Source organism: Exiguobacterium alkaliphilum 12/1 (assembly GCF_000714435.1).
Lineage (GTDB): Bacteria > Bacillota > Bacilli > Exiguobacteriales > Exiguobacteriaceae > Exiguobacterium > Exiguobacterium alkaliphilum.
The window spans coordinates 115,344-173,014 of the sequence record NZ_JJMW01000019.1 but is presented as its reverse complement, the minus strand read 5'-3'; the positions used below and the strand labels follow the sequence as shown (position 1 = coordinate 173,014).

At 53.3% G+C, this 57,671-nt stretch carries 58 protein-coding genes (1 of these 58 only partly in view); 1 reads left to right on the top strand and 57 read right to left on the bottom strand.

From position 1 onward, the window contains the following. Window positions 1–57: 57 nt before the first annotated feature. Window positions 58–306 carry a ferredoxin gene (locus RT52_RS03765; RefSeq protein WP_021067177.1) on the top strand — a complete coding sequence of 83 codons (249 nt, stop codon included), beginning with the start codon at window positions 58–60 and terminating at the stop codon, window positions 304–306. Between the two features lie 48 nt (window positions 307–354). On the opposite strand, the gene RT52_RS03760 is transcribed toward RT52_RS03765, so the two are convergent. From RT52_RS03760 to fliI, 57 genes are all read right to left on the bottom strand, one after another. After that, window positions 355–1,161: a thermonuclease family protein gene (locus tag RT52_RS03760; RefSeq protein ID WP_034815472.1), complete on the bottom strand. Its 807-nt coding sequence runs from the start codon at window positions 1,159–1,161 to the stop codon at window positions 355–357. A gap of 83 nt (window positions 1,162–1,244) precedes the next feature. After that, entirely contained in the window at window positions 1,245–2,204 is a 960-nt protein-coding gene (locus RT52_RS03755; protein ID WP_034815159.1) for an ABC transporter permease, read from the bottom strand. Next, entirely contained in the window at window positions 2,201–3,265 is a 1,065-nt protein-coding gene (locus RT52_RS03750; protein ID WP_034815157.1) for an ABC transporter permease, read from the bottom strand. Before RT52_RS03750 ends, RT52_RS03755 begins: the two co-directional genes overlap by 4 nt. After that, window positions 3,262–4,788 (bottom strand): ABC transporter ATP-binding protein, encoded by a 1,527-nt coding sequence (locus RT52_RS03745; protein ID WP_034815156.1) that lies wholly within the window; start codon window positions 4,786–4,788, stop codon window positions 3,262–3,264. Before RT52_RS03745 ends, RT52_RS03750 begins: the two co-directional genes overlap by 4 nt. A gap of 61 nt (window positions 4,789–4,849) precedes the next feature. Beyond that, window positions 4,850–5,941: a BMP family lipoprotein gene (locus RT52_RS03740; protein ID WP_376778071.1), complete on the bottom strand. Its 1,092-nt coding sequence runs from the start codon at window positions 5,939–5,941 to the stop codon at window positions 4,850–4,852. 128 nt (window positions 5,942–6,069) lie between these two features. After that, a complete protein-coding gene (locus RT52_RS03735; protein ID WP_034815154.1) occupies window positions 6,070–6,789 on the bottom strand; it encodes a GntR family transcriptional regulator in 720 nt (239 codons plus the stop codon). A 402-nt stretch (window positions 6,790–7,191) separates the two neighbouring features. Continuing rightward, entirely contained in the window at window positions 7,192–9,402 is a 2,211-nt protein-coding gene (locus RT52_RS03730) for a DNA translocase FtsK (protein WP_245175458.1), read from the bottom strand. 56 nt (window positions 9,403–9,458) lie between these two features. Next, a complete protein-coding gene (locus RT52_RS03725) occupies window positions 9,459–11,126 on the bottom strand; it encodes a ribonuclease J (protein WP_034808812.1) in 1,668 nt (555 codons plus the stop codon). A 95-nt stretch (window positions 11,127–11,221) separates the two neighbouring features. After that, complete coding sequence (locus RT52_RS03720; protein ID WP_034815152.1) at window positions 11,222–11,875, bottom strand: M15 family metallopeptidase; 654 nt, start codon at window positions 11,873–11,875, stop codon at window positions 11,222–11,224. Beyond that, on the bottom strand, window positions 11,872–13,125 hold the full coding sequence (locus RT52_RS03715) for a lipid II:glycine glycyltransferase FemX (RefSeq protein WP_034815150.1): 1,254 nt from the start codon (window positions 13,123–13,125) through the stop codon (window positions 11,872–11,874). The genes RT52_RS03720 and RT52_RS03715 overlap by 4 nt, the downstream gene beginning before the upstream one ends. Window positions 13,126–13,128: 3 nt before the next feature. Next, window positions 13,129–14,622 carry a UDP-N-acetylmuramoyl-L-alanyl-D-glutamate--2,6-diaminopimelate ligase gene (locus tag RT52_RS03710; RefSeq protein WP_245175457.1) on the bottom strand — a complete coding sequence of 498 codons (1,494 nt, stop codon included), beginning with the start codon at window positions 14,620–14,622 and terminating at the stop codon, window positions 13,129–13,131. Window positions 14,623–14,673: 51 nt separating this feature from the next. Further along, window positions 14,674–15,891, bottom strand: a complete 1,218-nt coding sequence (locus RT52_RS03705) for a M16 family metallopeptidase (RefSeq protein ID WP_034808818.1) — start codon at window positions 15,889–15,891, stop codon at window positions 14,674–14,676. 51 nt (window positions 15,892–15,942) lie between these two features. Next, window positions 15,943–18,159 carry a polyribonucleotide nucleotidyltransferase gene (pnp, locus tag RT52_RS03700; RefSeq protein ID WP_034815148.1) on the bottom strand — a complete coding sequence of 739 codons (2,217 nt, stop codon included), beginning with the start codon at window positions 18,157–18,159 and terminating at the stop codon, window positions 15,943–15,945. Window positions 18,160–18,291: 132 nt separating this feature from the next. Then, complete coding sequence (rpsO, locus tag RT52_RS03695; protein WP_015881433.1) at window positions 18,292–18,561, bottom strand: 30S ribosomal protein S15; 270 nt, start codon at window positions 18,559–18,561, stop codon at window positions 18,292–18,294. 124 nt (window positions 18,562–18,685) lie between these two features. Then, window positions 18,686–19,612 carry a bifunctional riboflavin kinase/FAD synthetase gene (locus RT52_RS03690; RefSeq protein ID WP_034815146.1) on the bottom strand — a complete coding sequence of 309 codons (927 nt, stop codon included), beginning with the start codon at window positions 19,610–19,612 and terminating at the stop codon, window positions 18,686–18,688. Between the two features lie 15 nt (window positions 19,613–19,627). Further along, on the bottom strand, window positions 19,628–20,536 hold the full coding sequence (gene truB, locus RT52_RS03685) for a tRNA pseudouridine(55) synthase TruB (protein WP_034815140.1): 909 nt from the start codon (window positions 20,534–20,536) through the stop codon (window positions 19,628–19,630). Between the two features lie 46 nt (window positions 20,537–20,582). Continuing rightward, on the bottom strand, window positions 20,583–20,930 hold the full coding sequence (gene rbfA / locus RT52_RS03680) for a 30S ribosome-binding factor RbfA (RefSeq protein ID WP_034815138.1): 348 nt from the start codon (window positions 20,928–20,930) through the stop codon (window positions 20,583–20,585). An 18-nt stretch (window positions 20,931–20,948) separates the two neighbouring features. Further along, a complete protein-coding gene (gene infB, locus RT52_RS03675) occupies window positions 20,949–23,153 on the bottom strand; it encodes a translation initiation factor IF-2 (RefSeq protein WP_034815136.1) in 2,205 nt (734 codons plus the stop codon). A 21-nt stretch (window positions 23,154–23,174) separates the two neighbouring features. Next, the gene (locus tag RT52_RS03670; protein WP_034808829.1) at window positions 23,175–23,471 is read right to left on the bottom strand and encodes a YlxQ family RNA-binding protein; all 297 of its coding nucleotides are present in this window, start codon (window positions 23,469–23,471) and stop codon (window positions 23,175–23,177) included. Beyond that, the gene (gene rnpM, locus RT52_RS03665) at window positions 23,468–23,740 is read right to left on the bottom strand and encodes an RNase P modulator RnpM (protein WP_034808831.1); all 273 of its coding nucleotides are present in this window, start codon (window positions 23,738–23,740) and stop codon (window positions 23,468–23,470) included. Before rnpM ends, RT52_RS03670 begins: the two co-directional genes overlap by 4 nt. A gap of 2 nt (window positions 23,741–23,742) precedes the next feature. Next, entirely contained in the window at window positions 23,743–24,903 is a 1,161-nt protein-coding gene (gene nusA, locus RT52_RS03660) for a transcription termination factor NusA (protein WP_034808832.1), read from the bottom strand. 12 nt (window positions 24,904–24,915) lie between these two features. Further along, a complete protein-coding gene (gene rimP, locus RT52_RS03655; protein WP_034808833.1) occupies window positions 24,916–25,386 on the bottom strand; it encodes a ribosome maturation factor RimP in 471 nt (156 codons plus the stop codon). 120 nt (window positions 25,387–25,506) lie between these two features. Next, window positions 25,507–29,781, bottom strand: coding sequence for a PolC-type DNA polymerase III (locus tag RT52_RS03650; protein ID WP_312847594.1), 4,275 nt, complete (start codon window positions 29,779–29,781; stop codon window positions 25,507–25,509). A gap of 91 nt (window positions 29,782–29,872) precedes the next feature. Further along, on the bottom strand, window positions 29,873–31,573 hold the full coding sequence (locus RT52_RS03645; protein WP_034815132.1) for a proline--tRNA ligase: 1,701 nt from the start codon (window positions 31,571–31,573) through the stop codon (window positions 29,873–29,875). Between the two features lie 31 nt (window positions 31,574–31,604). Then, complete coding sequence (gene rseP / locus RT52_RS03640; RefSeq protein WP_034808839.1) at window positions 31,605–32,855, bottom strand: RIP metalloprotease RseP; 1,251 nt, start codon at window positions 32,853–32,855, stop codon at window positions 31,605–31,607. Window positions 32,856–32,871: 16 nt separating this feature from the next. Continuing rightward, window positions 32,872–34,017 (bottom strand): 1-deoxy-D-xylulose-5-phosphate reductoisomerase, encoded by a 1,146-nt coding sequence (dxr, locus tag RT52_RS03635; protein ID WP_034815130.1) that lies wholly within the window; start codon window positions 34,015–34,017, stop codon window positions 32,872–32,874. 12 nt (window positions 34,018–34,029) lie between these two features. Continuing rightward, complete coding sequence (locus RT52_RS03630; protein WP_034815128.1) at window positions 34,030–34,827, bottom strand: phosphatidate cytidylyltransferase; 798 nt, start codon at window positions 34,825–34,827, stop codon at window positions 34,030–34,032. A gap of 1 nt (window position 34,828) precedes the next feature. Continuing rightward, window positions 34,829–35,566 carry an isoprenyl transferase gene (locus RT52_RS03625; protein WP_034808845.1) on the bottom strand — a complete coding sequence of 246 codons (738 nt, stop codon included), beginning with the start codon at window positions 35,564–35,566 and terminating at the stop codon, window positions 34,829–34,831. Between the two features lie 83 nt (window positions 35,567–35,649). After that, on the bottom strand, window positions 35,650–36,210 hold the full coding sequence (gene frr / locus RT52_RS03620) for a ribosome recycling factor (RefSeq protein ID WP_034815126.1): 561 nt from the start codon (window positions 36,208–36,210) through the stop codon (window positions 35,650–35,652). Further along, window positions 36,207–36,932, bottom strand: coding sequence for a UMP kinase (gene pyrH, locus RT52_RS03615; protein ID WP_034815124.1), 726 nt, complete (start codon window positions 36,930–36,932; stop codon window positions 36,207–36,209). Before pyrH ends, frr begins: the two co-directional genes overlap by 4 nt. Window positions 36,933–37,038: 106 nt before the next feature. After that, complete coding sequence (tsf, locus tag RT52_RS03610) at window positions 37,039–37,920, bottom strand: translation elongation factor Ts (protein ID WP_034808852.1); 882 nt, start codon at window positions 37,918–37,920, stop codon at window positions 37,039–37,041. 116 nt (window positions 37,921–38,036) lie between these two features. After that, window positions 38,037–38,777, bottom strand: a complete 741-nt coding sequence (rpsB, locus tag RT52_RS03605) for a 30S ribosomal protein S2 (protein ID WP_021067146.1) — start codon at window positions 38,775–38,777, stop codon at window positions 38,037–38,039. A 152-nt stretch (window positions 38,778–38,929) separates the two neighbouring features. Then, the gene (locus RT52_RS03600; protein WP_034815123.1) at window positions 38,930–39,295 is read right to left on the bottom strand and encodes a hypothetical protein; all 366 of its coding nucleotides are present in this window, start codon (window positions 39,293–39,295) and stop codon (window positions 38,930–38,932) included. 11 nt (window positions 39,296–39,306) lie between these two features. After that, window positions 39,307–40,077 (bottom strand): FliA/WhiG family RNA polymerase sigma factor, encoded by a 771-nt coding sequence (locus tag RT52_RS03595; protein ID WP_034808856.1) that lies wholly within the window; start codon window positions 40,075–40,077, stop codon window positions 39,307–39,309. A gap of 12 nt (window positions 40,078–40,089) precedes the next feature. Next, the gene (locus RT52_RS03590; RefSeq protein ID WP_034815121.1) at window positions 40,090–40,575 is read right to left on the bottom strand and encodes a chemotaxis protein CheD; all 486 of its coding nucleotides are present in this window, start codon (window positions 40,573–40,575) and stop codon (window positions 40,090–40,092) included. Further along, entirely contained in the window at window positions 40,568–41,167 is a 600-nt protein-coding gene (locus RT52_RS03585) for a chemotaxis protein CheC (protein ID WP_034815119.1), read from the bottom strand. Before RT52_RS03585 ends, RT52_RS03590 begins: the two co-directional genes overlap by 8 nt. Continuing rightward, on the bottom strand, window positions 41,157–41,588 hold the full coding sequence (locus RT52_RS03580; RefSeq protein WP_034808862.1) for a chemotaxis protein CheW: 432 nt from the start codon (window positions 41,586–41,588) through the stop codon (window positions 41,157–41,159). Before RT52_RS03580 ends, RT52_RS03585 begins: the two co-directional genes overlap by 11 nt. 12 nt (window positions 41,589–41,600) lie before the next feature. Next, a complete protein-coding gene (locus RT52_RS03575) occupies window positions 41,601–43,580 on the bottom strand; it encodes a chemotaxis protein CheA (RefSeq protein WP_034815117.1) in 1,980 nt (659 codons plus the stop codon). 19 nt (window positions 43,581–43,599) lie between these two features. After that, on the bottom strand, window positions 43,600–44,439 hold the full coding sequence (locus RT52_RS03570) for a MinD/ParA family protein (RefSeq protein WP_034815114.1): 840 nt from the start codon (window positions 44,437–44,439) through the stop codon (window positions 43,600–43,602). Continuing rightward, window positions 44,418–45,476 (bottom strand): flagellar biosynthesis protein FlhF, encoded by a 1,059-nt coding sequence (locus RT52_RS03565; RefSeq protein WP_034815112.1) that lies wholly within the window; start codon window positions 45,474–45,476, stop codon window positions 44,418–44,420. Before RT52_RS03565 ends, RT52_RS03570 begins: the two co-directional genes overlap by 22 nt. Window position 45,477: 1 nt before the next feature. Further along, window positions 45,478–47,496 carry a flagellar biosynthesis protein FlhA gene (flhA, locus tag RT52_RS03560; protein WP_034815109.1) on the bottom strand — a complete coding sequence of 673 codons (2,019 nt, stop codon included), beginning with the start codon at window positions 47,494–47,496 and terminating at the stop codon, window positions 45,478–45,480. Window positions 47,497–47,509: 13 nt separating this feature from the next. After that, on the bottom strand, window positions 47,510–48,601 hold the full coding sequence (gene flhB, locus RT52_RS03555; protein ID WP_034815106.1) for a flagellar biosynthesis protein FlhB: 1,092 nt from the start codon (window positions 48,599–48,601) through the stop codon (window positions 47,510–47,512). Beyond that, window positions 48,598–49,368, bottom strand: coding sequence for a flagellar biosynthetic protein FliR (fliR, locus tag RT52_RS03550; protein ID WP_034815104.1), 771 nt, complete (start codon window positions 49,366–49,368; stop codon window positions 48,598–48,600). The genes flhB and fliR overlap by 4 nt, the downstream gene beginning before the upstream one ends. Next, window positions 49,365–49,637: a flagellar biosynthesis protein FliQ gene (fliQ, locus tag RT52_RS03545; protein ID WP_034808874.1), complete on the bottom strand. Its 273-nt coding sequence runs from the start codon at window positions 49,635–49,637 to the stop codon at window positions 49,365–49,367. Before fliQ ends, fliR begins: the two co-directional genes overlap by 4 nt. A gap of 11 nt (window positions 49,638–49,648) precedes the next feature. Further along, on the bottom strand, window positions 49,649–50,314 hold the full coding sequence (gene fliP / locus RT52_RS03540; protein ID WP_034808876.1) for a flagellar type III secretion system pore protein FliP: 666 nt from the start codon (window positions 50,312–50,314) through the stop codon (window positions 49,649–49,651). Then, the gene (locus RT52_RS03535; RefSeq protein WP_034815102.1) at window positions 50,311–50,808 is read right to left on the bottom strand and encodes a flagellar biosynthetic protein FliO; all 498 of its coding nucleotides are present in this window, start codon (window positions 50,806–50,808) and stop codon (window positions 50,311–50,313) included. The genes fliP and RT52_RS03535 overlap by 4 nt, the downstream gene beginning before the upstream one ends. After that, window positions 50,805–51,170, bottom strand: a complete 366-nt coding sequence (locus RT52_RS03530) for a response regulator (RefSeq protein WP_024370114.1) — start codon at window positions 51,168–51,170, stop codon at window positions 50,805–50,807. The genes RT52_RS03535 and RT52_RS03530 overlap by 4 nt, the downstream gene beginning before the upstream one ends. Before the next feature lie 12 nt (window positions 51,171–51,182). Next, entirely contained in the window at window positions 51,183–52,286 is a 1,104-nt protein-coding gene (gene fliY / locus RT52_RS03525) for a flagellar motor switch phosphatase FliY (protein WP_034815100.1), read from the bottom strand. Continuing rightward, window positions 52,283–53,272 carry a flagellar motor switch protein FliM gene (gene fliM, locus RT52_RS03520; RefSeq protein WP_034808883.1) on the bottom strand — a complete coding sequence of 330 codons (990 nt, stop codon included), beginning with the start codon at window positions 53,270–53,272 and terminating at the stop codon, window positions 52,283–52,285. The genes fliY and fliM overlap by 4 nt, the downstream gene beginning before the upstream one ends. Window positions 53,273–53,281: 9 nt before the next feature. Continuing rightward, window positions 53,282–53,731 (bottom strand): flagellar basal body-associated FliL family protein, encoded by a 450-nt coding sequence (locus RT52_RS03515; RefSeq protein WP_034808886.1) that lies wholly within the window; start codon window positions 53,729–53,731, stop codon window positions 53,282–53,284. Beyond that, a complete protein-coding gene (locus tag RT52_RS03510; protein ID WP_034808888.1) occupies window positions 53,724–53,942 on the bottom strand; it encodes a flagellar FlbD family protein in 219 nt (72 codons plus the stop codon). The genes RT52_RS03515 and RT52_RS03510 overlap by 8 nt, the downstream gene beginning before the upstream one ends. Further along, window positions 53,942–54,832 carry a flagellar basal body rod protein FlgG gene (gene flgG, locus RT52_RS03505; RefSeq protein ID WP_081852646.1) on the bottom strand — a complete coding sequence of 297 codons (891 nt, stop codon included), beginning with the start codon at window positions 54,830–54,832 and terminating at the stop codon, window positions 53,942–53,944. The genes RT52_RS03510 and flgG overlap by 1 nt, the downstream gene beginning before the upstream one ends. Window positions 54,833–54,843: 11 nt before the next feature. After that, entirely contained in the window at window positions 54,844–55,278 is a 435-nt protein-coding gene (locus RT52_RS03500) for a flagellar hook capping FlgD N-terminal domain-containing protein (RefSeq protein ID WP_034815098.1), read from the bottom strand. Then, entirely contained in the window at window positions 55,250–56,320 is a 1,071-nt protein-coding gene (locus RT52_RS03495; RefSeq protein ID WP_034815096.1) for a flagellar hook-length control protein FliK, read from the bottom strand. The genes RT52_RS03500 and RT52_RS03495 overlap by 29 nt, the downstream gene beginning before the upstream one ends. A gap of 16 nt (window positions 56,321–56,336) precedes the next feature. Further along, window positions 56,337–56,885 (bottom strand): MotE family protein, encoded by a 549-nt coding sequence (locus tag RT52_RS03490; protein ID WP_034808892.1) that lies wholly within the window; start codon window positions 56,883–56,885, stop codon window positions 56,337–56,339. Window positions 56,886–56,889: 4 nt separating this feature from the next. Further along, the gene (locus RT52_RS03485) at window positions 56,890–57,324 is read right to left on the bottom strand and encodes a flagellar FliJ family protein (RefSeq protein ID WP_034808893.1); all 435 of its coding nucleotides are present in this window, start codon (window positions 57,322–57,324) and stop codon (window positions 56,890–56,892) included. Next, window positions 57,321–57,671, bottom strand: the final stretch of a protein-coding gene (fliI, locus tag RT52_RS03480; RefSeq protein ID WP_034808895.1) for a flagellar protein export ATPase FliI. Its footprint extends 969 nt past the window's final position; 351 of the gene's 1,320 nt are visible here — the last part of the coding sequence; its start codon lies beyond the right edge, outside the window — the gene reads right to left on this strand; its stop codon occupies window positions 57,321–57,323. The genes RT52_RS03485 and fliI overlap by 4 nt, the downstream gene beginning before the upstream one ends.

The following is a 57,671-nucleotide window of genomic DNA, read 5'->3' as shown; positions in this document are numbered from 1 at the left end:
ATAGTCAGTAGTAAGTCGATTTCCATGGAGAGAGACGAAACGTATGGAGGGTTAAGAATGGCAAAATTTACAATTGTTGATAAAGATACATGCATCGCGTGTGGAGCTTGCGGAGCCGCCGCCCCGGACATCTTTGACTATGATGACGAAGGCCTCGCCTTCAACTTGATGGATGACAACACGGGTACGATCGAAGTCCCAGACGAGTTGTACGAAGACTTGATGGACGCGTTCGAAGGTTGTCCGACCGATTCAATCAAAGTCGCCGATGAATCATTCGACGGAGATGCACTCAAATACGAATAAGCGGAGAGAGACATGTGTGTCCAAGACATACATGTCTCTCTTTTCTTTTTATCGGGCCGCTTTACGGAACCCTGCCGCCTCCGCTTCTCGTTCGCTGCAAAACATCGCTTCCGGCACCGTCCGCTCATAGCTGGCGCCGCCCGGGACGTGGTAAATCTTCTCGCCGTCCCGGTTGATGTTGCCTTTGATGTCACAGTCGTCTGTCTCTTGAGTCGGCTTGGCCGGTTCGATCGCCTCGTGGTCAAAGCCGTTGCCGGTGACGTAATCCTCGAGACTCCAAATGCCGAGCAATTGTCGGCGCGCGGCCCGCTCGACGTCCCGGAACGCATCGACGTGTTGCGTGTTCGGCGCATAGACGTAAGCGACGCGGGCAAGGCCCCGACGCAACAGTTCCTCGTTTACCATCACCCCGTCATACCAGACGTAGGCGAGCGTACGCTGATACCGGTCGTAGCGCCCGACGTCATATTCGAGCGTGACGGTGTCGCCTTCAGGGAGCCAGCGCGTCACGAACGCTTTCGCCTCTTCCCCGAACGGTTGGACCGGGAGCGTCGGATGGCTCGTCTCCGGTGTGTCGACGAGCAAGAGGCGAATCGATTCCGTCGCCCCGTTCTCGAATTCAACTTTAAGCGTATCGCCGTCGACGACGCGGTCGAGCGTGACCGACTCGGTCTTCCCAATCGGGCGCTTCACTTGTTGCGTCACGTCAGCGCTCGGATAGTCGCCTTCGAGCTCGGTCAGCGACTCCGGCGGGTCGATTTGCGGACCGAACCAATCATCGGCCGTACACCCGGAAAGGATGAAAGTCAGCACGAGGACGAGCGTCCAGTACCACCATGTTTTCAATTGTCTCACCTCTTTATGAGTATAACAAAAAAGGTTGTTTGACGCTTCCGTCAAACAACCTTTCCTAAAGAGGACAGATGTCCTTTTTTTCGTCATCGTTTCCCTTTAATATACGGGATACCGACAGACTTTGGTGCATCGGCACGACCGACGACACCGGCAAGGGCAAGGATCGTGAGCGCGTAAGGCGCGATCAAGAGCAACACTTGCGGGACGTTGTTGATGACCGGCAAGTTGCTGCCGATAATCGAGAGCGCTTGGGCGAATCCGAAGAAGAGACCGGCGCCGAGCGCACCGAGCGGATTCCACTTCCCGAAGATCATCGCGGCGATGGCGAGGAACCCTTGTCCGACGATCGTCGTCGCACTGAAGTTCGTCGTGACCGTGACGGCGTAGACCGCACCAGCTAAGCCACCGAACGCACCTGAGAGCATGACGCCCATGAAGCGCATCTTCGTGACGTTGATTCCCATCGTATCCGCCGCCATCGGGTGTTCCCCGACCGAGCGAAGACGCAGGCCAAACGGCGTCTTGAAGATGACGAACCAGACGACGAACGCGAGCGCGATGGCGATGAACGACGTGTATTGGACGTTGATGAAGAACATGCGAAGAACCGGAATATCCGACAAGATCGGCACATTCTCTTTCGCGATCCGGTACTGGATGAAATCGGTCTGTCCTTTATTGTAAAGGACACGGACGACGAAGATCGCAAGTCCGACCGCGAGCATGTTGATCGCGACACCGAGGACGGTCTGGTCGGCCCGCCAAAGGATGGCCGGGACTGCCAAGAAGAGCGAGAACAGCGCCCCGATGACCATGGCGACCAAGAGCGAGATCCACGGGCTCATGCCGCCAAGACCCATATTCGTCAGCGTCAGCGTCGTGATGATTCCCGTCGCTGCCCCGATGACCATAATTCCTTCGAGCGCGATGTTGACGACACCCGACCGTTCACTGAAGATGCCACCGAGAGCGGCGATGATGAGTGGAGTCGCATAGGCGAGTGCAACCGGTACGACGATATAGAGGACTTCTAAGAAGCTCATTTTTTCTCCACTCCTTTCTTACGATTTCCTTTAAGTTTCTCAATGACATAGTTCAGTGCGTAACCAGACGCCACGAAGATGACGATGGCGGCGATGATGACTTTGACGAGCTCAGACGGGATGTTCGCCCCGAGCTGCATCGCGAGTCCACCGATGTTGAGGCCGGCGAACAACAAGGCCGCCAAGACGACACCGACTGCCGTGTTCGCACCTAGAAGCGCGACCGCGATCCCGTCGAATCCGACGCCAGTGAACGACGCACTGAGCGTCATGCCGTTGAACGTCCCGAGACCTTCCATCGCACCGGCGAGGCCGGCGAACATACCCGAGATGACGAACGACAAGACGATGTTGCGATTGACGCTCATCCCCGCATATTGCGAGGCGTGCTTGTTGAACCCGACGGCACGAAGCTCGTACCCGAGCGTCGTCCGTTGCAAGATGTAGTAATAGACGACCGCGGCAAGGACGGCGATGAGAATTCCCCAGTGCAAGCGCGAGAACGTCGTCAATTCCTGAAGGAGCGGTGACGAGAGGGATGCCGATTCTCGAATCGATTCCGTCCGTTCATTCGTCACGCCGATGACGCTCCGTAAAATCGCGTTCGTCGTATAGAGCGCGATGTAGTTCATCATGATCGACGTGATGACCTCGTGGACGTGGAACTTCGCCTTGAGGAAACCTGGCACGAACGCCCAGGCGGCCGCAGCGAACATCGCGGCGAGCAAGGCGAGTGGCAAGTGGAGGAACATCGGCAAATCGAAGTTGATTCCGACGTACACCGCCGCCACCCAGCCGATCAACACTTGGCCCTCGACCCCGATGTTGAAGAGGCCGGTTCGGAACGCGAACGCGACCGCGAGACCTGAGAAGATGAGCGGTGCCGCCGCACGCAGCGTCTCACCGATGGCGTACGGGCTACCGAGCATGCCGTTAAACAGCGACGAGAAGCCACGAACCGGGTCGTAGCCGCCGATGAGCATGACGATTGCGCCGACGAATAGCCCCATCAAGATGGACAGTAGCGGGATGAGCAGTCGATTGAGTCCTAGCTTGTTCATACTGTTTCTTCCCCTCTCTTACCGCCGGCCATCAAGAAGCCGAGCTCTTGCTCTGTCGTTTCTTTCGGGTCGCGAATCCCGACGATCTTTCCTTCGTACAAGACGGCGATTCGGTCCGATACGTGTAGAATTTCTTCAAGTTCGAACGAAATGAGGAGCACGGCGCGCCCTTTCTCCCGTTCTTTGACGAGCTGTTCGTGAATGAACTCGATGGCTCCGACGTCGAGACCGCGCGTCGGTTGCGCCGCGATCAGCAGGTCCGGAGACCGGTCGACTTCACGGGCGATAATCGCTTTTTGTTGGTTACCGCCAGAAAGCGCACGAGCCGGCACGTCGACTGATGGAGTTCGGACGTCAAACTTCTCAATTAACGCTTTCGCCTTCTCGGCGACGGCTTTATAGTTCATCAAGCCGCGTTTTGAGAAGGGTTCTTTGTAATACGTTTGCAAGACCATATTGTCACGAATCGAATAGTCGAGCACGAGACCGTGCTTATGCCGGTCTTGCGGGATATGACCGACGCCCGATTCCGTCACTTTTCGAGGTGTGAAGCCGGTCACGTCATTTCCGTTTAAGAAAATCTTACCGCCCTCGGGTTTCTTCAACCCTGAAATCGCTTCAATCAATTCCGTCTGACCGTTGCCATCGATTCCGGCGATCCCGAGGATCTCTCCTGAGCGGATTTGTAAATCCAAGCCTTCGACGACTTCGATGCCGCGACTGTCTTTGACGACGAGCTTTTGGATGTCGAGGACGACTTGCTGTGGATCTGCCTTGGAATATTCCGCATCAAAGTTGACTTCCCGTCCGACCATCATCTCGGCGAGACGGTCTTCGTTGACCGTTTCATCGATGTCGACCGTGCCGATGTAACGACCGCGTCGGATGACCGTGCAGCGGTCTGCCACTTGCATGATCTCTTTTAGCTTGTGGGTGATCAAAATGATCGACTTTCCTTCTTCGATGAGACGCTTCATGATTTGAATGAGTTCTTGAATCTCTTGAGGCGTCAACACGGCCGTCGGTTCATCAAAAATTAAAATCTCGGCTCCACGATAGAGCGTCTTCAAAATTTCCACACGCTGCTGCATCCCGACTGAGATGTCTTCGATTTTTGCATCCGGGTCGATTCGGAGTCCATACTGCTCCGAGATGTCCATTACTTTTTTACGCGCCGTGGCCCGGTCGACCGTCAACCCGCTCTTCGGTTCAGAGCCGAGGATGATGTTTTCTGTGACCGTAAACTTCTCGACGAGCATGAAGTGTTGGTGCACCATGCCGATGCCGAGATCGTTGGCGATGTTCGGATTTTCAATGTTCACCTTTTCTCCGCGTACACGAATCTCTCCGCCCTCAGGCTGATAGAGACCGAACAAGACGTTCATGAGCGTCGATTTTCCGGCACCGTTCTCGCCGAGCAACGCATGAATCTCGCCTTTGCGAAGTTGAAGGGTGATATTGTCGTTAGCTACGAACGTACCGAACTCTTTGCGAATATTGAGCATTTCAATTACATATTCCAAGAAAGTCCACCCCTAACTTTAAGTAAAGGGAGACCGCATGGGTCCCCCCTAACTCAATGATTTATTCTACTGATTGCATGAACTCTTCGAACTCAGCGTCTGTCGCAGGAGCTGTAAGTTCACCGTCGATCAACTGTTGGCGATACTCATCCACTCGTGAGAGTACGTCAGCTGGTACGTGTGTGTCAGACGTCTCAGCAATCCCGACACCGTCATCTTTCAAACCGAACTCGATGATTTCGCCACCTGGGAAGTTTCCTTCCATCGTCTGTTTCGATACTTCATACGTCGCCGTGTCTACACGTTTGACCATTGAAGTAAGCGTTACGTCTTCTGGGAGTCCTTCTTCGTATTGGTCACGGTCAACCCCGATGACCCATACTTCTTCGCCGTTCTTCTTACGGTTCTTCGCTTCTGTGAATACCCCTACACCCGTTCCGCCGGCAGCGTGATAGATGATGTCAGAACCAGCGCCATACATACCTGATGCGATCGCCGTTCCTTTTTCAGCCGAGTTGAAGTCTTCCGCATATTTCACATCAATCGTTGCATCTGGGTTAACGGCCATGACGCCCGCTTTAAATCCGTTTTCGAACTTCTTGATCAAGTCAGACTCGACGCCACCGATGAAGCCGACTTTGTCCGTTTCAGTCATGAGACCGGCGATGACACCGACGAGGAACGATCCTTCTTGCTCTTTGAACGTGATTGACGCGACGTTCTTTGCGTCAACGACCATGTCGACGATCGCAAAGTTGTTGTCCGAGAATTGTCCAGCAACCGTCTGGATGTCTTCAGCCATCAAGAAGCCGATACCGTAAATCAAGTTGAAGTTGTCACGAGCCAATTGCTGCAAGTTTGGCTGGTAGTCCGCTTGTTTTGAAGATTGGAGGTATTTGAAGCCTTCGTTCTCCGTCAAGTTGTTGTCTTCACCGAACTTCGTGAGACCTTCCCAAGCTGATTGGTTGAACGACTTATCATCTACGCCGCCCGTATCCGTTACCATCGCTACTTTGAAGTCGCCAGCTTCGCTGCCGCCGCCTTCTCCGTTTGAAGCACCTTCATTGTCGTCGCCGCCACATGCTGCGAGTACTGTCGAGAGCGTAAGACCTGCTGCTAAAGCTGAGAGAATCGTTTTCTTCTTGTTCATCATCGTCGTGTTTCCCCTTTCGGATCATAACAATTTAGGTTGTCATGTTGTCAGTAGTCTTTACACCGGTATAAGAAAGCGCTTTCACGCTGTTCCCCAAAAATAACCTTTCCGAACTTCGTGAACGCGTGTTACACGCGTTTGCGGACGACATGGAAGTCAAAGCGGTCCGCTCGGAAAAAGTTTGCCGAATCGAGCAACGGTAAGTCGCTTTCATCGTAATGCAATTGCTTTAACGCAAGTAACGGTTGGTCCGTTTGAAGTTGTGTCGAGATTTCCGCGCTCACACTCGGTTCGATGTGCGTGATCGCATAGGCGACCCGACGTCCTACCTCTTGTTCCAGCGCGTCAAATAACGATTTTCCTTCTGTCAATGCTTCAGGATTAGAAACGAGATGTGCGGGAATCTTGTCCACACAGTATACGACCGGTGTCTCGTCCGCATAGCGAATCCGGACGATCCGATAAATCGGAGAATTCGGTTCGATTTTTAGACGCTCGGCTTCTCTCTCTGTCGCTAACACCTTTTCGGCCACCAATACTTTTGTTCCCGGTGTCATTTTGGCGCGCGTGATCATGTCCGTTACGCTAAACAGCTCTTCAATCCCCGACGTGAACGGAGGTTTGGAACTGATGAACGTCCCGACGCCATGTTTACGCACAACAAATTTCTCGTCTTCAAGAATTCGAAGCGCTTCGCGGAGTGTCGCACGACTGACCCCAAGTTGCTTCGATAACTCGAATTCTGAAGGAAGCTTTTCTCCTTCACGATAGACACCCTCATCGATATCCTGCTTGATTTTCTCAATCACGCGGAGATAGAGCAAGCGATGATCGAGCTTAATCGACATGGGCCTCACCACCTTTACCTTTTGTTACCAGTGCTCAGACATCTGACGTATGAATGCCCTTGCCAATATTAAGTATAGGGATTCCAGAATTAGAACGCAATACTTTTTGTTCGGAATCAAGGAAATATTTTAATCTTAAAGGATATCGCATGCCTCGTAGTCTATATTACCTGTTCGCTCCCGCTTTGAAAAGATTTTGTAAAATGAAAACGGTATTAAAAAATGAAAGCGGTTCAACCGTTTCAGTAGTATGTCGGATTAGGTATTATAGACCAGATGTGCTATATCATTCCCGCTCATTGCGCGTTTCTTATGAATTCGGTACCCATTTCAATTATACCGATAAATAAATAAAAAACGAACGATTAGATTATATTAAATCCAATCGTTCGTTTTTTAATTTTACCCTTCCGACTCATTGACGAGTACTTTCCGTGGTTTCGATCCTTCTGACGGACCGACATACCCCGCTTGTTCTAGCGAATCGATCAATCGTGCAGCTCGATTATAGCCGATTCGGAACCTCCGTTGAATCATCGACGTCGAGGCCGTCTCTTGCGTCATAATGAACTGGACGACTTCCCCGAACAACGAATCGTCCGAATCGATCGTCGTCACTTCTTCTTCTTTCGGCATCATCGCCTCGACGTACTGGGCGCGTTGCTGGGCGATGACGTGGTTGACGACTGTCTCGACCTCTTGGTCCGATACAAAGGCACCTTGGACACGAATCGGTTTGTTCATCCCGTTGGCGAGCATGAGCATGTCTCCACGCCCAAGCAACTTCTCGGCCCCGCCTCCGTCGAGAATCGTTCGTGAATCCGTCTGTGATGAGACGGCAAACGCGATCCTTGACGGAATGTTCGCCTTGATGACGCCTGTGATGACGTCTACGGACGGCCGTTGTGTCGCGAGCACCATATGAATGCCTGCGGCCCGGGCCATCTGTGCAAGGCGCATAATGGCGTCCTCGACATCATTCGACGCGACCATCATCAGGTCGGCGAGCTCATCGACAATGACGACGATGAACGGCAGTCGCTTCGCATCTTCATCCTCGGACTTGTCGACGAGTTCATTGTAGCCCTCGATATTCCGCACGCCGTACCGGCTGAACAGCTCATAGCGCCGTTCCATCTCGGCAACGACTTGCTTGAGCGCCTGTGCCGCCTTTTTCGGGTCGGTGACGACCGGCGTCAACAAGTGTGGGACACCGTTATAGACGTTCAACTCGACCATCTTCGGGTCAATCATCATCAATCGGACCTCATCCGGCCGGGTCCGCATCAAAATCGACACGATCATGCCGTTGATACAAACCGACTTCCCCGAGCCCGTCGACCCGGCTACGAGCAAGTGCGGCATTTTGTTCAAGGCGACGGTCACCGTCTCGCCACTGATGCTGCGCCCAAGCGCGACGAGTAACGGTGACGCCTCACGTTTGACCGTATCGGCCTCCAGCACTTCACGTAAGCACACCGGGGCGACCTCTTGGTTCGGCACTTCAATCCCGATGGCCGCCTTGCCCGGAATCGGCGCCTCGATGCGAATGTCTTTCGCCGCCAAAGCGAGCGCCAAATCATCGCTTAGCGAGGTGATTCGGCTCACTTTCACACCGATGTCCGGTTGGAGCTCATATTTTGTGACAGTCGGTCCAAGATGGATCTTCAACACTTTCACCCCGACGCCGAACGACTTGAGCGTTTGGACGAGTTTCGTCGCATTCGCTTTCAATCGTGCATTCTCACCCGACAAGTCGGTGACGACCGGCTCGGACAAGATGGTGAACGTCGGGAGCTCGTACGTGTCAGACACGTCTTGCGCTGCCGTCATCATCATGTCCTCGGTCGGCATGTCCGCCACTTCATCTGCACGATCCGTCGTGCTCGCGTCCTGTTTTTGTTCCCGCTTCTCGGCAACGACTTGTTCACTGAACCCAACGATTGGGATGTCGTGCATCGTCACAGCATCCGGTTCCGGCTCGATTTCCGGCGGGTTACTCGACGCCTCAGCGTCGCGAGGGACAGCAGGCGTCGCTTTCTTCCGTGCCGGTGCCGTTTTCCGTTCAGGCCGTTCCCGCTCCTGCCACTCTTGTTTGATCGCTTGGCCAGACTCGAGCAGTCTCCGACCGACACTGTACCAAATCGATGGCGAAAGTAGAGAGATTCCGACGACGAGACAGATGATGCCGAGGAAAATAATGCCGAAGTCGGAGAGTAAGTAATGGTTCAGCTCATAGAGCGCGCCGTTGATCGCCCCACGCTCGGCTCCCCAGACGAGATCGCCAAACAATAGAAAGGCGAGGAACAACAAGAAGATCCCGGCCCGCTGGCTCGGCCGCCAATCGCTCAACCCGATGAGCAAGGTGAAGCCGATGGCGAGATACGTCAACGCTCCCCAGCCACCGAACAACGTGGCAGCGAGCAGCGATGTCCGGGCACCGACCCAGCCGAACTCGAATAATGAAAAGATGAACGCTGTCATCGCAAGGACGAACGCGCCCCATCCATATGTACGCCAAGGAATCGGTTGTTTCTTGCGGGCTCTCGGAGCCGGTCGTTTCCGTTTTGGCGGAGTCTTTCTCGATTTTTGAGCCACCTTTTTCTGTGTCACTTTCGATTCCTCCTAAAAAAAGAAGGCAAAAGTCAGATGACTTTTGCCTCAATTCATTATATCTCCATGATGATCGGCAAGATCATCGGACGACGTTTCGTCTGCTCGAACAAGAAGACGCTGAGCCGCTCACGAATATTTGATTTCAATTCGGTCCAATCGCTTCCAGCTTGGAGACTCTTCTCGATTTGCTTTGTGACGATTCGGTTCGCCTCAGAAATCATCTCTTCGGACTCGCGCATATAGACGAATCCGCGGGAGATGAGCTCTGGGCCTGAAATCAATTTCTTTTGTTTCCGGTTCAACGTGACGACGCAGAGAACGACGCCATCTTGCGACAAGAGGCGACGGTCGCGAAGAACGATGTTCCCGACGTCTCCGACACCGATTCCATCAATCAAGACGTTTCCGGCCGGCACTTTACGGCTCATACGCGCTTTGCGTCCGGTGAATTCGACCACATCGCCTTTTTCAACGATGAAGATGTTGTTCGATTTGACACCGACTTGTTCCGCGAGTTTCGAGTGCGCCATTTGCATCCGATACTCCCCGTGAATCGGGAGGAAGTACTTCGGTTTGACGAGGTTGAGCATGAGCTTCAACTCTTCAGCCGAACCGTGTCCCGATACGTGTACTTTCCGTTGGTTGTAGATGACGTTCGCGCCCGAGCGGAACAAGAGGTCAATCGTTTTTGAAACCGACTTCTCATTACCCGGGATTGGTGTCGCAGCGATGACGACCGTATCATTCAAGCGAATATTCACTTGTTTATGCGCGTTCCGTGCCATCCGTGTCAACGCTGCCATCGGTTCCCCTTGTGAACCGGTCGTCAAGATGACGACTTTGTTGTCAGGCAAACGGTTCACTTGTGACAGTTCAACGAGCGTTTTTGGCTTGAAACGAAGGTAGTTCAACTTTTGGGCCACTTCGACGATGTTGACCATGCTGCGGCCGACGACCGCGACTTTCCGGTCGTTCGCTTCCGCCGCTGCGAACACTTGTTGCAAACGATGGACGTTCGAGGCGAACGAGGCGACGATGACGCGCCCTTCCGCCTGATAGATGACGTCGTTCAATTCGGCACCAACGATTGACTCCGATCCGGTTTGACCCGGACGTTCTGCGTTCGTCGAGTCTGATAACAAGGCGAGGACGCCTCGCTGCCCGATTGCGGCCAATTTATTGAAATCAGACTGTTTCCCATCGACCGGTGTATAGTCGAATTTGAAATCGCCCGTATGGACGATTGCCCCTTGAGACGTTTGGATGCAGACCCCTACGCAGTCGGGAATCGAGTGGTTGACGCGGAAGAACGTGATGAAATGATCAGCGATAGTCAATTTCGTTTTGGCGTCAATCAATCGAAGGTCGACTTCTTTAAGTAAGCCTGCCTCTTTCAATTTGAGCTCGATCAAACCGAGCGTCAACTTCGTCCCGTAGACGGGGACGTGTTTCAAATCGCGGAGCACATAACTGAGTCCACCGATATGGTCTTCGTGACCGTGCGTGATGAAAATGGCACGGACACGGTCTTTATTCTCTTTCAAATACGTAATGTCAGGGATGACGATATCAATCCCGAGCATCTCATCGCCTGGGAACATGAGACCGGCATCGATGACGAAGATGTCGTCGTCTAGTTCCACGACGTACATGTTCTTCCCGATTTCGCCTACGCCTCCAAGCGCAAAGACGCTAATGTTCTCTGTCTTCTTCTTTGACACTAACAAAAACCTCCTAGATGATTCATATTCTGGTTCGTCCACTTATCGCTATTGAATATTGTATCGGAAAACGGCTTCATTGCCAACATTTCCGTTCAATCGACTAGAGGTTTTAAAACATCGGCGAGCGGCATCGTCGCTTGTTCCCCTGGCCGCTTGCCTGCTGCGAGCTGTCGAATCGACAATCCGAAGTCCATCTGCAGGTGCGGATAGTCGGGGAAGTTACGCCAATCGCCGCCCCACTCGAATCCGAGCGCCTTGCCGAGCTCACCGAGTTCTTGCCAGTCGGGCACACCGGAACGATTGTGGTCAGATGACAAATCATAGTCGGCCCGGTTGTCATGGATGATGACGAAATCGACGGCGAGTCCATAGTTATGGTAGCTCTGTCCGGCCTTGGCGTTCGTGACGATTTGGCCAGGCTCCGATCGACCTTGCGCATAGAGCGCGTTTTGCTCGTCTTCGGAGCGATAACCGGACGTCAGGCGAACCTCGAGCCCAAGGCACGAATAAGCGAGCCGGACAAACGTCTCGCTTCGTTCCCGGACGTGCGGATGTAAGTTCGAGAAGGCGCGCTCACTCCGCTCGACAATCGGCTGCTCGGCTTGTGGTGCCCGATTGCACATCCCTGCCTCAAACGATGGCTCATCCACCCAAGGCATCGGTCCTGGACGTGAAAACGAGTACGCCAAGAAGATGCCGACGAGAAACGCGACCATCGCGAACGTCAAGACACCGGTCCACTTCATCGTCTGAACCGTTTACGGAGTCCTTTGACGAGCGGAAGTCCTTTTTCGAGGGCGAAATAGAGCAGACGATTCAAGACGAGGTCGAACTCTCCGACCTTCTCAATCATGTCACTGCCCCACCCTGACTTAAAGGCGTAAAGTCCCGCGTATTCATCATCCGGGTCCGTTTTACCAGAGACGCCGCCGAAGTCGTACCGTTCGGCTCCGCTCTCTTTTGCGGCTTGCATCATCGTCCATTGCATGAGGTGGTTCGGCATGAATTCACGGAACTCGTTCGATGACGCGCCGTACAAGTAGTACGAGCGGCGACCGGCGAGCGTCAACAGACCACCCGACAAGACGAGGCCGTCCGGATAGCGCTTGTCGAGTTCGACGAGTTCCGGCAACGCTGTCTCGATTTTTTCAATCTGTTCGCGTGTCTGTTTCTCGCGATTCGTCAAGCTCGGCCGTTTCTTCTCGACGGTCTCCTTCTCGAGCGCCCGCTCGATTTTCGCGAGCTCTCGCGTCGCTTTCTCGAGCGTATGTCGCTGTTGCTCGAGGGCAAGGCTCGGCTCGAGTTTCGTCAAGAACAGGCGGGCGTCATTCGGTTGAAGGCAGTCATACAGGTTCTCGAAGTAATCGAGTCCGCGCGTGGAAAACCCGTCCCGTTCCCCTGTCACTTTCATCAACTCGGCGAACGTCTTCAGACCGTCACGACCGACCTCGGTACAGACGATGCCTTTCTTTTCCGCGAGCCGAACGTTATAGCGGAACTTATGATGAAATTTCCCGAAAATCTCTTTCTCGCTCGGGCGCAAATCCGTCTCCATCGTGAAGCGGGGCTGTGCATAATCGAATCCGCCGCCATACCCTTTATGAATAAAACCGAGCTCGGTCATCTCCGTCATCAAGCCCGGGACTTCATCGCGGTCGATGTTCGGGTCGATTTTGATCGTGATGGCACGTCGGTCTTTCGCGACACGTTTCGCCTCTTCGGTCAATACTTTGAGCGACTCTGTGTCGTCATAGTCGACGACGAAGCCACGCGGGGCGTAACATAGCGTGAACGGGAGCTTCGGCACTTGTTTGAACAATAACAGGGCGACCCCTGTCGTCGTTCCGTTCGTCCCGACGGCGATGCGTTCTCCTGACCAACCGTTTTGACGCTTGACGCTGGCCCAACTTGAAAGTTGGAGCAAATCTCCCCGGTCATGGGCTTTGACGAAATCGTCATGCTGTTTCTCTGTCAAACTGATAGGTTGTACTGCCATAAATCATGATTCCTCCATCTTCAAGATTGTCGCTCGAACAATTTTCTCTTCATCGAGCGGTATTTTTTCGTTGCCGATGATTTGATATTTTTCGTGCCCTTTTCCGGCCAAGACGACGATGTTCGTCGGTTTCGCGAGGCTTGCCGCATATCGGACCGCTTCTTCACGGTCACCAATCTCGACGAAGTTGTCGTGCGTCATGCCTGAAGCGATGCCGCTCGTGATGGAGTCATATGCTTCAAAGCGTGGGTCGTCCGTCGTGATGACGACCGTGCCGGCGTACTTTGAGGCCATCTGGCCCATCGTCGGTCGTTTCGTCACATCACGATTGCCGCCCGTCCCAATCAAGAAGATGATGTCTTCCTTCGGGACGCCGACGAGCGATTTCAAACATTGCTCGATACCATCCGGCGTGTGGGCATAGTCAGCGTAGACGTTATAACCAGGCACGTCGAGCCGTTGCATCCGCCCTTTGGCCGGATGAATCGCCTCGAGCGCCTCAATAATCTTCGCGAGCGAATAACCCGCAGCGAGCAGACACCCTGTCGCAAGGAGAATATTGTACACGTTGAAGCGTCCGATGAACTGAACCGTCACCGGCAAGCTCTCCCCTTGATAGTGAAGATGGAAACTCGTATCAGACAACGTCTGCACGATATTCGTCGCCAAGACGTCAGCCGGGGCGTCGATGCCGTATGTCATGACACGCGCACCCGTCATCGTCTCATAGAGCTTGCTATATGGATCGTCCGCATTCAAGACGGCGACTTTGCCACGGGACGCGATTTGACCGAGCTGGGCGAAGAGCAACCCTTTCGCACGGGCATAATTATCAAACGTGCCATGGAAGTCGAGATGGTCATGGGTCAAGTTCGTGAAGCCGACGATATCGAAATCGGTGCCGATGACACGGCCGAGTTCGAGCCCGTGTGACGACACTTCCATCATGACGTCCGTCACCCCTTCGGCCTTCATCTGCGCCAACAGTTGCTGCAGTTCTGAACTTTGCGGCGTCGTGTTCTTGCTCGGTACGACCCGGTCGTTGATGCGGACTTCGACCGTCCCAATCAAGCCGGTACTATGCCCGAGCTCTGCGAGGACGTCGCGTAAAATCGTCGTCGTCGTCGTCTTCCCGTTCGTCCCGGTGATGCCGAACATGCGCATCTGTTCTGACGGGTAGCCATAAAATGCTGAAGCCAACAGTCCGACGGCTCTCGAGCTGTCCCGGACGACCAAGTTCGGTACCGGCACGTCGAGCGGACGTTCGCTGACGATGGCGACGGCACCGCGTTCAACGGCGGTCGCGGCGTAGTCGTGTCCGTCGACCGTGTACCCTTTGATCGCGACGAACAGCGTCCCGGGGACGACTTCGCGCGAGTCGGTCGTCACGTGGGTCACGTTGATGTCAGAGTTTGATAGTTGGTTAATCAATTGAATGTGTTTTGCTAAATCGGTTAAGTTCAAGTCTTTCCCTTCTTTCACCTGTATCCTGTCCAAAGTAAAGAATACCTCTTAATCAGTGTAGAGAACTTACAATTCGGTTTCAAGTCAGTCTTCGGACGGAAGGACATAAGATTTGGCAGGAGCATGGCTGAGCACTTCACGAATGAGGGCGTTCACGTCACGCGTCTCGATCCGGTCTACTTTATCGAGGACGACATCGATCGGTTCCACCTCATCTAATAGGACGAGGTTGCGGCCGTTGCGATTCATCCGCGCGCTCGTGCTCTCATTGCCGAGAACGAGCGAGCCTTTCAGTTGCCGCTTCCCTTTCTCGACTTCGTCGTCCGTCAAGCCGCTCGTCTTCAACGCCGCGAGTTCACGGTCCATAATCGACTCGACTTGGTCGAGCGTGTCTTTCGACGTCCCGATATAAATCGTGAACGTCCCGTGATCGTCGAACGTCGTATAATACGAATAGATTGAGTAGGCGAGCCCTTGTTCTTCGCGAATCGACTGGAACAAGCGGGATGACATCGTCGCCCCGATGGCGTTGTTCAGCAGGGCCAGATGCGGTAACCGGTCATCGGTCGCGGCAATCGCCTCGAAGTTCCAACAGAGATGGGCTTGCTCGGTCTCTTTTTCTTTTTTCACGACCTCGGCGTGTAGCGTCGGTACGGTCGATTCTTTCGAAGATTCCCCTGTTGGGAGACCGGCAAACCTCGCTTTAACGGCCTCGATGAGTTCATCCGGCACGTGTCCGGCAATCGACACGACGACGCGGTTGCCTGTATACCGTGTTTCCACGTATCGAAGCAACTGGTCGCGGGTGAGGCCGAGCACGCTCGACTCCGTCCCAAGAATCGGTTCGGCCAGCACGTCGTCTTGATAGACGGCCGTTGCGAGCAGTTCGTGGACGAGGTCTTCCGGTGTATCTTCATACATTTTGATTTCTTCGAGTACGACGCGTTTTTCCTTCTCGAGTTCGGCTTCATCGAAGACCGAGTTGAACAGCATGTCCGCGAGCGCGTCAAACGCGATCAAAGCGTGGTCGTCGAGTGTCTTCACGTAATAACACGTATGGTCTTTCGATGTGAAGGCGTTGACGCTACCACCGAGCTCATCGAAGAACGAGGCGATCTCTTTCGCCGACCTCGTCTTCGTCCCTTTAAATAGCATGTGTTCAATCAAATGACTGATTCCAATCTCGGACTTGTCTTCAGTGCGCGTCCCGGCTTTGATGAACACCCCGGTCGACGTGCTCCGGACGTCTGCCATCGGTTCAATGACGATGCGGACGCCGTTGTCTAATGTGATCCATTCCATCTTATCACTCCTATGAAAAAGGCCATCGCGATAGACGATGGCCAGCATGAATTAGTTTGTCGATCTTGGCGGGCGACGATCTCCGTCACGACGCGGCGGACGGCTATCACGTGGTGGGCGACTCTCACGTTGCGCTTTCCGTTTCGCTTCATAAGCTTCGCGTTCCTCCGGTGACAACCCTTCAAGGATGAGCACTTTGTGTGAAGCGTTGACGCGGCCTTTGTCATCAATCTCGGTCACGCGGACTTTGATTGTATCGCCAAGTTTGACGACGTCTTCGACGTTCGCGACACGCTCTAAGCTGAACTCTGAGACGTGGACGAGTGCGTCCTTCCCTTTGAACAATTCGACGAACGCACCAAACTTCTCAATCCGGCGGACGGTCGCGTCGAACTCTTCGCCGACGACGACTTCACGGACGATGTCACCGATGAGCGCCATCGCCATGTCGATGCCGTCTTGGTCGGTCGAGGCGATGAACACCGTTCCGTCCTGTTCGATATCGATTTTGACACCGGTCTGGTCGATGATGCTGTTGATCATCTTCCCACCTGGTCCGATGACGTCGCGAATCTTGTCCGGGTTGATCGTCATCGTGACAATCTTCGGTGCATACTTCGACAACTGCGGACGTGGCGCATCGAGCGTCTCGAGCATGTGGCTCAAGATATGGAGACGGCCCACACGCGCTTGTTCGAGTGCCTCGACCAAGATGTCGCGTGTGATCCCTGCAATCTTGATATCCATTTGAAGTGCCGTGATTCCGTCTTTCGTTCCCGCGACTTTAAAGTCCATGTCGCCGAGGTGGTCTTCGAGCCCTTGGATATCCGTGAGGACCGTGTAGTGTTCGCCTTCCATGATGAGACCCATCGCAATCCCGGCAACCGGGGCCTTGATTGGTACACCAGCGTCCATGAGGGCGAGCGTCGAGCCACAGATTGAAGCCTGTGAACTAGAACCGTTCGACTCAAGTACTTCCGACACGAGACGAATCGTGTACGGGAAATCCGCTTCCTTCGGGATGACCGGGAGCATCGCACGCTCACCGAGTGCCCCGTGACCGATTTCACGACGACCTGGTGCCCGGACCGGACGCGCTTCACCGACCGAGAACGGCGGGAAGTTGTAATGGTGCATGAAGCGTTTGTTCTCTTCGAGACCGATGCCGTCGATGATTTGCGCATCACCGATGACGCCAAGTGTCGCGACCGACATGACTTGCGTCTGACCGCGTGTGAACAAACCGACGCCGTGGGCGCGCGGCAACAAGCCGACTTCCGAAGCGAGCGGGCGAATCACGTCAGGACGGCGACCGTCAGGACGGACCTTCTCAACTGTAATCAAGCGGCGGACTTCATCTTTGACGAACTTGTTCAAAATGCCAGACACTTCTTTCAACTTGGCCGGCTCGTCCGCGAGACGCTCTTCGTAAATCGCGACGTACTTGGCGATGACTTCATTGATCGCCTCGTCACGGGCATGCTTCTCTTCGACTTGAACGGCCTCGACGATTTCAGGGCGGGCCGCTTCGAGCTCAGCTGACAACGTCTCGTCAAACTTCGACACGGTATATTCGAATTTCGGTTTCCCGACAGCTGCGACGATCTCGTTTTGGAACGCGACGAGCTTTTTAATCTCATCGTGACCGAACAAGATTGACTCGAGCATGATGTCTTCTGAGACTTCGTTCGCACCGGCCTCAACCATGTTGATGGCGTCAGCCGTACCGGCGACTTGAAGCTCGAGTTCTGTCTTTTCGAGTTGTTCCGTCGTCGGGTTGACGATGAACTCGCCATCGATGCGGCCAACCGTGGCACCGGCAATCGGTCCGTCAAACGGGACGTCCGAGATTGAAAGGGCGACCGACGTTCCGAGCATACCGGCCATCTCTGCCGAGCAGTCCGGGTCGTTTGACATGACGTAAATCATGACTTGGATATCGTGACGGAATCCATCCGGGAAGAGTGGGCGAATCGGACGGTCGATGAGACGTGACGTCAAAATCGCGTTCTCACCAGGACGACCTTCCCGACGAAGGAATCCTCCTGGAATTTTACCGACCGAATACAGTTTTTCTTCGTAGTTGACCGTAAGCGGGAAGAAATCTAAATCTTTTGGTGCTTTCGATGCGGTTACCGTGGCGAGCACGACCGTGTCACCGTAACGCACGAGCGCCGAACCGTTCGCTTGTTTCGCGAGTTGGCCGACTTCTACAGATAGCGGACGTCCGCCCCATTCTGTAGAAAATACTTGTTTCGTACCTAACATGAACATTCTCCTCTCAAACCTTATCTAGTTTATTATGTAACTCATTCCTACGAATGTCTAATGATTTTCCTTTTAAAAAAGAAGAAACGGACTAGGAACAAATGTCCCAGCCCGTCACGTGGTCCGGTCGGATTAGCGACGAAGACCAAGGCGTTGAATCAATTCACGGTAACGTGTAACGTCCTTGTTACGAAGGTACGTAAGCAAGTTACGGCGACGTCCAACCATTTTCAAAAGACCGCGACGTGAGTGGTGGTCTTTCTTGTGTGTACGAAGATGATCGTTTAATGTGTTGATTTGTTCAGTCAATACTGCAACTTGAACTTCCGGTGAACCAGTGTCACCTTGTTTTGTCGCGTATTCCGCGATGATTTCATTCTTACGTTCTTTTGAGAGTGCCATTTGCCTCTCCACCTCCAATTAAATAAAATTGCCGCGTTGCCGAGCCGACGTTGGTGAATCGATCAGCCAAGCGAAACGGTGTACTTTGCGTACCAAAATAGAATACAGGAGTCCGTGTTTAAAGTCAAGATAGGATTGAGCGGGCCGTCGTCTCGTCTTGCTTCAACTGCGCGATGAGCGAATCGAGGCCGTCGAACGCCCGCTCGTTGCGAATGAATCGGACCCATTCGATCTCAATCAATTGTCCGTATAAGTCCTCAGAGAAATCAAACAAGTGACTCTCGATTGAGACGTCGCCCGTGTCATAAAACGTCGGGCGCCGCCCGACGTTCGTCATCGCATGAAACGTCCGACCGTCACGCAACCGGACCCGCGTCGCGTACACGCCGAGCCGTGGCATGACGTAAGAGGCGTCCATGACGACGTTCGCCGTCGGGTATCCAATCGTGCGTCCGCGGGCATCTCCGTGGATGACTTCCCCACAAATCACATAAGGGGAACCAAGCAGCGTTGCCGCCGCATCCACTTCCCCGGCACCGAGCAGTTTTCGAATCCGGGTCGACGAGACTTTCTCCCCACCCTCGGTCTGTTCATTGACGACCGACGTCGTGAAGCGACCGCGGGCATGGAACGGCATCGTCTCCATTGTCCCTTCCCCGAACTTGCCATACGAATAATCAAATCCGGCCGTCACGTGGACGGCACCGGCGCCAATCAAATAGTCGTCGACAAACTGTTGCGGCGATAGGCCCGCGAGTTCTTTCGTGAACGTCAAGACGAGGCAGCGTTCGACTCCGAGCGATTCGATGCGCTTCAACTTGCGCGAGAGCGGCGTGATGTAACGCACCGCGTCCGGTTTGTTGGACAGCACTTGCTTCGGATGTGGGTCGAACGTGACGACCGTGACCGGTACGTTCAGCCGCTCCGCTTGTTCCTGCGCATGGCGAATCACGGCTTGATGGCCCGTGTGGACACCATCGAAGAATCCGAGCACCATGACCGAAGGAACAACGTCCGGCGTCTCGGGATATGTGAGATGTATCGTTTCCATACTTTCGTTTCCCCCTTAGTCGATCGTCAACATGACCTCGACTGTTGCGTCTGTCGTTCCGTCAAGCCGTCGGTAGAGGGCGAGCGGAATTCCTTCTTCATTATAGACAGTAAACAGCTCGAATTCGAGCGAGACGTCGTTCAACTTGCCGCCGTTACGGATATACCGTTCCCGGTTCGCCGCAATCGTCATCGTCGGCCAGCGTTTGATGACTTCTTCGAGCGGGATGACATAGTGCATCCGTTCCTCTACCGTCTCAAGCGCCATGAGCGTCTCAAGGCTGACTGCGGCCGCTTCATCGAACGAACCCGACATGGTTCGGCGAAGGTCGCTCATGTGCGCCGGATACCCAAGCTGTTCGCCAATTTGAACGGCGAGTGTGCGGATGAACGTCCCTTTCCCGCAGTCGACTTCGATTCGGAAACGACAGACGTTGTCATTGAACGTAAGTTCGCTCGTCCTTACGAGTTGGTGAATCTCGACCATCCGGCGCGGCCGTTCGACCGTTTGCCCTTTCCGAGCATACTCATACAGCTTCTTCCCGTTCACTTTGACGGCCGAGTAGTAAGGGGGGATCTGTTCAATCGTTCCGGTCAGCGTCTGTAGGACACGATCGACGTCTGCGGCCGTGAACGCCGTTGCCTCGACGCCACGCGCCTCGACAACTTCGCTATGGGCGTCCTCGGTCATCGTCGCCGTCCCAATCGTCACCTCGGCAACATATCGCTTCCCTTCATCCGTCAAAAAGCGTGATAACTTCGTCGCCCGACCGAGACAAATCGGCAACACCCCGGTCACTTCTGGGTCGAGGGTGCCCGTATGGCCCACTTTTTTCGTTTGGAATAACTTGCGCAGTTTGAAGACACAGTCATGACTCGTCATGCCGGCATCTTTATCAAGGATGAGTACTCCTGTCGGTTCCATGTTTTTCCCTCCACATGAAAAAGGGAGACGTGAGTCCCCCTTTCCATTATTCGCCTTTGTTCAAGTCGCGAATCAACGAGTCGATATGGCTACCATATGCGACCGATGAATCGTACGCGAACGTCAATTCCGGTGTTTTCCGAAGACGGATGCGGCTGCCGATTTCACGGCGGATGAAACCGCTCGCCTTATCGAGTCCTGCTTGCGTCTCTACCTTTACTTCAGCGTCGTCTCCGAGCACGGTATAATAGGCGGTCGCTTGTTGCAAGTCTCCCGTCACTTCGACGCTCGTGATCGTCGCGTTCTTCGTACGCGGATCGCTCACTTCACGAAGTAAAATGTCTGTGATTTCTTTACGCATCTGTTCAGCGACGCGTTGGGCACGAATGTTCATACGTGTTCCCTCCTCGCTTTATTTCCGTTCGACTTCTTTCATGACGAACGCTTCGATGACGTCTTCGACTTTGATGTCATCAAACTTCTCGACTTTAATTCCACACTCATAACCTGTCGCAACTTCTTTGACATCATCTTTGAAGCGGCGGAGCGTGTCGAGTTTGCCTTCGTAGACGACAATCCCGTTACGGATGACGCGGACACCGGCGTCACGTGAGATTTTACCTTCCGTGACGTAACATCCTGCGATCGTTCCGACTTTTGAGACTTTGAAGACGTCACGGACTTCAACTTGTCCTGTGATTTCTTCAACGAACTCTGGGTCGAGCATCCCTTTCATCGCGCTCTCGATCTCTTCGATGGCGTTATAGATGATGCGATGGAGACGCATTTCAACGTTCTCTTGTTCCGCCATAGAACGGGCATTCCCGTCAGGACGGACGTTGAAACCGATGATGATGGCGTTCGCAGCTGAGGCGAGGATGACGTCACCTTCTGTGATCGCACCGACACCTTGGTGGACGATGTTAACTTTGACGCCTTCGACGTCAATCTTACGGAGTGACCCAGCGAGTGCTTCCGCTGAACCTTGAACGTCCGCTTTGATGATGACGTTCAAGTCTTTCACTTCGCCTTCTTGAATCCGGCTGAACAAGTCGTCAAGGCTGACTTTCGCCGACTCACGACGCTGTGATTCGAGGTAACGTTGGTAACGTTTTTCCCCGATGGCCCGTGCCTTCTTCTCGTCTTCAAACACGATGAACTGGTCACCGGCTTGCGGAACGTCGTTCAATCCTGTGATTTCGATCGGTGTCGATGGACCGACTTCTTTCACACGACGACCGATATCGTTGACCATCGCCCGGACACGACCGAACGTGCTGCCGACGACGATTGAGTCTCCGATGCGAAGCGTTCCGTGTTGAACGAGAAGCGTCGCGACTGGACCACGGCCTTTGTCGAGCTTCGCTTCGATGACCGTACCGCGGGCTGGCATGTCAGGCGTCGATTTGTATTCTTCGACTTCTGAAACGAGAAGGATCATCTCGAGCAACTCGTCGATGCCTTCACCTTGAAGGGCTGAAATCGGAACGAAAATCGTTTCGCCGCCCCACTCTTCAGGAATCAATCCGAATTCAGTCAACTCTTGTTTGACGCGGTCGGGGTTCGCCCCTTCCTTGTCCATCTTGTTGACTGCGACGATGATTGGAACGTTCGCCGCTTTCGCGTGCGAAATCGCTTCTTCTGTCTGTGGCATGACACCATCATCCGCTGCGACGACGATGATCGCGATGTCCGTCACTTCGGCCCCACGAGCACGCATCGTCGTGAAGGCGGCGTGACCAGGTGTGTCGAGGAACGTGATCTTCTTGTCGTTGACTTGTACTTGATACGCACCGATATGCTGTGTGATGCCACCTGCTTCGCCGGCAACGACTTTCGTGTTCCGAATCGAGTCGAGAAGCGTCGTTTTACCATGGTCGACGTGACCCATGATCGTCACGACTGCCGGGCGTTCTTCAAGGTCATATTCTGAGAAGTCGACTTCGACCGTCTCAAAGTCGATTTCATCGACGACGACCTCTTTCTCGACTTCAAACCCGAACTCTGATGCGAGCAATTCAATCGTCTCGTCATCGAGCGTTTGGTTGATCGTCGCCATGACACCAAGACCCATCAACTTCATGATGATCTCGTTTGGCTTTTTATTCATTTTCGAGGCCAAGTCCGATACGCTCAAGACGTCCTCATACTTGATGACGTTGCCCATCTCCGCCTCTTGTGCGAGACGCGCAGCTTTCCGTTGGCTCGTCTTCGAGTTTGGATCCGCTTCTTGCGGGATGGCTGCCTTCGCCGGCTTGCCTTTCCCTTTACCGCGTTTCTTGTTGCGGTTGTCGTTCCGGTTGTTCCCACCGAAACGGTTGCTTCCGCCGCGGTTTGATTGATTGCCTTGCGGAGCAGCTTGACGCGTTTTTGGCGCTTCTTTCTTCTCTTGCTTCGGTTGCTCTTTCGGCTGTTCAGTCGCCGCTTTCGGTGCCGCTTTCTGTTCAGCCGCACGATATTTCTCAGGGTTAAAAATTCGATCCAATTGTTTCACCGATTCCTCATCTAAAACAGCCATATGATTCTTCACCGGCTTGTTCAATTTTTCGAGCTGGGTAATGACTTGTTTACTTGTTACGTTCTGTTCTTTTGCAAATTCATAGACGCGTTTTCCCAAAGCATCCACCTCCGTTAATAGTTACGAGAGAAGTTGCTTAAGCTTGTTCGCAAATCCGGATTCGGTCACTGACACGACGACCCGCATATCTTTCCCCATGGCAGCGCCGATCGTATATCGGTCGCTCACTTCCACGTAAGGAACACCATACGATGTACATTTGTCGGTGACCCGTTTTCTCGTTGACGGTCCTGCGTCTCCGGCAAGGATGACGAGCTTGGCGCGGCCAGCCCGAATATCCTTTAATACAAACTCTTCTCCCATCGTTACTTTCCTCGCTCTTGCGGCAAGGCCTAACAATGATTCCCACTGGCTCATGAGACGTCTCCTTCAACTGCTTGTTTCAGCTGTTCATAAAGTGTCTCATCCGTCTTCACTTTCAAATGATGGTCGAGCGTCCGTTTTTTCTCTGCTAAACGGATGACGTCCATCTGTTTCGACAAGTATGCGCCTCGTCCGTTCATCTTCCCGGTCGGGTCGATGACGACGTCGCCTTCAGGCGTCCGGACGACACGAATCAAGTCTTTTTTCGGTAACATCTCTTGCGTGACCACACATTTGCGCAAAGGAAGTTTCTTTTGCTTCATGATCATTCCTCTTCTTTTACCGTCGTCGACTCAAGCACTGTCTCGTCAGCCTGTTCCATTTCATTGTGAACAATTTCTGGCTCCGATTCAACTTTTTCGGCGTACGTATCGAACAAGTCGAGCGCTTCCGCATCCGTTTCGCTCTTAATGTCGATCTTCCATCCTGTCAACTTGGCCGCAAGGCGCGCGTTTTGACCACGCTTCCCGATTGCGAGCGACAATTGATAGTCCGGGACGACGACCGTCGTCGACTTGGCCGGTTCATTTACATAAACCGCCACGACTTGGGCCGGGCTCAGTGCGTTTTTGACGAACTCTTTCGGGTCTTCCGACCAGCGAACGATATCGATTTTCTCACCGTTCAACTCATCGACAATCGTTTGGACACGCTGCCCTTTCGGACCGACACACGCGCCGACCGGATCGACGATGTCGGAATGGACCGCGATCTTCGAACGGTCCCCCGCCTCACGCGACACCGACATGACGTCGACCGTCCCGTTCGCGATTTCCGGCACTTCGAGTTCGAATAGACGACGGAGGAGGCCCGGGTGCGTCCGCGACACTTGAATCGCAGCGCCAGAACCTTTCGTCGTCGAGTCGACTTTTGTCACGTACACTTTGATCCGGTCATGAATCTGGTACGATTCGTTCGGCATCTGTTCGTTCGGTGTGAGCACCGCCTCGATGTTGTTCTCAAGGCCGATATACAAGTTGCGCGGATCGAAACGTTCGACGATTCCCGTCATGATCTCGTCTTCTTTGTCCGCGAAGTGGTTGTAAATCCGCTCGCGCTCGGCTTCGCGCATCTTTTGCGTGACGACTTGTTTCGCCGTCATCGCCGCGACGCGACCGAAATCGCTCGGCGTCACTTCTTCCTTGTGGAAGTCACCGAGCTCGTAGTTCGGGTCGATTTCGTGCGCTTCTTCGAGCGAGAGCTGTTGCTCCGGCTGCGTGAGACGCTCGACGACTTCAAGCAAGGCGAAGACGCGAATATCGCCTGTCACTTGGTCGAACTCGACTTTGACGTGTTCGTTCGGGTTGGCGACATTTCGGCGATATGCCGAGATGAGCGCTTGCTCGAGCGCATCGATGATGATGTCTTTCTCGATCCCCTTTTCTTTTGCAATCTGTTCGATTGTTGTGAGTAATTGTGGCCCCATCTTTACCTCTCCTTAACTAAACGTGACCGCTAGGCGGGCTTGTGCAATTTTGTCTACTGGTAGCGAGATCGCTTTTTTACGTGTCTTGATTTTTGTCTCGACGACAGCCGTTTCACCGTCGTACGCCGTTAAAATACCTTCGAACTCTTTGGCACCCTCGATTGGGGCGAACGTCTTGATGTAGACGTTTTTTCCAATCGCCCGTTCAAAGTCGACCGGTTTCTTGAGCGGGCGCTCCGCACCGGGACTCGAGACGTCAAGATAATAGGCTTGTTCGATCGGGTCGGTTTCGTTTAGTTTCTCCGAGAGTTGTTCGTTGATATTGACGCAATCATCTAAATCGACGCCCCCCGGCTTGTCGATGTAGACGCGCAAGAACCAGTCTGGACCTTCTTTCACGAATTCAACGTCGACTAGTTCCATGTTCGCTTGCTCGACGATCGGCAAAGCGATGGCTTCGACGACCTCTGTTATTTTGGACACTCTCATCCCTCCTTCTTGGCTTTTACATACAAGAAAGGAGTAGGGTTCCCTACTCCTTTCCGTCGTAGTATCCAACTTTGTTCGATACTAATATATCATATTTTCCCGATTTTCTGCAACTTACACCCCAAAATCAAAGAATGACAGCTGGTTCTCATCCGGCAGGCCTTCAAGACATTTCATCGTGTCGAGCGTCTCGATAATCGTTTTCGATAACTTGGCCCGTTTCCGGAGATCTTCTTTTGACAAGAACTGACCTTCGGCCCGTGCCTCGACGATGGCCTTGGCCGCATTCGTCCCTAAACCGTCGACTGCGTTGAACGGCGGGATGAGCGTGTTGCCTTCAATCAAGAATTCGGTCGCGCTCGAACGATATAAATCGATGTTTTGGAACTTCATGCCCCGCTCGAGCATCTCGAGTGCGAGTTCGAGTACGGTATGAAGCCCTTTGTCTTTCGCCGTCGCATCGAATCCTTTTTCGCGGATATCCGACATCGCTTTCCGGACGGCTTGCGACCCTTTGATCATCGCCGACAAATCGAAGTCGCCGGCCCGGACCGTGAAGTACGTCGCGTAATACAAAATCGGATGATGGACTTTGAAATACGCGATGCGGACGGCCATCAAGACGTACGCCGTCGCGTGCGCTTTCGGGAACATGTACTTAATTTTCTTACACGAGGCGATATACCATTCCGGTACCGCGTTCGCGCGCATCTCGGACTCCATCTCCTCGGTCAAGCCTTTCCCTTTTCGAACCGACTCCATGATTTTGAAGGCGAACGACGGTTCAAGTCCGGCGTAAATCAAATAGACCATGATGTCGTCTCGACACCCGATGACGTCTTTTAACTCACACGTACCGTTGTAAATCAATTCGTTCGCGTTCCCGATCCAAACGTCGGTCCCGTGAGACAATCCTGAGATTTGGACGAGCTCCGAGAACGTCGCCGGCTTCGTCTCTTCGAGCATCTGCCGGACGAACTTCGTCCCGAACTCAGGGATGCCGAGCGTCCCCGTCTTCGATTCGATTTGTTCCGGCGTGACGCCGAGCACTTCCGGTGATGAGAAAATCTTCATGACCGTCGGATCATCCGTCGGAATCGTCAGCGGGTCGATGCCCGACAAATCTTGGAGCATCCGAATCGCGGTCGGATCATCGTGCCCGAGAATGTCGAGCTTGAGCAAGTTGTCATGAATCGAGTGGAAGTCGAAATGGGTCGTCTTCCATTCAGACGTCTTGTCGTCAGCCGGATATTGAATCGGCGAGATTTCCGCGATGTCCATATAGTCCGGGACGACGATGATTCCGCCCGGGTGTTGCCCGGTCGTCCGTTTGACACCGGTCACACCGGACACGAGCCGATCGACTTCGGCGTTCCGATAAATCTTATCGTTCTCGGTCGCATACCCTTTCACGTAACCGTACGCCGTCTTGTCAGCAATCGTCCCGATTGTCCCGGCACGATAGACGTACTCTTCACCGAACAATACTTTCGTGTAGGCGTGGGCGTGCGGCTGATATTCCCCAGAGAAGTTCAAGTCGATATCCGGGACTTTATCCCCTTTGAAACCGAGGAACGTCTCGAACGGGATATCGTGGCCGTCTTTCTTATACCACGTGCCGCATTCCGGACACTCCTTGTCCGGCAAGTCATATCCTGAACCGACCGACCCATCATTGAAGAAGTAAGAATGCTTACACTTCGGACAGACGTAGTGCGGTGGGAGCGGATTGACCTCGGTAATCTCGGTCATCGTCGCGACGAGACTCGAACCGACCGACCCCCGTGACCCGACGAGGTAGCCATCGTCGAGCGACTTCTTCACGAGTTTATGCGAAATGAGATAGATGACGGCGAACCCGTGACCGATAATCGATTTCAGTTCTTTCTCGAGCCGGGCCTCGACGATTTCCGGAAGTTCCTCGCCATAAATCGAGCGAGCCATGTCATAGCTCATGTTACGGACTTCGTCGTCCGCCCCTTCAATCTTCGGGGTGAACAGTTCATCCGGGATGATTTGAATCGACTCGATTTGGTCGGCGATCGCGTTCGGGTTCGTGATGACGATTTCACGGGCCAGTTCGTCGCCGAGGAACTTGAACTCTTCCATCATTTCCTTCGTCGTCCGGAAATGCGCGTGTGGGAGTTCTTTACGCGTGTTAATGAAGTTCGCCCCACCTTGCGTCCGAATCAAGATTTCACGGTACGAGCGGTCCGTCCGGTCGAGATAATGGACGTTCCCCGTCGCACAGACAGGCAGATTTGCTTGCTTCGCGACACGAATGATCCGTTTGATGATGTCACGGAGCTCGAGTTCGTTCGCGACGATTTCTTTATCGATTAAATGTAAATAAAGCGCCGGCGGATGAATCTCGATAAAGTCGTAGAACGCCATCATCTTCTCGAGTTCTTCGTCCGACTTGTTCAGCGCCGCGTCAAAAATCTCACCGTTGTCGCAGGCCGATCCTATCAAAAGGCCCTCTCGACGTTTGATGAGTTCAGAACGTGGCATCCGGGCCATCCGGAACAAATAGTCGATATGTGAGAGCGAGATCAACTCATACAAGTGACGTAATCCAGGTTTCTTATTTTTCGCATAAATCGTCGCATGGAATGGCCGAATCTTCGAGACGTCACTCCCGACTTTCGCGTTGAGCGAGCGGTGCGTCTGCATCTCGAACATCTGCTTGGCGAAATCGAGCAGCTTCATCAATAGATAAGCCGTCGCCTCGGCATCGTATATCGCCCGGTGGTGCTGGGTCAATTCGATGTCGAATCGTTTGGCGAGCGTGTTCAGTCGATGGTTTTTGAGCGTCGGCAAAATCGTCCGCGCGAGCTCGAGCGTATCGATGACCGGATAGTCGTCCGGCTCATGGCCACCGCTCCGGAGCGTCGCCTCGAGGAAGCCCATATCGAACGCCGCGTTATGCGCGACGAGGATACTGTCGCCGCACCAGTCGACAAACTGTTTCGTGATCACTTCCGGGTCCGGCTGACCATGGACCATGTCGTCAGTGATGCCCGTCAACTCGATCGTCGTCGCCGAGAGCGGATGTTTCGGGTCTGCGAACGCCTCGAAGCGGTCGATGATTTCCCCGTCTTTAATCTTCACCCCGGCCAGTTCGATAATCTTGTTATAGACTGCCGAAAGACCGGTCGTCTCGACGTCGAAGACGACGTATGTCGCATCGTCGAGAGCGATATCGGTCGGATGGTAGGCGACCGGGACACCGTCATTGACGACGTTCGCCTCAACACCGAACAGCACTTTAATATCGTTTTTCTTGCCCGCGTAATACGCCTCAGGAAACGATTGGACGCCGGCGTGGTCCGTGATCGCGATGGCGCGATGTCCCCATTTGGCGGCTCGGGCGACGAGCGCCGACACGTTCGTGACGGCATCCATCTGGCTCATCTGCGTATGGGCGTGCAGCTCGACACGTTTCTCACCGTCCCACTCGTCACGGACGGGCTCGACTTTCACTTCTTGGAGCTGCGAGGCCATCATGCATAGTTCGCGCATGAAGCTATCGTCTTCGACACGTCCCGCCGCTTGAATCCACATGCCTTTTTTGACGGCGCTGAGCATGCGGTCGTCATCATCGTCACGGGCGAACACTTTGACGATGAGCGAATCGGTATAGTCCGTCATCTTGAACGTGAACAGTTTCTTCCCGCTCTTCAATTCTTTTCGTTCGGCCGAGAAGACGAGTCCACGAATGGCGACGCGTCGTTCTTCTTCGATGATCGTCTTAATTTGGACGATTTCATCTTTAATCAGCGCACCCATGCGCACCTCGGTAACCGGCTCCTCGTTCGACTCGGTCGTCTTGGCGAACTGGGCGGCGAGCGCCATTTTCGCTTGTTCGATGTCTTCCTGAACGACTTGCTCGCGGAGGGCTTGGTTCGCTTCCACGTCTTCTGAGAACTGGGCTTGGCACGGCTTTTTCGTGAAGCCGTACGCACTGTACAGCGCCTGGACTTCTTGACATAACTCTTTATCGACATAACTCGCCTCAGGTGCGGAGCGCACGGGGATGAGCAGTTTATTTTGCATAAAGCGCGGTTGGACGGAGGCGAAGTACGTACGCATCGCCCCGGACACTTGACTCAGTTCGCTGACGATACGCGGCCAGTAGTCGATATAATCGGCGTCTTTGCCGCCCTGTTCCGTCGTGAAGCGCGCATACACCTCATCGGCGAACGTCGCATAACGATTTTCAAGTCGGCTCATGAACAGCTGGTGCACCTCATACGGCAACACACGTTGCAACCGAAAATGGAACGTCCACGTCCGCCGTTGTTTATTGACGACGAGCCGTGTCAACTCGGCACCGTCAAATTGATCGGTCTCGGTCGTGATGCCGAGGTCATTCAGTAGCAATAACATTTTTTGATTGGCTTCCACGGGTCAGTAATCCCCCCTTATCGTTCAACATCGACAAATGAAGGTGACGGCGTGAACCGTCACCTTCATGTCATCATTGGAGTGCGTCTAACTGTGCGGTCAAAACGGCTGCTAGGTCGTCGACAGTTGTCTCGATGACTTCACCTGTCGTACGAAGCTTCACTTCGACGACACCTTCACCGGCCTTTTTCCCGACGTTGATTCGAATCGGGAGGCCAATCAAGTCCGCATCGGCGAACTTGACGCCGGCCCGTTCTTTACGGTCGTCGTATAAGACGTCATATGATGCTGACAATTCCTTGTACAAGCGGTCGGCGAGCGCGAGTTGCGCCTCGTCTTTCGCGTTGATCGCAATCAAGTGCACATCGAACGGCGCGATGCTCTTCGGCCAGACGATGCCACGGTCGTCATGATGCTGTTCGACGACCGCCGAGAGCGTACGCGACACCCCGATACCGTAACAACCCATGATGAGTGGCTCGGCCCGTCCTTCTTCGTTCAAGAACGTCGCACCCATCGCTTCTGAGTAACGTGTACCGAGCTTGAACACTTGTCCGACCTCAATCCCGCGGGCGAAGCGGACCGGCCCTGACTCGTCAGGTGCCAAATCCCCTTCCACGACGAAACGGAGGTCGTGGAACGTCAAGTCAGCCAAGTCACGTTCCGCGTTGACGTGCAAGAAGTGTGTGTTCGCCTCGTTGGCGCCACATACCGCGTCGACCAAATACTTGACGGCGTAATCGGCGACGACTTTGACCGGCGAATCGATCGGCCCGAGCGTTCCTGGTTCACAACCGAACAAGTCGATGATTTTCGCTTCTTCTTCCATTTGAATATCGAGTCCACCGAGTGCGTTCTTCACTTTCACATCGTTCGCCTCGTGGTCGCCGCGGACGATCGCCATGACCGTCTCGCCATCGACGTTGAAAAGGACCGACTTGATCGTCGTCTTCACATCGACGTCAAGGAAACGTGCCACGTCTTCAATCGTCTTGTGCTCTTTCGTGTCGACTTTTTCAAGTTCTGCGACCGTTCCGGCTTGCATCTCATACCGGTCGAGCGTCTCGGCCATCTCGATGTTCGCTGCGTAGTTCGAGCTGTCCGTATAGACGATCGTGTCTTCCCCGATTGCGGCGAGCGCTTGGAACTCGTGCGTGTCTTTCCCGCCAATCGCACCTGAATCGGCAACGACTGGGCGGTACTCGAGCCCGACCCGGTCGAAGATGCGCGAATAGGCGTTATACATGTTGTCGTACTCTTCGTCTAAACCGGCTTGGTCGGCATGGAACGAGTACGCGTCTTTCATCAAGAACTCACGACCTCGGAGCAACCCGAAACGCGGTCGACGCTCGTCGCGATATTTCGCTTGAATCTGATACAAGTTGACCGGCAACTTTTTGTATGAGTTCAACTCGTCGCGAACGATTGACGTGATGAGTTCCTCGTGTGTCGCACCGAGGGCGAAACGACGGTCATGACGGTCCGTCAGACGCATGAGTTCAGGACCGTAAATGCCCCAGCGCCCCGTCTCTTCCCAAAGCTCGGCTGGCTGGATGGCCGGCATGAGCAACTCTTGTGCGCCCGCACGGTTCATCTCTTCACGAATGATGGTCTGGATATTTTGTAATACTTTGTGACCGAGCGGCAAATACGAATAAATGCCGGCTGCGTTTTGACGAATGAACCCGCCCCGGACGAGCAGTTGGTGGCTGACCGCCTCGGCGTCAGCTGGCACTTCTCGGAGTGTAGGCATAAGCAATCTCGATTGTTTCATAGGTATCAACGTTTCCCTTCTCTAACACGTTCTATTTGAAAAATGATTGAATATCGTTCCACGTGACGATGAGCATCAACAGCATCAACAAGGCGAAGCCGATGAAATGCACAAAGCCTTCTTTTTTCGGGTCGATCGGCCGACCGCGCACCGCCTCGAAGAAGAGGAAGATGAGTCGACCTCCGTCGAGTGCCGGGAGCGGCAACAAGTTGAAGATGGCCAAGTTGACGGAAAGTAGAGCCGTCCAGTTGAGGAGCATAATCAGCCCGCTCGCTGCGACTTCATCCGTCATCCGGACGATCCCGACCGGTCCGGCAAGTTGGTCGACACCGACTTGACCGGTCACGAGGTCTCCGACGGCAGAAAAGATGAGCGTCGACATCGTCCACGTCGTCTCAGCACCCGTCGTGAACGCTTTCGTCGGAGAGCGTTCGAGCGCGTTCGTCACCCCTAAAATTCCGACCGTCTCACCGTTTTGTTCGAGCGGTTGCGGTGTGAGCGTGACCGTCTGTTCGGTCCCGGCTCGGACGTACGTCACTTCAGTCGGGACATCAGCACGATCGGCGAGCGCTTCACGTAAGTCGGCCCAGTTATCGAGCTCGTTCCCTTCGATTGAGATGATTTCGTCTCCCGCCATGAGCCCGGCTTGTGCTGCGGCCGATTCTGGCTGTACGGTACCGATTTGGCCGTCATCCGTCGGCGTGCCTTGGACGAGGCCGACGATGACGAGCAGGATGAAAGCGAGGACGAAGTTCATCGCCGGACCAGCCGCGATGGCGAGCACGCGTTTCCACACGGACTGCGCCCCGAACGTCCGGTCGTACGGTGCAATTTGAATTTCCATCCCTTGGTCGACGAGAAGCGTCTCGCGCTCAAGTTCGTACACACGGACTTCCTCATCGACGAGCAATTGGACTTTCAATTCCCGAATCGAATCAAATTTATCGACCGTACCGACGACATGGACATCCGTCGCCTGGTCCGGCTGAAAGTAGACACGGTCGACCGTGCCGGCTGCTGTCAGACGCAGACCGACATGTTGCCCGGCTTTGACTTCGATCGGTTCAAAATCTTCCCCTGCCATCTTGACGTAGCCCCCAATCGGCAACAGCCGAATCGTGTAGAGCGTCTCGTTTTTTCTGAATGACAGAATTTTCGGCCCGAAGCCGATTGCAAATTCATGACAGAGAATTCCTGCCCGTTTCGCCATGACGAGGTGACCCCATTCATGCACTGAAATGAGAACACCAAACATCAAAACGATGGCGATAAAAGTCGTCATTGTTTATTCCCCACCTTCACTTTCCTTGCTGAATCTGTAATCGAACCGCACGGTCAACTTCTAAAATGTCCGCGAGCGTCGGTTCCGCAATGATTGTATGGGCGTCCATCGCCTGTTCGACGAGCCGTTCGATGTCTAGAAAGGCGATCTCGCCGTTCAAAAACTTCTCCACGGCCGCCTCGTTGGCGGCATTGAGTACCGTCGGCATCGACCCGCCGGCCCGGCCCGCCTCATAGGCGAGGCGAAGAGCCGGATAACGTTCGAAATCGGCTTCTGCGAAATGGAGCGTCCCGATTTCTCTCAAGTTTAACCGCTTGCTCCCTTCGATTTCAAGCCGTTTCGGTGCAGCGAGAGCATAGAGGATTGGACCGCGCATATCCGGGGTGCCGAGCTGGGCGATGACGGCCGCGTCTTTATATTCGACCATCGAGTGAATAATCGATTCACGATGGAGCACCACTTCAATATCATTATAGTCGATATCGAACAACCAGTGCGCTTCGATGACTTCAAGCCCTTTATTGAACATCGTCGCCGAATCGATCGTGATTTTTGCCCCCATCGACCAGTTCGGATGATTGAGCGCCTCGTCGACGGTCACCTCGGCGAGCTGTTCCCGCGACTTGTCACGGAAACTCCCTCCTGAGGCAGTCAAGATGATTTTCGCGACGTCTTCTCGGCGCTCCCCGTTCAAGCATTGAAAAATCGCTGAATGTTCGCTGTCGACCGGAAGCAAGTTGACGCCGTGCTCTTTGACGGCGGCCATGACGAGATGCCCGGCTGTGACGAGCGTCTCCTTATTCGCGAGCGCGATGTCTTTCCCGGCTTCAATCGCAGCGAGCGTCGGCTCGAGACCGACGGCACCGACGACCGCCGTCACGACCACGTCCGCCCGTTCTGCCGTCGCACATTCAATCAACCCTTCTAGTCCGATGAAAAAGAGTGGTTCGTATGTAAGGCGGGGCTTCAACTGTTCGAGTACTTCAATCGATTTGGCCGATACGTATTTCGGGCGAAGCCGGTTAATCCACTCCTCCGCCACTTCAACGTTCGTCCCAAACGCGTACGCCTCTAATTCAAACAAGTCGGGGTGCTGTTCGATGACGTCACACGTTTGTACGCCAATCGATCCAGTCGCCCCGAGTAAGCTGATTCGCTTCATCTTGACACTCCCTTATAACAAATTAAAAATCCAAATGACGGTAAAGACGGCAATCATGCTATCGAACCGGTCCAAAATCCCGCCGTGTCCCGGTAAAAGGTGCCCCGAGTCTTTCACCCCATAGTGGCGTTTATACGCCGACTGGACCAAATCGCCGAGCTGGCCGACGACCGCGACGACGAGGGCGAGAATGATCACTTCCCAAAGCGGCAAAATCGGATCGACGAGAATGAACGCGATGCCGATGACGATCCCGGAAAGAATTCCGCCGACCGCCCCTTCGATCGTCTTATTCGGACTGATGGACGGCCAAAGTTTCGTCTTCCCGATCGTTTTCCCGGTGAAATAGGCACCGGAATCGGTCGCCCAGATGATGAACAAGACGAGCAACACTTTACTCAGTCCGTCATCCGATAATCGCACGAGCGCGAAGCTCGTAAACCCGATGACGAGATAGACGGCGGAGACGAAATAAAAACTGGCATCTTCATACGTGAACCGATTTTTCGTCACGACGGTCCAAAACAGAAGCAACGTCAAACCGAGAATCATCCATTGGTTGACGGACATCGGCAGTTCGCTCATATCCATCTGCCGTTCGAGCAACATCATGACGAACGGGAAAGCGACGAGCAGTGCGGTGACGAGAAACGGGAAAGCGGTCAGTTTGTGACGCCGCATCAACGTGAATTCACTCAACCCAATCAAAGCGAGCACACCCATCAAGATGACGAACGGGCTGCCGCCGAGGGCGATGAGCGTGACGAAAATCGCGCCGGCCCAAAGTCCGGTAATAATTCGAGTCTTCATATTAGACACCACCAAATCGACGCGTCCGGGCATTGTATGCCGCAATCGCCTCTACGAAATGGTCGCGCTTAAACTCTGGCCATAAGACGTCCGTGAAATGTAGCTCGGCATACGCCCCTTGCCAAAGCAAGAAGTTCGAGAGCCGTTGCTCCCCGCTCGTCCGAATGATTAGATCAACGTCCTGTATGTTCGTCATGAGTCGTTCCCCAATCATCGCGTCATCGATGTCTTCTGGCAAAATCCGGCCGGCAGCCACGTCCATGGCGATGAGGCGCATCGCTTGAACGAGCTCATCGCGCCCACCGTAATTGAGGGCGAACACGAGGTCAAGTCCTGTATTCGTCGCGGTCCGCGTCCGCGCCTCCTCGACCGCTTCACGTGTGCCGCGCGGCAATTTTGACACGTCGCCGGCCACAAGGACACGGACGTTTTGTTCATCGAGTTCGTTTAAATCTGTCTCGAGAAACTGCTTCGGCAACTTCATCAAGAAGTTGACTTCTTCTTCAGGGCGCGTCCAGTTCTCGGTTGAGAACGCATAGAGCGTCAGCGACTTGATGCCAAGCTCTTGCGCCGTACGGACGGACTCGCGCACCGATTTCATCCCTTCCCGGTGACCCATGATGCGCGGGAGCCCACGTTTTTTCGCCCAACGGCCATTGCCGTCCATGATGATGGCGACGTGTTCGGGAATGCTCAGTTCCGCTTCAGTCTTCGTTTTAGGATTCACCCATTTAAACATACTCTGTCCTCCTGATTGTATGAAAGAGGGACCCTCTCATTAAAAGGGTCCCCACACAGCTTTTTGGTATACCACTTCCGTGATTACACTTCCATGATTTCTTTTTCTTTCGTCGCTGCAGACTCATCAATCTTTTTGATGTACGAATCCGTTAACGCTTGGACGTCGTCCGCATAACCACGGAGATCGTCTTCCGTCATCTCGCCGTCTTTCTCGAGCTTTTTCAAGTTCTCGTTGGCGTCACGGCGAACGTTACGGACAGCGACTTTCGCTTCTTCCGCATACTTCTTCGTGATTTTAACGAGTTCTTTGCGTCGCTCTTCCGTCAAAGCTGGGATAGCAAGACGAATGACCGTCCCGTCAGATGATGGTGAGAGACCGAGGTCCGCTTTTTGAATCGCTTTCTCGACTTCCGATACCATCGATTTATCCCACGGTTGAATCAAAAGAAGGCGGGCTTCCGGCGTGTTGATGTTGGCCACTTGGTTAAGCGGTGTCGGCACACCGTAGTAATCGACTTGAACCGGGTCCAAAATCGAGGCGCTGGCACGACCTGTGCGAAGCGTCCCGAAGTCGCGTTTGAGTGCGGCGTGGGCTTTCTCCATTTTTTCTTCAGCAGTTTTCAACACTTCGTTTACACTCATGAATTGATTCCTCCTACTACCGTCCCGATATGTTCCCCGAGTACGACACGTTTAATGTTTCCTTCTTCAAGCAATGAGAATACAATTAGTGGAATGTGGTTATCCATACAGAGTGATGTGGCTGTCGAGTCCATGACTTGAAGTCCGTCTTTAAGCACGTCCAAGTACGTGAGCGTCTCATATTTCACCGCTTCCGGGTCAAGTTTCGGGTCAGCCGAATAGACACCGTCCACGTTGTTTTTCCCCATCAAGATAACGTCTGCCTCAATTTCAGCTGCGCGAAGCGCTGCAGTCGTATCGGTTGAGAAATACGGGTTTCCGGTACCGGCTGCGAAAATGACGACCCGCCCCTTTTCAAGGTGACGCATCGCACGGCGACGGATATACGGTTCAGCGACTTGACGCATTTCAATTGATGTTTGGACGCGCGTTTGGACACCGTTCGTTTCAAGGCTGTCTTGAAGCGCGAGTGAGTTAAGGACAGTTGCGAGCATGCCCATGTAATCGGCATTCGCCCGGTCCATCCCGAGTTCACTCCCAGTCTTGCCGCGCCAAATGTTTCCGGCACCGACAACGACGGCCACTTCGACGCCCATAGCGACGAGTTCTTTGATTTGTCCAGAAATCGAGTTGACAATCGATGGATCGATTCCATACCCTTGATCACCTGCGAGCGCTTCTCCACTCAATTTTAACACAATTCTCTTATATTTCGGTTCCATACTTTGCCTCCTCTTGCTTGAAAAAAGGGAACACGCTCCCTTAACGAACTAACTCAAGGTTATACAGACGTGTTCCCAATTTTGAATGCATCACGTGTGACGCAGATTATTTTTTAAGTTGGTTCATAACTTCTTCAGCAAAGTTTTCTTCGCGTTTTTCCATGCCTTCGCCGACTTCGAAACGTACGAACGAGTTGACACGGCCGCCTTTAGACTCTACATATTTCCCAACTTTGAAGTCAGCGTCTTTGACGAATGTTTGGTCGACGAGGCAGATTTCCTCGAAGTACTTGTTCATGCGTCCTGCGATCATCTTCTCGACGATGTTCGCTGGCTTCCCTTCGTTGAGGGCTTGTTCAGTCAAGACTTTCTTCTCACGGTCTGCTTCTTCAGCTGATACTTGGTCACGTGTCGCGTAAAGTGGACGTGCTGCAGCAACGTGCATCGCGACATCTTTCGCAACTGTCTCGTCAGTCGTACCGTCGATGATGACGACCGAACCGATGCGCCCGCCCATGTGGAGGTACGTGCCGAATACAGCATCGTCAGCTTTTTCAAGAACAGCGATGCGACGGAGTGAGATTTTCTCTCCGATTGTCGAAGCTTCTTCTTGAATGTGCGTCTCAAGCGTTTTGCCAGCGACGAATTCAGAAGCGAGCGCTTCTTCAACTGTCGATGCGCCTGAAGTGAGGACAGCTGTCGCCACGTCAGATACGAGTGTTTGGAACTTCTCGTTCTTCGCAACGAAGTCCGTTTCTGAGTTTACTTCGACGAGTGTAGCTTTGTTGCCGTCAACCGCTACTGCTGTCAAACCTTCTGCTGCGATGCGGTCGCCTTTCGCTGCCGCTTTCGCGATTCCTTTTTCACGAAGGAAGTCGATTGCTGCTTGCATGTCACCGTTTGTTTCAGTAAGTGCTTTTTTGCAATCGAGCATACCTGCGCCTGTTTTTTCACGAAGTTCTTTTACCATTGCTGCTGTAACTGCCATCGGAAATTCCTCCTTGTAACATTACAAATTTTAAGAAGAAGGCACGGTGCCTTCGTATACATGTCCTAAAAAAAGGTGATAAAAGGCTTTCCCTTTATCACCTGTTGTCTAACTGATTACTCAGCTTCTGTAGCTTCTGCTTCAGGTGCTACAGCTTCTTCAGCAACTTCTTCTTCACCTTGCTTCGCTTCGATGATCGCGTCTGCCATCTTAGAAGTAAGCAATTTAACCGCACGAATCGCATCGTCGTTCGCTGGGATAACGTAGTCGATTTCGTCTGGGTCACAGTTTGTATCAACAATCGCAACGATTGGGATGTTCAATTTGTGAGCTTCTGCAATCGCGATACGCTCTTTGCGTGGGTCAACGATGAAGAGAGCATCTGGAACGCCTGGCATATCTTTGATTCCGCCGAGGAACTTCTCAAGACGCGTCATTTCTTTTTTCAAGATGATGACTTCTTTCTTAGGAAGTACTTCGAACGTGCCGTCTGCTTCCATTTTCTCAAGCTGCTTCAAGCGGTTGATACGCTTTTTGATTGTTGAGAAGTTTGTGAGTGTTCCACCCAACCAACGCTCATTGATGAAGTACATACCTGAACGGAGTGCTTCCTCTTTGATCGTGTCTTGAGCTTGTTTTTTCGTACCGACGAAGAGGACGTTTCCGCCTTCTGCCGCGAGTTCACGAACGAAGTTGTACGCTTCGTCTACTTTTTTGACCGTTTTTTGAAGGTCGATGATGTAGATTCCGTTACGCTCCGTGAAGATGTATTTCGCCATTTTTGGGTTCCAACGGCGTGTTTGGTGACCGAAGTGTACACCAGCTTCAAGCAATTGCTTCATTGAGATTACTGCCATGATAAATTTCCTCCTTGTGGTTTAAAAAAGTCCTCCGCCTCGTTCATCGTTGTATTCCGACCTTTCGGCACCGAGGAATACCATCCCGAGACGTGTGTGATGTGTTTAACACCGAGAATTACTATAGCATATGTCATCGAATCCGGCAACTCTCACTTGCCCCGAAATTTTGCATATAACGCCATCTCGCCTTCCCCTTTTCCGAGGAGGCGGGCCGCGTCACGCACAGAGTGACGGAGTAGCGTCTCTTCGACGAGCTGATGGCCCGCTCGTTCCCCCGAGTCTCGTTGAACGGGAGTTGCTACGGGTTCGTGCTTTTCCGGTTCAATCACCACGTCACGGACGTCTTGTTTGACGACATCGTTCATCGATTCCATGAACGATAACAACAACAGCTCGGTCTCACGTTTTTCTGCTTCAAGCTGCTCGACTCGGCTCTTTAGCGTCTGCAACTGTTTAAAGGCGAGTAAGAGCGCATAGGTGAACCCGATGCCAGCAACCAATAAAATAATTGTCATCTTCATCCTCCTTATGACGTCTTCTCTTCTAAATAGGATCGTCCGAGCGCCGATTTGAGCGTCTTTAACGCTTTGGAGTGGATTTGCGAGATGCGTGACGTCGACAAGTCGAGCACCTCCCCAATCTCTGTCAACGTCAACTCGTCGAAATAGAACAATGAGACGACGAGCCGTTCCTTCTCCGTCAATCGCTCAATCTCGTCCGTCAAGACGTCGAGAAGCTCACGTTGCAAGAGCGTATCTTCCGGCTTTTCTGAATCAGGGTCAAAGTACGTGACGGAGATCACTTTCCCTTCTTCTTGAAGCGTCACCGCCTCATCGATCGATAGCATGTTCGCGAAATACCCTTCCGCCATCGCTTTTTCAATCTCTGAAATCGGGATGCCACAAGCGGTCGCGAGCTCTTCTTTCGTCGGTGCCCGGTGCAGTTTCTGTTCGAGCTGCTCTGCCACTTGGTCAATCTTTTTGACCCGTTCACGCACGGACCGCGGGAGCCAATCGATTTTACGAAGTCCATCGATAATCGCCCCGCGAATCCGAAACGCCGCATACGTGTCAAACTTGTTGTTGTGATCTGGATCATATTTCATGAGGGCATCGTACAATCCCATGTAACCCAAACTTTTCAATTCGTCGCGTTCGACGCTTTTTGGGAGCGTCACGATCATTCGTTGTACGTGATAATGGATTAAAAATTCATAATGAGATAACAGTTCATTCGCCGTCTCCATATCACGGTCACTGTTCCAACGATCCCACAACTGAGTAAGCTGAGTCGTCATGTCGACCCCCCCTTAAAGTTCTTTCGTGCCTACACTGACCGTCCGAATCGACAATACGGATGTGGCCACATCAAATTCGATTGTGCGCCCGTTATGGCCGCCGCAATCTTCCGCGATTAGCGGAATGCGATGGGCCTTCAGCGCTTTGCGGATTGCCTCGGCGTTACGCTCGCCGATCCGCATCGCCTCGTTTTCGTATTTGAACTGAAACATTTGGGCGCCACCGGCCATTTTTGCCTGTATTCGACCGGCCCCGGCCCGTTTCAACGAGTCAACGAGTGCATCGATTGCCGTATCGGCATATTTTCCTACCTCGAGCGTCTGGTGTTTTCGGGCGATATTTGAGTCCGGCAGCATGACGTGTGCCATCGCCGCCACTCTCGTTTGCGCATCGTACAGAATCACGCCGACACAAGAACCGAGACCGGCCGTGCGGAGTCGATTCGGTGCCGTCGTCTGTTTCCATTCGGCGATGCCGATTTTGAGCACCTCAGCCATGGCCGAGTAACCGCCGCTCGATTTGTTTGAGCGAGCCGTGTGTCGGTAGGAACAACACGTGGCCAGCACTCACTTTCTCGTCAATCAAGAACGTCGTGTCGATATAAAGCGCCGCGTCCTCTTCCGGCTGAACCGACGAGACGACGAACTCGACGATGGAGCCGGCCATGTCGATTGCTGTCGCCGGGACTTGAATCAGAATCGGTGTCGTCAACCAGTCGCTCAAGGCACGGGCGTACGCCCCGCTCATAATATTTCCAATCTCTTCCCATGCCGATTGGCCAAGGTCCGTCGCTTCGGCGAACGTGAACGGCCTTCCGATTAACGAGGTGACCATCGCCTCGGCGTCATCCACTGGAAACAGGATCAGAATCATGCCGCGAATCTCACCACCGAGTTCGAGCAAGACCGAGGCGACGTGCCGCTCGGGACCGCCGACCCGTTCCGGTAAATACGAGATCGGTTCCATCTCGGCCGACGAGACCGTGATGTTGACGGGTTTGGCCAACAGCGTCGACAACGCCGTCGCGGCGTGACCCGACCCGATATTCCCGAGTTCTTTCAATAAATCTTGTTCAAATTCACTCAGCATGTTGATCCTCGAACAAGGCGTTGGCATCTAGGAGCGAGAAAAGCTTGTCTTCCCCTTTGGCAATCGCCGTCAAATGCGCCGCGAGCATGTCTTGACTCGACTCAGGGATCGGTTCGATACGCACGTCGTCGCTCTCGACGACTTCATTCGCCCGGTCGACGATGAACCCGGCATCGCCTTGATTCAACGAGGCAATCAAGATACGCGTCTCGTCCGTCGCCTCAAGTTCCTCATAGCCGAGGCGGAGGCGAAGGTCGATGACCGGTGTGACGACCCCGCGCAAGTTGATGACCCCTTTGACGTGAGCCGGTGCGTTCGGAACGCGCGTGACCGGTTGCATACGCTCGATTGAACGGACCGACTGAACGTCAATTCCGTACGTGTTGTCGGCGAGTGAAAAGACTACCCATTTTTGTTCCATCTTGCTTCCTCCTTAGAAGAGATCGTTGCTGTCGACAATCAAGGCGACACGCCCGTCTCCAAGAATTGTGGCGCCCGAGATGGCTGGAATCCCCTCTAAGTAAGAGCCGAGCGGTTTCATGACAATCTCTTGCTGGCCAATCAAATCGTTCACGACGACACCGACGAGCTTGTTCCCTTTTCGTACGACGACGACCGGGAATTGCGACTTCGTCTCCGCCTCAATGCCGAACATTTCTTTCAAATAGACGAGCGGGACGAGTTGTCCTCTGAAATCGAAGACGCGCTCACGATGCGCCGTCAAAATATCCGCTTCATCGAGCAACGTCGTCTCGAGAATCGAGGATAACGGGATCGCATACGTCTCCTCGCCCGCCATGACGAGCATCGCCGAGATGATCGACAACGTGAGCGGGAGGCTGACTTGGAATTTTGTCCCTTGTCCGACTGCCGTCTCGAGGGAGACGACGCCGCCGAGCGACTCGATTTTGTTTTTGACGACGTCTAAGCCGACGCCACGGCCAGACAAGTCGGTGACGACGTCTGCCGTCGAGAAACCAGGTGCGAAGATGAGCATCGCCAGTTCGTTGTCCGTCATGCTCGCAGCCTCTTCTACCGTCAACACGCCACGCTCGAGCGCTTTGGACCGGACTTTATCGACGTTGATGCCAGCCCCGTCATCTTCAATCTCGATGAAGACACGGTTGCCACCGTGATACGCCCGTAGCGACAGGCGTCCTTGTTCCGGTTTGCCGGACTGGACCCGGACGTCGGGACGTTCGATCCCGTGGTCGATCGCGTTGCGAATCAAGTGGACGAGTGGGTCGCCGATTTCATCGATGACCGTCCGATCGAGTTCCGTCTCCGCTCCTGAAATATCGAGCTGGACTTTCTTCTGAATATCTTTTGCGACAGAACGCACCATCCGTGGGAACCGGTTGAACACTTGCTCAATCGGCATCATCCGTAACGTCAAGACGAGTGATTGCAACTCATTCGTTCCGCGTTTGATCTTTTCGACCGTCTCGTTCAATTCAGGCTGTCCGACTTCGTCGGCGAGACGTTCGAGACGTCCACGGTCGATGATGAATTCTTCAAACAAGTTCATGAGGCGATCGATTCGCTCTAAGTTGACACGGATCGTCTTCGCTTGCGCGACCGGTTGTTCTTTCACTTCATCCGTCTCTTGTGGCGTCGGTACGGCGTTCACAACGGGTGCGATCGGTGCCTCGACGCTCGCTGCGACTTCCGGCTCACCGATCGCTTCGGTCGTAAACACGTGGACTTCGACCCGGTCGACTTCGGACACTTGCGATACGGCATGCTCGATCACTTCGGCCGATTCCTGTGACAAGAATAAGACGTCAAATGACAAGTCGAACTGTTCTTGTTCAATCGCTTCTGTGTCCGGCACCGTCCGGACGACTTCGCCGAGCTCTTGGAGCCGATCGAACACCATGTAGGCACGCGCCGCCTTCAAGACGACCGCATCGGACAGCTTGACGTGAAGCCGGAACGCTTCAAACCCGGTCTGCTTCGCCTGTTCGATGACGGAGTCGGTATACAAATCGACCGTGAACGGCGAATCGACTGCTTCGACCGCTTCTGGCTCACCGTGACCGATGAAGCTTTGGAACGCCTTCACTGTCGCGCTCACATCGACGTTCGTCCCGTTGCCGCCACCTTCAATGTGGGCAATCATCTCTTCGATTTGTTCCATCGCCGTGAACATCGTATCGAGCAGAAGTTGATTGCTTGCTTTCTTTCCGCCTCGAACGAGGTCGAGGGCACTTTCCATCTCATGGGTCAAGTTCGCGACGCTCTCGTATCCCATCGTCGCCGCCATTCCTTTCAGCGTGTGCGCCGAACGGAATATTTCTTGGACCGCGTCCATGCTGCCTGACTGTTCGAGCTTCAACAACTGTGTGTTCACAGACTGGATATGTTCTTGTGCTTCATCTAAAAACAATCCTAAGTATTCGTTCACGTCCATCTATATTGCCTCCCTGTCGTTAAACTCGGTTCCATTGGCGGCGCAAATTCCCCATCAGACGATCCATGAAGTGACGCTGGCGTGGCGGCGTCCCGGTGAGCGTCGTCAAAATCCGCTCGAGCCTCCAACTGATGTCACTCTTGCGGTCGAACGTGTAAAACGGGACTTGCGCGATGACCGCTTTCCTGACGGACGGGTCATCCGGTAAATAGCCGAGGAATCGAATCGTTTTCTTTAAAAACTGTCGACATGCGACTTCCATCCGTTCAAAACATTGAAGCGCCTCTTCTCCTGACTGGGCGCGGTTGACGATGACGCCGAGCGGCAAGTCAGGATACTGTTGGTGGACGAGTTTGGTGTACGCATATCCGTCCATGAGCGAAGTCGGTTCCGGTGTCAAAATTAAAAACATCTCATCACACCCGGCGATGAATTGGAGTGACGTGTCCGTCGCCCCGGCACCCATGTCGAATAACACGTAGTCATAATCGGTCAACACTTCGAGTTCTCGCATTAAAAATTGCATGTCGCTGTCTGAGAATTGGACTAACGCATCGAGTCCGCTTCCCCCATGTAATATATCGACACCGTGGACATGTTTCTGAACAGCGGAGAGCAGTGGAATCCGGGTCTTCACACAATCGACCATCGTTTGCGAACGGGCGGCATCAAGTAAGATGTGTACGTTTGCCATCCCGAGGTCGAGGTCGACGATCAACACGCGTTGCCCGAGTTCGACGAGCCCGACGGCGGTGTTGACACAGACGTTCGTCTTGCCGACCCCACCTTTTCCGCTCGCGAACGCGATCGTCGTCGGATGACGGTCCGTTTTTGCCCTCAGACGCCTTGCTTGGTCCATCGTGGCCACCCTTCTTTCTCCAAAAGCTTCTCGGTCAATCGTCCAGCATTCCCTTCGACGAGGTCGTCCGGTACTTCTTGCCCATCGGTCAACCAGGCGACCGGAAGACCGCTATCCCGCACGAGTTTGAACATCGCATGGATGTCGCTCGTCTCATCGGCTTTTGTGAAGATGAGCGACCGAAGCGGCAACGGCGCGAATTGCCCATAAATCGTCTCCATGTCCTTTAACTTCGAAGTCAGGCTGAGGACGAGGGACAAGTTCGTCTCTGAAAAATCATGATGGTGATGGAACTGCTCGATATACGCCTCGTCACGGAAGTTGCGGCCAGCCGTATCGATTAAGACGATGTCTTTTCGAGCGAATAGTTGCTTCGCCCGCTTGAAGTCATCAAAGTCATACGCGACTTCGACCGGAATGTTTAAAATCTCGGCGTACGTCTTCAGTTGCTCGATTGCGGCAATCCGATACGTGTCCGTCGTGATCAATCCGACCGTCTTCCCTTCCTCGAGCTTATAATGGGCCGCGAGTTTCGCAAGCGTCGTCGTCTTCCCGACACCCGTCGGTCCGACGAGCATGACGTATCGCGACGTCTCCGGTGCGGCTTTAAATACACGTTGAATCTCGTCGCGGACGAAACGTTCGACCGCCTCGACCGACCTCGTCGTATAGAACAGTTCGTTGATCCGTTCTTCCCAGCCCAATCCGACGAACGAATCGGTCGAAAGCAACGACTCGATCCGCTCTAGTCCGGCCGGCAGGCGCCGTGGCGTCACCGTAGGGTGGATGACCGGCTGTTGCGCTGTTTGCGGGACGGATGGCGCCGGCGTCTGCTCCTCGACGCGCTGTCTCGGTTTCAGGCGTACCGGCTCTTTCTCGAGCGCGGCGATGACTTCGACTTGTTTCGAGGCGAACAGTCCAAACCATCCGGTCTTCACTTGTCTAGAGTTCAAGATGACGGCATCGTCACCAAGCTCTTGCTTCACTTTCGCCATCGCTTCAGCCATCGTCTTGCCCGTATACTTTTTGATTTGCATCTTAAATCACCCCAATACTTTTCACTTCGACAGAACTGAGTAACTCGTTATAGGCGAGTACCGGGACGTCTGGATAATAGCGTTCGAGCAGCTGTCGAACGAACAAGCGAATCGTCGGCGAGCAGAGAATGACAGCCGACGCGCCATAGCGTTCGAACATCGATAACTGTTCGGCCGTACGTTCGATGATGTCACGCGCCTGATCCGGGTCGAGCGCCAAGTAGTTGCCAAATTCCGTCTTTTGGACGGCGTCTTGAATCAATTGTTCGGTCTGACCGCCAAGCGTGACGACATAAAGCGGGCCGTCCGGCGGGCTGACTTGGTCTGTCAATTGACGGGCCAATCCTTGCCGGCAATACTCGCCGAGGATATCCGCGTCTTTCGTCACTTTGCCGTAGTCGGCCATCGTCTCGAACAGAAGTGGCAAGTTGCGGATGGAGACGTGTTCTTTCAGCAAGTGGCGCAACACTTTTTGGATATCTCCAATCGAGAGGACCGAAGGCGTGACGTCTTCGACGAGCACGGGATGCGTCTCTTTCAAATGTTCGACGAGCTGTTTCGTCTCTTCGCGGCCGAGCAAATCGGCGGCGTGTTTCTTGAGCGTCTCCGTTAAATGCGTCGCCACGACCGAAGGCGGGTCGACGACCGTGTAACCGCTCATCTCGGCACGGGCACGCGTCTCTTCGTCGATCCATAGCGCCGGGAGACCAAACGCCGGTTCCGTCGTCTCAATGCCGTATACTTCCGGGTCTTCGATCCCCGGGCTCATTGCCAAGTAATGATCGAGCAACAATTCGCCTTCGGCGACGACGTTGCCTTTTACTTTGATGCGATACGCGTTCGGTGACAATTGCAGATGGTCGCGTATCCGTACCGTCGGCAGGATGAAACCGAGTTCGAGCGCGAGCTGGCGTCGAATCATGACGACTCGGTCGAGCAGGTCGCCACCTTGTGATTCATCGGCGAGCGGGATCAGCCCGTATCCGAATTCGAACTCGATCGCATCGATTTGTAACAGCGAGACGACGGTCTCGGTCTGGGCCATCGGTTCTTCTTCGGGTAACGGCTCTTCGACGACCCGCTTCATGTTCCGTCTCATCGCATACGCACCATAGAAGGCGACACCGGCAATGAGGATGGTGACCGGGAGCAGACTCGGAGAGATCAACCCGAGCATGATGACGATTGACCCGGCGATATAGAGCAGCGTCGGGTTTTGACCGAGCTGGTCGACGACGTCCTCGCCGAGGTTCCCGTCCGAGACGGCACGAGTGACGATAATGCCGGTCGCTGTCGAGATGAGGAGTGCCGGAATCTGTCCGACGAGCCCGTCACCGATTGTCATGAGCGAGAACGTTTGGAACGCTTGTCCGACCGGAAGGCCCATTTGCACCGTTCCGATGATGATTCCGAAAATCAAGTTGATGACGACGATGATAATGCCGGCGATGGCGTCCCCTTTGACGAACTTCGAGGCCCCGTCCATCGAACCGTAAAAATCGGCCTCACTTTGAATCTTCTTCCGACGGACTTGCGCTTGCTTGTCGTCAATCAACCCCGAGTTCAAGTCGGCATCGATTGCCATCTGCTTCCCTGGCATCGCGTCAAGCGTGAAGCGGGCCGATACTTCCGAAACGCGCTCGGCCCCTTTCGTGATGACGACAAATTGGATGATTACGAGAATCAGGAAGACGACGAACCCGACGAGTACGTTCCCGCCGACGACGAAGTTCCCGAACGTTTCGATGACTTCCCCACCGTATCCGGTCGATAAAATCGAACGGGTCGTCGACACGTTCAAGCCGAGTCGAAACAGCGTCACGATTAGCAAGAGCGAAGGGAAGACCGAGAAGTCGAGGGCTTCCCGGGCGTTCATGGCCACGAGCAGGATGAGTAAGGCGATCAATATATTTACAATAATCAAGAAATCTAACATGAACCCCGGTAACGGGATGACGAGCATGACGACGATCATGAGAACGCCAATCAATACCGCAAAATCTTTAGCTCTTACAGCCAACACATACTCCTCCTCAAGACGGTTGTTTCAGTTGATACACGAACGCGAGCACTTCGGCGATCGCTTGGTAGAACGATTCGTCGACAGCCTCTCCGATGTCCACCTGGGCATAGAGGGCTCGCGCGAGCGGTTTGTTCTCGACGATGGGAATCTCGTGTTCTTTTGCCACGTCACGGATGTGGAACGCGACACGGTCGACTCCTTTGGCGACGACGAGCGGGGCAAAATCTTTCGAGTCGTCATAGCGAATGACGACGGCGAAGTGAGTCGGGTTCGTGATGACGACGTCCGCGTTCGGAATCTCTTGCATCATGCGACGCATCGCCATCTCCCGCTGTTGTTGCTTAATTTTCGATTTGATGAGCGGGTCACCTTCACTATTTTTATATTCATCTTTGATGTCTTGCTTCGACATGCGAATCGACTTCTCAAAATCAAACCGTTGATAGAAAAAGTCGAACAATGCGAGCGCGAGCAACGCGACGCTCACCCAAAGGCCGAGTTCAATCGTGATACTCGTCAAGGCGACGACCGATTCACGGACGTGCTCGACGGCCATACGCGACAATTTCTCTTGGTTTTGCCAAAGGACGGCGACAGCGGTCGTCAGGATAATCAATAATTTGAATAAGGACTTTAAAAATTCGACGACGGCTTTCATGCTGACAATCCGTTTGACCCCTTTGATGGGATCGATTCGTTCAAGCTTCGGTTGAATCGCTTCTGTCGAGAAGAGCGGACCGATTTGGAAATAGTTGACCAAGACGCCAAAGACGACGGCGACGATGAAGAACGGGGCTAAAATGATTCCGACCCGTAACAATAAATCGACGAGCATACCGGCCATTCCGTCTGACAAGTCGGTCAATAAATACGTCGGCCCGAGCAAATCTTTCGTCAACGTGAACAACTGCTTCCCGATATACGGGCCAAGAAACGACAACATGAGGAACATGGCGAACAAGGCGAACGCCCCGGTCAAGTCGGCGGATTTGGCGACTTGTCCTTTCTTTCGTGAGTCTTGTCGTTTTCGTGGGGTCGCCTTTTCTGTTTTTTCACCTGCAAAAAACTGAAGATCGACCGATAAAGAGTATAGAGGCTTCATGCAACGTCTCCTAAAAGCGTCATAAAATCACGCAACACGTCTTGTAACAACGGGATGAACTGGCTGATCCCATTCAGCGTCAAGCCCATCATGACGACCATCACCGAGAAACCGGCGATGAGTTTGAATGAAAAACCGATGGCGAAGATGTTGAACTGCGGCGCCGATTTCGCAAGGAATCCGAGTGCCAAGTCGACAAGGAGTAGCGATGCCATCATCGGCAAGGCAAGTTGCAACGCGACGAGCATCGTCATCGTCACGACCTTGACGGCCATCATGAGCGACGCCTCGGTGAAGTTGATCATCGGCTGACCGGGCGGATAAATTTGAAAGCTATAATAAATCCCATCGATAAGCAGTAAATGCATATTCGTCGATAACATGATGAACAACGTGAAAATATAATAAAATCGACCGATAAGCGGCGACTGACCACCAAACATCGGGTCGTACGCCGACGCCATCGCCAAACCGAGTTGTAAGTCGATGACACCCCCAGCGATTTGCGGGGCAAAGAACAAGATGTTGATTAAAATGCCGAGCAAGAGCCCAATCAATACTTCATACAACACTTGTACGATGAACGCCTCGCTCATCACAATCGGTTCTGTCACGGTGAACATCGCATAATACGCGAGCAGCGCACTGAACGCGACGCGATGCATGACCGGAAGTTGCCGGGACGAGAAGAGCGGTACACTGACGAAGAAACCGGATAGCCGGGCGAACGTCAAACCGTAAAGGCTGATGAAATCGACGGCGTTCATTTCGAAGCGACCTCGACCATCAGTTCAAAGATCATCCGGGTAAACCCTTCGATTTGTTGCAACATCCATGGACCGAAGATGACGAGTCCGATAAAGACCGAAACGATCTTTGGGACGAATGAGAGCGTCTGCTCTTGAATTTGAGTCGTCGCCTGTAAAATCGAGATGACGAGACCGACGACGAGCGAGATGAGTAAAAGCGGCATCGCAATTTTTAACAATGTCCACACACTCTCTGTCGCCAAATAAATGACCATTTCCTGCGTCATAATCGTTCCTCCTACATACTTCTAAGCAATGACTCCACGATCAAATGCCACCCATCCACTAATACGAACAACAACAGTTTGAACGGTAAGGCGATCATGACCGGCGGTAACATCATCATCCCCATCGACATCAAAACGCTCGCCACGACCATATCGATAATCAAAAACGGCAAGAAAATCATGAATCCGATTTGAAACGCCGTCTTCAGTTCACTGATGGCGTAAGCAGGCACCATCGCGAGGAGCGGAACATCCTCAATCGACTCTGGTTGCTCGTAGTTGCCGTATTTGATGAAGAGCTGCAAATCTTCTTGGCGTGTATATTTTGCCATGAACCGCTTCATCGTATTGCTCGCCTCTTCGAACGCCTCGTCTTGACTGATTTGATCTTCCATGTACGGTGTGAGCGCTTTCTCATTCAAGTCGGATAAAACCGGCGACATGACGAATAACGTAATGAACAGTGCCAATCCGATAATGAGTTGGTTCGGTGGTGTCTGTTGCGTCCCGAGTGCCGGTCGGATGAACGACAAGACGACGACGACACGCGTAAAGCACGTCATGAGTATAAGGAATGACGGGGCGAGCGTCAGGAGCGTCAAGACGACTAACAGTTTAATGGACGTCGACGTACTGTCTGGCGTCTCTAAATTGATTAATTGCTCAATCGTCGTCATTGATTCTTCCTCGCTTGCTCAATTTGGGCCAATTGTTGTTTAAACGTATCTAAAAATGCGGAGCCGTTCGAACCGGTTACCGGCAAATGTTCTGTCACTTCCTCATCGAGCGTATCTGCCTCGACACGATCGATCAATTGAATCGATTCCCCGACACCGAGCACATACACTTGATCGCCGAGTTTGACGAGTTGGACCGATCGATCTTTCCCGAGCGGAACACCGCCTAAATGTTTCATATGTTGGGCCGTCTTCACCCCATGCGTCCGAGCGCTCAACCAGCGCATCAAGACGAGAAAACCACCGATGACGACGACGAGGCTGAGAATAACCTGAATCAGTGTGCCAATCGTTGAAACGGTAGTCGACTCCGTTTTCGGGGCCTCTGTCTGTTCTTGCTGTTGCTCGAACTGCTTCTCGACGGTGGCGGCCTCAACCGTGGCCGGTCCATACAGACCGACCACGAGAAGGAAAATCAACCACCATTTGTTCATTGTGCGACCGTTTTAGAGACCGCTTCAATGACACGTTCTGCGTTGAACGGCTTCACGATGAAGTCTTTCGCCCCAGCTTGAATCGCGTCAATGACCATCGCTTGTTGCCCCATCGCCGAACACATGATCACTTTCGCGTTCGAGTCGAATCCACGAATCTCTTTCAATGCTGCGAGTCCGTCCATTTCCGGCATCGTGATGTCGAGCGTGACGAGATCCGGTGTGAGTTCACGATACTTCGCGACCGCATCCACCCCGTTCTCGGCCTCCCCGACCACTTCAAACCCGTTCTTCGTTAAAATATCTTTAATCATCATGCGCATGAACGCCGCATCGTCTACTACTAAAATCTTTGCACTCATTTGTCTTCCTCCTTAAACGATTCCAATCCGCTCATGCGGTTGAATGATTTCTGTCACGCGCACCCCGAAGTTCTCTTCGATGACGACGACCTCGCCACGGGCGATGCGCTGTTGGTTCACATAAATATCGACCGGTTCGCCTGCCAACTTATCGAGCTCGATAATCGAGCCTTGCGACAGTTCGAGCACTTCCCGGACCGAGCGTTTCGTCCGGCCAAGCTCGACCGTCACGTTGAGCGGCACATCATACAAGAGACCAAGGTTGGCCGGTGCCGCCTCGTTTGAGGTCGGTGCATGAAGTGGCATGAACTCGGCTTGACTGACAGCGACTTCTGGTGCTGACTTTGGTTCCGGACGTGGCGCTACAGCCTGTGCTTGGGGCTGTGGCGGCGCTTGCTTGACCGGTTCCGGTTTCGGTGCTGGTGCTGGCGACGGCGCCGTCGCAGCCATCAGTTCGTTGACGAGCTGCTTCCCGAACTTGATTGGCGCGATTTGAACGATTTTCGAATCGATTAACGTCCCGACTTTCAAGTTGAACTCGATTAACACCATCGTCTCCCACAGTTCGAGTCGATCGATAATCGTCTGCGTCTTCGTCGCATCGAACACTTCGATGAGCGGCGGTGAGATGTCGATTTTCTTCGAGAAGACGGTCGATAGTGACGTTGCCGCAGCTCCCATCATCTGATTCATCGCCTCTTGGACGGCCGATAATCGAATCTCGTCAAGTCCGTCCGGGTTGACACCGACTCCGGTGCCACCGAGCATCAAATCCGAGATGATCGCGGCATCCTCTCGCGTCAAGACGAGGACGTTCTCACCTTCTAACCCTTCGGTGTAGCCGACACGAAGTGCGACATGCGGCGTCGGATAACGCTCGCGCAACGCGTCGACTGTCACTTCGCTGACGATTGGTGTCGTAATCTCGACTTTTTGTTGGAGTAAAGTCGACAACGCCGTCGCCGAGTTCCCAAACGAGATATTACCGATTTCACCGAGCGCGTCGCTTTCCATCGAGTCTAGATGCACTTCTTGTTTTGTTTCAGTTGACGAGGTACTCTCGCTCGTCCCTCGCAGTAACGCGTCGATTTCATCTTGTGACAACATCTCACTCATTGCTCTTCCTCCTTCACCCGGTGTAACACTTGAACCGCCATCCGCTTCCCGCTCACACCGGCTTGCCCTTTGAACACTTTATTTTCCCCTACCATGACCGATAGCGGCTCTTTCACTAATTGGTCGAGCGTCAAACAGTCGCCAATCTCTAAATGCAACAAGTCACCGAACGTGATCGTCGTCTCACCGAGTAGCGAAACGACCTCGACGGACGAGTTCATCAGCTGGGCCTTGAGTGGCTCTTTACTGTTACCTGTCGCGTTACGCCGGTTCGCCTCTTGCATCCAATAATGACTCGACAGTTTGGACAGAATCGGTTCGATCGTCACGAACGGCAAGCAGACGTTGATCGTGCCGCTCACTTCCCCAATCGTCACGCCAATCGAAATTAAGACGACCGTCTCGTTCGGCGAGACGAGTTGGAGAAACTGCGGGTTCACTTCGACCGCGGCCATCTGTGACTTCACCTCGGCAATCGACTCCCAGGCGTCCCCGTAGGAAGCGAACGCTCGCTTGTACAGTTGCGTCAAGATGCGCATCTCGATTTCCGTGAAACTGTCGACTTTCTCAATCTCGACACCTGGTCCTCCGAGCAGACGGTCGAGCATCGCATAGGAGATGTTCGGGTTGACCTCGATGATGAAGCGTCCGTTAAGCGGCGGTGCTTCAATCAAATTGATCATCGTCATGCTCGGGATGGAATGGATGAATTCGTCGTACGGCAACTGTTCGACCGAGTTCACGGTGAACTGAACGTACGTCCGTAGCTGCGCCGAGAAAAACGTCGTCAGCATGCGCGCAAAGTGCTCGTGGATTCTCGTCAGGCTTCGAATTTGGTCTTTCGAGAAGCGGACGGCCCGTTTAAAGTCATACTGCCGGACTTTCCGCTCTTCTTCTTGTGCCAAAAACGAGTCTGCTTCGACATCGCCGCTACTTAACGCGGATAACAAGGCATCAATTTCTTGTTGAGATAATACTTCTCCCATGATGCCACCTCACTGTATGATTTTCTTCGTCATATAGACGCGTTGAACTTCGCCTTCCTCGAGGAGGCTGTTCAATTGTTCGCGCAACGACTGTTCAAACTTTTGCATGTCTTCTTTCGTCGTGAGTTGCGCTTTCGTCATCCCCGCCAAATCCCCGAGGATGACGTTATGAACTTGGAACTTCCGGAGTTCTAAGTTTTCTCTCGTTTCGACCGCGTCCGTGACGATGGTGAACTGGACGTTGATGAACCGCTCGTCTTGGATGTTCGTCGTCATGTCATCGGTCGTGAAGCTGCGTTCGGCGAGTTCTTCTGCCGTCACCGGCTTCGTCTTCGCCGTCACGTTGTCACCGAACAAATATTTATAAGTCATAAACCCGGCCCCACCCATGACGAGCAACACGACGAGCATAATCAGCACCATCTTCATGGCGCCGCCTTTTGGTTTCTCTTCACTCATCTTCTTCACCTCTTGTCACTGTCGTTCCAATCAATCCGACCGTGCGATAAAATGCTGATGCGCGGTCGACGACTTCTTGCTTTGACTCTTTGACGATATACGTCTTGCCGTTAAATAAATGGATGATCGTATCCGGCTCCGCCTTGACCGTCTCGATGAACAAGGCGTTCAACACGAACGCTTCACCCCGTAGCGCTGTGACGTGAATCATTAGCGTTTCAAGTTGACGAGTTCTTGTAAAATCTCGTCCGATGTCGTGATGATGCGGGTGTTCGCTTGGAAACCGCGCTGTGCGACGATCATTTCTGTGAATTCTTCTGACAAGTCGACGTTCGACATTTCAAGCGCACCGGAGACGAGAGTTCCACGTCCTTGTGTCCCAGGAACTCCAAACTGAGGATCACCCGAGTTTTGTGATTCAGAGAAGTTGTTTGCTCCAGTTTTTGATAACCCTGCATTGTTAGCAAAGTTTGCAGTCACAATGTAACCAGCTACCTGCAACTGACCCGTGTCATCGACAAAACTAACTTGCCCGTCCTTTGAAACAGAAAGTGCTCTAGCTGTAGTTGGAATTTGAATTCGTCCATAACTACTTCCTGGCGCGGGAGTTACCGTCGGATCGTATGGTTGTAGAGGCGTTTCTACAGATTGGAGAGTTGGATCCGCATTCGGTAACGTGGCCGTTCTGGACCCTAAAAGAAACGTCCCATCACCAGTTACTAAATTTCCATCATTATCGGTGTAAAAATTACCTGCTCGGGTGTATTGAAAACCATTCTCCGTTCGAGTAACATAAAATCCTTCACCCGAAATTCCTACGTCAAGCGCGCGTCCCGTATTTTGCATCGCGCCTTGGTTATATACGTTATCAACTGTCGCCATCGTGCCACCGAGACCGACTTCTTTCGGGTTAATCCCCCCCGTCGTTGTTCCATTACCTGAAGAGGCACTACCGACTTGCTGGCTGACGAGGTCTTTGAACGTGACGCGGCCCTTTTTATAGCCGAACGTGTTGACGTTGGCGATGTTGTTCCCGACGACGTCAAGCTTGGATTGGAAGTTCTTCAGTCCACTGATTCCTGAGTACATTGCTCTTAACATGATAATTCCTCCTATGCTTGTTTGATGGACGTGATGTCGTACACGCTGACGGACGTACCGTCTTCTAGGTCGGCCATGTAGCCGGCCTCATCCGTTCTTGAGATCGAGACGACACGGGCTGACCCTCGAATCGTCTCGGTCGCTGTCTCGGTTTTGTAGTCGATGGTCTTTCCGATCATATTGCTGAACTCGGAAATCGAGGACATATGCCGATCGAAGAGGACCGAGTCGAGTTGTTTCGAGATCGTCTGCATCTGTTCGAGCGAAGAGAACTGCGCCATCTGGGCGATGAACTCACGGTCTTCCATCGGCGACATCGGGTCTTGGTTCGCGAGTTGCGCGAGAAGCAGTTTCAAGAACATGTTCTTGTCGTACTGGTTCGTCGCTTTCGGTGCGGATTGATCGGGCAACGAATAGTCACTCGTCTTCGGTTGGATGGTCGTCATCGTCAGATTCTCCTTTCGGCTGTTGCTGCCCTTCCCGTTCAGCGTCAGGTTGTTCGCCGCTTGAAGTCGGCGTTTTGGCATCAAGCGCCTGTTGTGTCAAGTTCACCTCGATGCGGACGTTCGGCGTGAGCGGTTGCAGCGTCTGATGCAATTGTTGAAGTTGTGATTGAAGCAGTTGTTTCGCATCTTGGTTGCTCGCGAACAACTTGACGACGAGCTCTCCGTTTTGACGTTCCAACTTCACGACAAGCTCACCGAGTTGTTCTGGATAGAGCCGGACCGTGAACACTTTCGATCCGTCCGCTCCACTTTGGAATGGGGCTCGTTGCAGTGCCGCCTCGATTCGCGCTTTCAAATTTTCAGGCAACGAACTCTTCGAAGCGTACATCACGGTGTCGACATCGATTTGAGGTCTCGTCCACGTCCCGCCTTTTGGCAACAGTTCGAGCGATTCTTTCACGATTGTCGTCAACGGGGTTTCAGGTTGTTTTCCTTCGGGTAAAGTGTTTTGAGCCTGGCCAAACGTCCCGTTAAATTGCGTCACGATTTGCTGCACGATGCGGACGTTCGTCTCGAACCCGCCTCGCGTCGACATGGATGGCACATCCCGTTTCAAATCACGTTCAATCATTGCTGGAATGATCGAAGCATGCGCCGTCTGCTTCGTTCCGTCTAACACGTGTGCCACGACGTTGGTCGCGGGCACCATCGCCTCTGGTGACATCGATTCTAAAGATGCCGCTTCTGTCAACAAGCTCGTATAGGCGTCCATGAACTGGCGATAGGCGTCTCGTGGCAAGCCTTTTAACCACTCGAGACTGTCCGACTGTTGCAGCCATCGCTCGAGCTCTGACGAGAGTTCTTCGGTCGGCAATGATTGAGCCGATTCACCGTCTGACTTGACCGGTTGCTGCGGCGTATCTGTGAACGACCCGAGCATGGAAGTGAGCAATTGTAAAAAATGACCTGTCGGAGAAGCACCCGCTTCCCCGTTTTTTTGTGCCGTTCCTTGCACGGCTTGTCCGAGTAACGCGATATTCATTGATTCGACCTCCTCCCTATTGCAACAGCTGGGTGACAACGGCGGCCCGTTGTGCATCCATTCGGCCAAGTATGTCGGCTTGTTGTTTTGGTGATAGTTCTTTTAACAGTTTGGCCACCTGTGGGCTCTCTAACTCGTTCATGATGGCCGCAGCCTGTTTGGCCGACATCTCTTCGTAGACGCGTGACACGTCGGACGTCGTCGCCTCGACTTCTGCAGCGGCACTCAGTTCGGCGATGAGACGGTCACGTTCTTTGATGAGACGTGACACTTCCTCTTGTCTTGCCTTCACTTCATTCGTCAATTCGACGTTTTCATTACGCAGTTTCTCGATTTCAGCGTTGGCCACTTTCAACCGGTTCGTAGCATCCGAATCAATCCCTGTCACGTTCACGCTCTTTTCCGTCACCGGTTCTTGCTTCGTTTCGATGAACGGTACCGATAAGAGTGGGCGATCCATCGCATAGTTCATGACAACGATACCTCCGACGAGTAGGAAGATCGCCGGGATGAGGACAAGGGCGACCAACAACTGGACTCCACGTCTACTGTTCTCTTTTTCCATCCGCTTACTTCCCTTTCCCGTGGTGAATGACGGCGAGCTCGTCAATGAAGGATTGCTCCGTCGCTTTTGTGGCGGCAACTTCTTGTTGGCTCGCCTTCTCATGGAGCGTCACGTATTTTTTCTCTTCGACGACTTTCCCGAGCAGACGCTCTTGCGCCAAGTGATAGCGATTGCGCGATTGGGTCACGACGAGCTGTTGCGTCTCGATTTGTCGCTTCAGCAGGTCGCGCGTCTTCTCACGATACTGTGACATGAGCAAGTCGACCGTACCAGACTGTTCATCCTGACTCTTCATGAGCGACTCATACGTGACGAGCAGACGGTATAACGCTTCCATATCTGCCTCAAATCGTGCCTTCAACGACCTCATCTCGGTCGCCGTCTCTTCTTTTTCATGTTCAGCGATCGGCATGATTCGTTCTAGTAATAATCTGTTCATCTGTCACCTCTTGCGATTCCGGCCAACCGCTCGATTGTTTGCTCGAACGACGCCTCTTCTTCAATCGATTGCTTCAAAAACGTCAGCAGCCCCGGATAGTGATCGATGGCCGTGTCAATCGCTGGATTCGTCCCTTTTTTGTATGCACCGATATTGATTAAGTCTTCTGCGTCTAGGTACGTGGCGAGCCAGCTGCGGAACGTGATCGCATCTTCGCGATGTAGCGGTGAGGCGATTTGGTTCATGACCCGACTAATCGACTTCAACACGTGAATGGCCGGGAACTGGCCACGGTTCGCGAGGGCACGGTCCATGACGAAGTGACCATCGAGTATCCCGCGAACGGC

Bases quoted from the DNA above. Each gene is read 5' to 3' on its own strand.
- RT52_RS03580 (WP_034808862.1), bottom strand. From the start codon at position 41,588: ATGGAACAAAAATGGGTAGTCTTTTCACTCGCCGACAACACGTACGGA.
- fliM (WP_034808883.1), bottom strand. From the start codon at position 53,272: ATGGGAGAAGTATTATCTCAACAAGAAATTGATGCCTTGTTATCCGCG.
- rnpM (WP_034808831.1), bottom strand. From the start codon at position 23,740: ATGAAGCAAAAGAAACTTCCTTTGCGCAAATGTGTGGTCACGCAAGAG.
- rpsB (WP_021067146.1), bottom strand. From the start codon at position 38,777: ATGGCAGTAATCTCAATGAAGCAATTGCTTGAAGCTGGTGTACACTTC.
- RT52_RS03705 (WP_034808818.1), bottom strand. From the start codon at position 15,891: ATGGAATGGATCACATTAGACAACGGCGTCCGCATCGTCATTGAACCG.
- dxr (WP_034815130.1), bottom strand. From the start codon at position 34,017: ATGAAGCGAATCAGCTTACTCGGGGCGACTGGATCGATTGGCGTACAA.
- nusA (WP_034808832.1), bottom strand. From the start codon at position 24,903: ATGGGGCCACAATTACTCACAACAATCGAACAGATTGCAAAAGAAAAG.
- RT52_RS03575 (WP_034815117.1), bottom strand. From the start codon at position 43,580: ATGGACGTGAACGAATACTTAGGATTGTTTTTAGATGAAGCACAAGAA.
- frr (WP_034815126.1), bottom strand. From the start codon at position 36,210: ATGAGTGTAAACGAAGTGTTGAAAACTGCTGAAGAAAAAATGGAGAAA.
- RT52_RS03500 (WP_034815098.1), bottom strand. From the start codon at position 55,278: ATGACGACCATCCAACCGAAGACGAGTGACTATTCGTTGCCCGATCAA.
- flgG (WP_081852646.1), bottom strand. From the start codon at position 54,832: ATGTTAAGAGCAATGTACTCAGGAATCAGTGGACTGAAGAACTTCCAA.
- rseP (WP_034808839.1), bottom strand. From the start codon at position 32,855: ATGACGACTTTTATCGCCATCGTTTTGATGTTTGGTGTTCTCATTTCA.
- fliY (WP_034815100.1), bottom strand. From the start codon at position 52,286: ATGAGTGAGATGTTGTCACAAGATGAAATCGACGCGTTACTGCGAGGG.
- RT52_RS03630 (WP_034815128.1), bottom strand. From the start codon at position 34,827: ATGAAGACTCGAATTATTACCGGACTTTGGGCCGGCGCGATTTTCGTC.
- RT52_RS03565 (WP_034815112.1), bottom strand. From the start codon at position 45,476: ATGCAAATCAAAAAGTATACGGGCAAGACGATGGCTGAAGCGATGGCG.
- RT52_RS03670 (WP_034808829.1), bottom strand. From the start codon at position 23,471: ATGAGCCAGTGGGAATCATTGTTAGGCCTTGCCGCAAGAGCGAGGAAA.
- RT52_RS03495 (WP_034815096.1), bottom strand. From the start codon at position 56,320: ATGAATATCGCGTTACTCGGACAAGCCGTGCAAGGAACGGCACAAAAA.
- RT52_RS03690 (WP_034815146.1), bottom strand. From the start codon at position 19,612: ATGGAAACGATACATCTCACATATCCCGAGACGCCGGACGTTGTTCCT.
- RT52_RS03535 (WP_034815102.1), bottom strand. From the start codon at position 50,808: ATGAACAAATGGTGGTTGATTTTCCTTCTCGTGGTCGGTCTGTATGGA.
- RT52_RS03715 (WP_034815150.1), bottom strand. From the start codon at position 13,125: ATGGCAGTACAACCTATCAGTTTGACAGAGAAACAGCATGACGATTTC.
- RT52_RS03490 (WP_034808892.1), bottom strand. From the start codon at position 56,885: ATGGAAAAAGAGAACAGTAGACGTGGAGTCCAGTTGTTGGTCGCCCTT.
- RT52_RS03590 (WP_034815121.1), bottom strand. From the start codon at position 40,575: ATGGCTGAGGTGCTCAAAATCGGCATCGCCGAATGGAAACAGACGACG.
- tsf (WP_034808852.1), bottom strand. From the start codon at position 37,920: ATGGCAGTTACAGCAGCAATGGTAAAAGAACTTCGTGAAAAAACAGGC.
- rpsO (WP_015881433.1), bottom strand. From the start codon at position 18,561: ATGGCACTCTCAAAAGAACGTAAGAATGAAATCATCGCGGAATACGCG.
- RT52_RS03650 (WP_312847594.1), bottom strand. From the start codon at position 29,781: ATGTTATTGCTACTGAATGACCTCGGCATCACGACCGAGACCGATCAA.
- truB (WP_034815140.1), bottom strand. From the start codon at position 20,536: ATGGAACCGACAGGAGTACTCATCCTTGATAAAGATGCCGGCATGACG.
- RT52_RS03595 (WP_034808856.1), bottom strand. From the start codon at position 40,077: ATGACGACTCAGCTTACTCAGTTGTGGGATCGTTGGAACAGTGACCGT.
- fliR (WP_034815104.1), bottom strand. From the start codon at position 49,368: ATGAACGCCGTCGATTTCATCAGCCTTTACGGTTTGACGTTCGCCCGG.
- RT52_RS03510 (WP_034808888.1), bottom strand. From the start codon at position 53,942: ATGATTCACGTCACAGCGCTACGGGGTGAAGCGTTCGTGTTGAACGCC.
- flhB (WP_034815106.1), bottom strand. From the start codon at position 48,601: ATGAAGCCTCTATACTCTTTATCGGTCGATCTTCAGTTTTTTGCAGGT.
- RT52_RS03735 (WP_034815154.1), bottom strand. From the start codon at position 6,789: ATGTCGATTAAGCTCGATCATCGCTTGCTCTATCTCCGCGTGATTGAG.
- RT52_RS03485 (WP_034808893.1), bottom strand. From the start codon at position 57,324: ATGAACAGATTATTACTAGAACGAATCATGCCGATCGCTGAACATGAA.
- RT52_RS03530 (WP_024370114.1), bottom strand. From the start codon at position 51,170: ATGAGTGCAAAGATTTTAGTAGTAGACGATGCGGCGTTCATGCGCATG.
- RT52_RS03720 (WP_034815152.1), bottom strand. From the start codon at position 11,875: ATGAAGTGGACCGGTGTCTTGACGTTCGCGATGGTCGCGTTTCTCGTC.
- fliP (WP_034808876.1), bottom strand. From the start codon at position 50,314: ATGACGACGATTGAGCAATTAATCAATTTAGAGACGCCAGACAGTACG.
- RT52_RS03515 (WP_034808886.1), bottom strand. From the start codon at position 53,731: ATGAGTGAAGAGAAACCAAAAGGCGGCGCCATGAAGATGGTGCTGATT.
- RT52_RS03765 (WP_021067177.1), top strand. From the start codon at position 58: ATGGCAAAATTTACAATTGTTGATAAAGATACATGCATCGCGTGTGGA.
- RT52_RS03625 (WP_034808845.1), bottom strand. From the start codon at position 35,566: ATGTTTAAATGGGTGAATCCTAAAACGAAGACTGAAGCGGAACTGAGC.
- RT52_RS03740 (WP_376778071.1), bottom strand. From the start codon at position 5,941: ATGATGAACAAGAAGAAAACGATTCTCTCAGCTTTAGCAGCAGGTCTT.
- rbfA (WP_034815138.1), bottom strand. From the start codon at position 20,930: ATGAACATTCGTGCCCAACGCGTCGCTGAACAGATGCGTAAAGAAATC.
- pnp (WP_034815148.1), bottom strand. From the start codon at position 18,159: ATGTTAGGTACGAAACAAGTATTTTCTACAGAATGGGGCGGACGTCCG.
- RT52_RS03645 (WP_034815132.1), bottom strand. From the start codon at position 31,573: ATGAAACAATCGAGATTGCTTATGCCTACACTCCGAGAAGTGCCAGCT.
- RT52_RS03585 (WP_034815119.1), bottom strand. From the start codon at position 41,167: ATGCTGAGTGAATTTGAACAAGATTTATTGAAAGAACTCGGGAATATC.
- RT52_RS03570 (WP_034815114.1), bottom strand. From the start codon at position 44,439: ATGGACCAAGCAAGGCGTCTGAGGGCAAAAACGGACCGTCATCCGACG.
- RT52_RS03755 (WP_034815159.1), bottom strand. From the start codon at position 2,204: ATGAGCTTCTTAGAAGTCCTCTATATCGTCGTACCGGTTGCACTCGCC.
- pyrH (WP_034815124.1), bottom strand. From the start codon at position 36,932: ATGGAACCGAAATATAAGAGAATTGTGTTAAAATTGAGTGGAGAAGCG.
- RT52_RS03750 (WP_034815157.1), bottom strand. From the start codon at position 3,265: ATGAACAAGCTAGGACTCAATCGACTGCTCATCCCGCTACTGTCCATC.
- fliQ (WP_034808874.1), bottom strand. From the start codon at position 49,637: ATGACGCAGGAAATGGTCATTTATTTGGCGACAGAGAGTGTGTGGACA.
- RT52_RS03600 (WP_034815123.1), bottom strand. From the start codon at position 39,295: ATGACAATTATTTTATTGGTTGCTGGCATCGGGTTCACCTATGCGCTC.